Raw genomic sequence first — 57,671 nt, 5'->3', positions numbered from 1 at the left:
CGATGTGCTACTGGAACAATTCGAACAGATTCGTCACGACAAGTTAACGCTGGAGGACAGGGTTATTGAGCGTACCAAGGAACTCAAGAATAGTGAAGAGGTCAAACGTGCCATTATTGAATCCTCTATTGATGCGATTATCTCTGTGGACTCCAATGGGCTGATCGTTGAGTTTAATCCGGAGGCTGAAAGAATGTTTGGATTGCGTCGGGAAGAAGTGATCCTGCACAAGGAAGCGCCGTCTCTTTTTCAAGGGGCCAGCTGCAAGGAAATCAAGAATTTGCTGGAGCGATTTGAATATGTGGAAGGTAAAAGATACACCATCGTTGAAGAAATTTCAGGTATCCGACGGGATGGTTCCGTATTTCCGATTGAGTACAAGATTGTTGAGATCCAGTTGGGCAAAAATGAGACATTATATAACCTGTTTATTAAGGATATTACGGAGCGGACCAGAGCAGAAGAAGACCGTGTACGTCATGCCCTTGCGCTGGAGAAGCTGAACTCGGAGTTGTTCAATGAGAAGATTGCCATCCAGGAACAGCGAGATATCAGTGAGCAATTTATTGAATCCGTACGAGAAGGGCTCGTGATGTCTGATCGATCAGGGACCATAACCATCGTCAACCGAAGGATAGAAGAGATGTTTGGTTTGGGTGATTTTATGGGCAGATCCATTGAGGATTTGGCGCAGGCGATTGATACGATGGTATTAACGGACAACTTCAATCTGATGGAACAGACGAGAGCATTCCTGAATGGAGAAACGGCTTTTATTGAGACCGAATTTATATTCAATAATGTGGATAAAAGTGTATTTTCCTTGTACATGAAGCAGATGGATGTCCCGGGTAAAAACCATGGGTTTCTGCTGGTGTTCCGTGACCGGACAGGAGAAGAACGGCTGGATCGGATGAAAAATGAGCTGATCAGTGTGGTATCTCATGAGCTTCGAACGCCTGTAGCCACCATAATGGGGTATGTGGAACTCATGATGATGTATGACCTTCCGGCAGCTCAACAGCGGGAATTCATGCAGACCATCTCTTCGGAGGGCAAGCGGCTGAGCAGTTTGCTCGATGATGTACTCGATATTCAGCGCCTCGACAACGAAGGTATGACTTACCACATGACGTATGTACCGCTGGTGGAGTTGGTAGAAGGGGTTGCCGAACAGTGGAATATGAAGTCTGCCCAACGTATCTACGTGCATACGTTTAATGGAGACTTTTTTGCTTATGCTGACCAGAACAGGATGGTTCAGGTTCTGCATAATCTGGTGGGCAATGCAGTCAAGTATTCGCCGGGAGCCGATCGTATCGATGTTACGTTATGGGAAGAAGAGGAATGGTTATGTCTTGATGTGCGTGACTACGGAATAGGTATTGCGGAGCAAGAGAAGGACATGCTGTTCAACAAATTCTATCGGGTCGATAATTCGGATCACCGGCAGATTGGTGGAACAGGAATCGGGTTGTACATTTCCCGTAAAATTGTAGAGGATCACAAGGGTACGTTGACCTTTATATCTGCACCGGGCAAAGGAAGTACGTTCAAGGTTCGACTGCCCAAGCAGGACGTATTGGTGTAGATTTAAGGATGGATGAAGAAATGTATTTCACTTTTTTATGAATAATAATTTATGTAAGAGACCTACGAATAGAGCCTTTGCCCTTCAGCGCGTGAGCGTGATAAGGGGAAAGGCTTTTTTTGTTTTTCAATTTCCCCGGATAAAAAATCAACTTCTTTTGCAAACTGTCTATAGAGCCATAATTTGCATCCCATGCAAAAGGAGGACGGCAGGTATATGTTCCGTAAACAAGAGAAAACACTCATCATCGTCTGTCTGGTTGCAGCTGTGGTTGTGCTGTATGCCGTTGTGAAGAGCATCATCCGAATCATGAGTTATTGAGATACACGTTCAAGCAGAGTAACTGCTGTGGTACATAACGATTATGTGAAAGAGGAGTGTAACCATGTCATCCCTGGACCCTGTTTTGCTCAGCCGGATACTAACCGGTCTTACCCTGTTTGTACACATTATTTTTGCCTCTATCGGTGTAGGCGTTCCACTCATGATTGCCTTGGCCGAGTGGCGAGGACTACGAACCAATGATATGCATTACACCTTGCTGGCACGGCGGTGGGCACGAGGTTTTGTCATCACCGTTGCCGTTGGAGTTGTTACAGGCACCTCGATCGGATTACAGCTCAGTCTGCTGTGGCCGATGTTTATGCGGGTAGCGGGTCAGGCAATCGCCTTGCCGCTGTTCATGGAGACGTTTGCCTTTTTTATAGAGGCGATCTTTCTTGGAATTTACCTCTATACGTGGGATCGTTTCAAAAAGAAATATACGCATATGCTGCTGTTGATTCCGGTAGCTCTCGGCTCATCTGCATCTGCGATTTTCATTACGACGGTCAACTCCTTCATGAACCAGCCTCAGGGATTCACCCTGATTAATGGCATCATGAAGGACATTCATCCGATTGCTGCCATGTTGAATCCGGCAACGCCAACCAAAGTGTCCCATGTACTCGCCTCATCCTACACCTTGAGTGCAGGTATTCTGGCGGGGATAGCCGCCTTCAGTTTGCTTCGGGGACGGGATCATGTGTATTACAAAAAAGCACTGAAACTCACGACGGTATCTGCGCTCGTATTTGCCATCAGCACCGTCATGATCGGCGATTCCTCTGGTAAATTCCTGGCGAAATATCAACCTGAGAAGCTGGCTGCCGCAGAATGGCATTTCAAGACGATGAAAGAGGCACCGCTCGTCTATGGGGGGATTTTGGATGAGAACAATGAGGTGAAATACGCCATTGAGATTCCCTATGCCCTTAGCATTTTGGCGGGTAATCGTCCAGATACGGAAGTAAAAGGGCTCGAAGAGTTTCCTGCGGATCTGAGGCCACCGCTGTCCATTCATTATATGTTCGACCTGAAGGTCACAACGGGAGTAATCATCCTGATGATTCCTGTGTTATATGTTCTGCGGCGCTGGTTGCCCGGGCGCAAACCATATCCCAAATGGCTGCTACTCGGCATTGTTTTGCTAGGGCCTCTAGCCATGATTGCCATCGAGCTGGGGTGGATGTTCGCTGAAGTTGGCAGGCAGCCTTGGATCTTACGCGGGTATATGAAGGTGGCGGAAGCAGCCACGACGTCAACTTCGGTAGGATGGATGTTAGTGTTGTTCATCTTGCTGTATCTGATCCTGTGTTTCTCGTGCATTCGGGTACTCAGCAAGCTGTTCCGCAACAAGGAAGCTGAGAAGGAACTGGAGTCTCTGGGGCTTGAAGGAGGGATTGTGCATTGAGTTTCGAAATTGCAGGCATCGCAATATTGTGGACGTTTTTGTTCGGTTACCTGATCGTTGCTTCGATTGATTTTGGCGCCGGGTTCTTCAGCTTTTACAGCATCTTGACCGGGCACGAGAACAAAATTCATAACATCATTCAGCGCTACCTGTCTCCAGTGTGGGAAGTGACGAATGTGTTTTTGATCTTTTTTGTGGTTGGACTGGTCGGGTTTTATCCGGACAGCGCCTTTTATTACGGGACGGCTTTGCTGGTTCCGGGTTCCCTGGCCATTGTACTGCTTGCCATCCGGGGCGTGTATTACGCCTACAATACCTATGGCAACCATGGGCAGAACAGCCGGATCTACATGGCATTGTATGGAGCGACGGGATTGCTGATTCCGGCGGTATTCTCCACCATTTTGGCGATATCCGAAGGCGGGATCATTGAAGAGGTGGGCGATCAGGTGTTTTTTCGCTGGCGTGAATTTTTGACGAATCCTTATACCTGGTCGGTTGTTTTGCTTGCACTGGTCAGTGTGCTGTACATCTCGGCGATGTTTCTTTCCTATTATGCAAAACGGGCGGGGGATGAGCCGGCATATGAGGTGCTTCGAGAGTACGCGCTGCTCTGGAGTTTGCCTACCATTTTTGCAAGCTTTCTGGCTTTTCTGCAGATTAACAAACAGAACCCCGAACACTTTGAGCAGATGGTGAATATTTCGTGGATGTTCATCGCTTCGTTTATTTGTTTTGTCATTGCCGTGTCGCTGGTGTGGAAAAGTAAATATCTGGGTTGGTGCTTTGTTGCTGTCATGCTTCAGTTTGCCTTTGCCTGGTATGGTTACGGGCGATCCCACCTTCCGTACATTCTGTATCCTTACATCAATATTTACGACAGCTTTACGAATCGGACGATGGGGATTGCGCTCATTACAGCGTTTAGTCTGGGGCTACTCGTGCTCATTCCTTCGCTTGTGCTGATTATGAAGCTGTTCCTGTTTGATGCCAATTATGTGCGCGGTAATTCTGGTAAAAAGAAAGGATGAGTCTGTTCATGCACCCAAACATATTCTTACTCATGACTCCCTTGCTGGATCCACTATCTACTGAGGGAGTCACGGGCATACCCGGTATAACCGGATTGAGCTTTTTTGAGACATTCACCATTATGTACGCCCCTCCACTGATCATTGCGGCTGCTATTGTCTTTCTGTTTGTATATCTGGCCGTATATAAGAATCCAAAGGATTGATTGGTTGGTACGTCCATTCTCGTTTGGGGTAATCTCTTGTTAAGAAATGAGGAAGGGAGGAGGGCCCTTTCATGCCGAAAATCCGTTATAACAATATCGATAATGTAAGTACGGACAAAACGCTGAAGGAATTCAAACAATGGAGGGAGCAACGGCGGAGCAAAGTGAAGGACTACTCCTACACCGTGCCCAAACACCCGCCTGAACTGGATTATCTGCATGCCAACCGGGATGACACAAGTATTACCTGGATTGGTCACTCCACGTTTTTCATTCAATATTATGGATTGAACATCGCGACTGACCCGGTGTGGGCCGAAAAAATGGGATTCCAACGCAGGCTCGGTGCCCCCGGCATTCCGATTCAGGATATTCCACCGTTGGATGTCATTCTGATATCCCATTCCCACTATGATCATCTGCATCTGGCTTCCTTGCGTAAGCTGATTACAGCCAAGACGTTGCTCATCGTACCCGATGGTCTGAAGCGCAAGATGATTCGCAAAGGATTTCATCGATGTCAGGAGATGAAATGGTGGGATCATATGACACTTGGCGGAGTCAAAATAACTTTTGTTCCTGCACAGCACTGGACGCGCCGAACGTTGTTTGATACCAATACGTCCCATTGGGGCGGTTATGTATTGGAATCGAATCAACCGGCAACGACTTCAGCAGCGGAAAGTGCTGCAACAACGAACAATCAGGATGAATTATCCACGGAATCAGGGAAGAACGAAACATCCAAAACATCAGGCGGTCCGCCTGTGTTGTATTTTGTGGGTGATACAGGTTACTTCCAGGGTTTCAAAACGATTGGAGAACGCTTTGACATTGGTGTTACCCTGATGCCTATCGGTGCCTACGATCCGGAATGGTTCATGACTTCTCAACATGTGACACCTGAAGAAGCGCTGCAGGGGTTCGTTGAATCCGGTTCACAGCTCATGGTTCCAATGCATTACGGCACATTCAAGCTGGCGGATGATACGCCCAAGGAAGCGTTGGATCGGCTGGAAGTCGAACGTGAACGTTTAGGCATTGGTAAAGAGCGGATTCGGGTGCTTGGTCATGGCGAGACGCTCCGGATTCACCACGAGGAAGGTAAACGGGGCTAACAAAAGTGAGCCAAATATGTTAATGTAGGGATATGCCTGCATGAACAGTGTATTTACCAAATCTTTAATAAGTAAAAAGCGGCCAATTTTCGAATTTGCCGCTTTTTTGTGTTATAATATGGTGCCAGAATAGGCATCGGGATATTGAATCCATGATTTACGCAACTTGCTATTCATGCAGTATGCAGATTAACCAATAAAGGATGGTATGCTTAATGATCAGTACAAGCGGCATCACGCTCCGCTACGGAAAACGTGCACTTTTTGAAGATGTAAATATCAAATTCACGCCAGGGAACTGTTACGGCCTGATCGGTGCCAACGGAGCCGGCAAATCAACATTCTTGAAAATTTTGTCTGGTGAGATTGAAGCCAACTCGGGAGAGGTGCACATCACCCCGGGCGAACGTATGGCCGTTTTGAAGCAAAACCACTTTGAATATGATGAGTATCCGGTTCTCGAAACGGTCATTATGGGTCACGCTCGTCTGTATTCCATCATGAAAGAGAAGGATGCTTTGTATGCGAAGGCAGACTTCACAGAAGAAGACGGTTTGCGTGCAGGTGAGCTTGAAGGGGAATTCGCTGAGCAAAACGGCTGGGATGCTGAACCAGATGCAGCGGCGCTCCTGATCGGTCTTGGCATTGTTCGTGACATGCATGACAAAAAAATGATAGAGCTGAGCGGAAACGAAAAAGTCCGTGTATTGCTGGCACAAGCGTTGTTTGGCCGTCCAAACAACCTGTTGCTCGATGAGCCTACCAACCACTTGGATCTCGAATCCATTCAATGGCTGGAGAACTTCCTGATGGATTATGAAGGTACCGTTATTGTGGTATCCCATGACCGTCACTTCCTGAACAAGGTATGTACGCATATCGCAGATATTGACTTCGGTAAAATCCAGATGTACGTAGGTAACTATGACTTCTGGTATGAGTCCAGCCAATTGGCACTTGCTCTGCAGCGGGATGCCAACAAGAAAAAAGAAGAGAAGATTAAAGAGCTGCAAGCCTTTATTCAACGTTTCTCTGCGAACGCTTCGAAGTCCAAACAGGCGACTTCCCGGAAGAAAACGCTCGACAAAATCACATTGGATGACCTTCGTCCATCCAACCGTAAATACCCGTTTATCAACTTCAAGCCTGAACGTGAAGCAGGTAAACAATTGCTGACGGTAGATCGTATTGACAAATCCATCGATGGTGTGAAAATGTTGAATGATGTGAGCTTTGTGGTGAACAAAGGTGACAAAATTGCATTTGTTGGCCCGAACGGAAATGCCAAATCACTGTTATTTGATATTCTCATGGGTGAAACCGAAGCAGATAGCGGCGAATATACTTGGGGTATAACGACGACTCAGGCTTATTTCCCGAAAGACAACTCTCAGTATTTTGACGGTGTAGACATGACTCTCGTGGATTGGCTCCGTCAGTATTCGAAAGATCAGGATGAAACGTATCTGCGTGGATTCTTGGGCCGTATGCTGTTCTCCGGTGAGGAGTCCCAGAAAAAGGCTAGCGTACTCTCCGGGGGAGAGAAGGTTCGTTGTATGCTGGCAAAAATGATGCAGACAGGTGCAAACGCACTGATTCTGGATGAGCCAACGAACCACTTGGATCTTGAATCCATCACAGCACTGAACAACGGTATGATTGATTTTGACGGCACCATGCTGTTCACATCCCATGACCATCAGTTCATTCAAACCATTGCTAACCGGATTATCGAAATTACGCCGAATGGCATCATTGATCGCCAAATGAGCTATGACGAGTATCTGGAAAGTGATGAAATCAAAGAACTGCGCAATAAAATGTATCCGGTAGAAGCTTAAACTAAGCATCATCTGTGGCACATTATTATAGGAACAGCAAAGAACCGCAAGCCTCTGTGAAGAGGACTTGCGGTTCTTTTTGGGTTTCTCTGCGGCTTTAAGACCTAAGATCCACCAGTACGGCGACGTTGGTTGTTAGGCTTCTTGTTGTTTTGACTCTTCATCGCTTTAGGTCCGCCTTCAAAGTAGGCGCTGGATTGGTTACCGGAATTTGCTTGTTCTTTCTTCTGCGCCAGCTTTTGGCGTATAGCATCCTGCAAACTGACCTTTTTCGGTTCGTTATTTTCGCTCATCGTTATTTCCCTCCCGGTCTTACAGTAAGCCGTCCAGATTGGACGGGATGTACCTATTTTATACGTTTTACAAAAGCCCCACAAGGGCAACCTGATAAAATGCTCAAAACCTTTGGTTTTACCCAGGCCAACATTTTTTCTCAATAACTACAGCCCTGCCGTCTGGCAACTTTGTTTCGGCTTGCCTACAGCAATGCAGCCTGGCAACACTGTTTCTGTAGACCCACACGCTCCGCATTTGGTAACATGGAAAAACCGTAATACGAAACGTAAAAGGAGTGTCGCCCGGTTTGAACGCTTATGAAGAAATTCGAAAAGGGGAGCGAGGGGCTTGGGTTAGTATCGTAGCCTATCTCGTCTTATCTGCCTTTAAGCTGATCTGTGGATATTTATTTGCTTCCAGCGCCTTGCTGGCCGATGGTTTTAATAACCTTACGGATATTGTGGCATCCGTTGCTGTATTGATCGGGCTTCGGATCTCCCAGAAACCACCTGATTCGGATCATGCCTATGGTCATTTTAGAGCGGAGACGGTTGCTGCCTTGGTGGCTTCATTTATTATGGCTATGGTTGGGCTGCAAGTGTTGGTTGAAGCCGTCCGTTCCTGGTATGAAGGAGCCTTTGTTGCTCCAAATCTGTGGGCGGCAGCGGTGGCTGTAGTCTGTGCTGTGGTGATGTTAGGCGTATATCGTTACAATCACCGTCTGGCTAAACAAATTAATAGTCAGGCTCTGATGGCTGCGGCGAAAGATAATCGTTCGGATGCCTGGGTCAGCATAGGCGCTGCAGTTGGAATCATAGGTGCGCAGTTCGGACTTCCATGGCTGGATAAAGTAGCTGCGATTGCTGTAGGTCTGTTGATCTGCAAAACAGCTTGGGAGATTTTTCGGGATTCTACACATCGTCTTACCGATGGATTTGATCAGAAGGAACTGACGGATCTCAGATCATCAGTAGCACGTGTTCCCGGCGTTGAAATGATCAAGGATGTGAAGGCACGTGTGCATGGCAGTCATGTACTTGTAGATGTGGTTATTGAAGTGGACGGGAGTCTAAGCTTGATTGAAGGCCACCAGATCTGTGACCGAGTGGAAGAGCGGTTGAAGCGATCGCATAACATCATGCATGTACATGTACATGTGGAACCGAAGACGGAAGAAGTCACAGGGAACCCTTGAACAGGGAGTGAACATCTTGGAAAATCAAAAGAGGACAGCCGCGATTGTGCGTGCTGTCCTCTTTACTTATCGTTAGAACGATTATACGATGTTACTGAATGGCAACGTGGATCCACGCTTTGCCTTTCCAAGTGTACACTTGCACCCACTCGCCACCGTCGAATCCGTCAACCACTTCACCTGTTGTATCGATGACTTGGGAGCCTAATGCACCGATTGGTTTACCGTTAGGTGCATCATAGAACCAAGTGCGCTCCAGAAGGTTCAGCAACATGGTAGGTGCCAGTACTTCATCACCTGGTTTTACAAGTGGCTCTTCAAACATTTTATCATCTGTAGTCGTAGCTGGCGTTTCAGTTGTAGTTGAAGTACCTTCTGCACCTGTAGTGTCTGTTGTTGTACCTGTTACAGTCTCAGCAGTACCTTCTACTGTTTCTACAGCAGGTTTGTTCACTTCAACAGCTGGAGTTGTTGTCGTTGTTGTAGCTTCAGTTCCTTTTTCCGGAGTTACCGTTCCAGTAACCGCTTCCTCAGCACCTGCAGCGGCAGCCATCGAACCCATCAACGTTAAAGCAGCAGCAAAACTTACGATTTTTTTCATTTTCTTTTCCTCCTCGGTTTGTTATGTAATTTGTTGTCCTGTGTTAAAAATAACCAAGCAAGCTACCTTATGAATCACAAATTATAACAATATTTTCTTGCATTCTCCAGTGTCAACTGGCGCATATGTGGGTATATAGCAAGCCTGTAAATATCATACTTCAGTGGGATAAAACCGGGTTGGCTATCTCAAAAAGGTCCTGTTTTTTTGGAAATCATACGAGAGCGGATTGGAATAAAGCAGAAGGGAGTGCAATACATAATATAGAAAAGTTGACCTATGTCTGAACGCACAAAAGCCAATCGGCTTGGTAGCACGATCGGCTTTTGTATGTATTCGTTTAGTAAACACTCAGTCATATCAGAGCATGAGGTTATCGCATTCGGCTGCGTCCCGTAATCAGGGAGATTACGAACAGTACAACAAAGATGAAGAAGAGTACTTTCGCGATTGAAGCAGCTGCTTCAACAATACCGAAGAATCCAAAAATACCTGCTACCAGTGCAATAATTAGAAATAATACAGACCATTTCAACATAAGTATTCATCCTTTCGTATAATTGATTGTGGAGTGAGTTGTGTTCACCTCACCGCCTTGTGTAGTCTAACTTTAACCGAGTGCTAACCGCTTGAAACATTGGTTTTTTTTCCAAGCGAAGGCATATATGAAGGGATATATAATATTGTTTCGTCCGGGAAATCGCCGGGTAACTATAGCAATAACAATACTGATGCACATATGGAAAGAGAGGTTCTTCTATGATCTATCAAATTAGTGTGGCCCTGATTGCAGTGGCATTTGCAGTACTGGTATTCTTTTTAATTCGTACCTTGAAATCCGCTCAGGGTTCTTTGGACAATGTCTCACAGACATTGCAAGAGGTACAGAAAACCATTGATGAACTTAGTTATGAAGTGAAGCAGACTGTAAGACATGCCAATGATATTACGGTGGATGTACAGCACAAAATGAAAAAAATTGATCCTGTTATGGAATCTGTTGAGAATCTGGGAGAAGTGTTGAATGAAGTGACGGCAGCAGCCAAACAAGTCTCCACAACGCTGATGGCGAAATTTCAGACCAAACGTAACAACGCTGAACAGACCAAGCATGCTGAAGCGGTTCATGTAACTGCACCGCCTGCTACATCAACGGATCGTACCCTGCAATCCTATGAAGCTACATATAATGGTGAAGCTAAGGGCGGGAAAAACTGGATGAAGTATATTGATGTTGCAGCGAATGTATGGCAACGGATGCGCAAGTAACATGACCGCTTTGTAACCCATGAAGAAGCCTTCGGAGCGGTGATGAACCTGATGAAAGGGTGAGAATCATGATGAAACTACTGCTTGTGATGTTTAGCGTAATTTCTCCCTTTTCCGTTCAACCGGCAGCGGTACCCGCTGCTCACGATATGCAATGGACGGCAATGGAAGAGAAGGCGCCAGAGGTAACTCTGGCTGTTGATCGATCCGAGACTTTCCAGCATTTTCGGACTCTGAATGGCATTTCTCTGGATGACACCATGGATGATTTGTTGGCCAAAAAGGGCCAGCCGGGGCATAAGCAGGAAGATCCTTATCTGGGATGTCCTGAATATCACTTTCATGATGTGAAGGTTGGCTTGTGTGAAGATACGGATGTCATTCAATATGTGCATATCGATGCATCTGAGAATTACATCATGTTAAACGGAAAGAGAATTGAGATGAATATTGAAGCGATCCATCATGCTCTAGGGAAACCTTATTATGTGGCAGAGGACGGAGAAGTGTTTCTCCGTGGAGACCAGGCTCTGAAGGTATATATGAAGTCAGGATCTCAGCAGATTGAAGGCATTGATCTTTTTGATGACACAGTTTCTTAGGATTGGTTATTACTGAATCGTTTCAAACCCATATAGTATGGTTATATATTAAGTAGCTCGATACAGAAGATTAAATCAGAGGAGAGTGGAAACGATGAATTCAACCAATGAGCAAGCTTATGCAAAAGTGGTAGAAAACGGAGTCCAGGCGGTAGAAGCGGTGAAAGAATTGCAGATTACCGGATACCTTGCTGATCAAATCTTTGTTCTCGCCCATGAGAAGGATCGTACAGATCGAATTGCCGATACAGCAGATGCCAAAGAAATTGGCATAAAGGAAGAAGGCGTATTTGATTCCTTGGCGAATCTGTTCCGCTCACGTGGTGATGAACTCCGGGCCAAAATTGTTTCGATGGGCTTTACCGAAGCCGAAGCGGACTTCTACGAGAGTGAACTCGACAAAGGTAAAGTACTCGTTATTGCTAAAAAGAAAGATTAACCCGATAAGTTGAAGTTTGCTGAACATGGACAAGCTTCTGAATCATTTATGTAAAATGCTTAATCAAAAACATAGATAAGGAATGGGGCTTTCCCCATTCCTTATCTATGTTTTTGCAAGTTTGGAAGCGGGATCAGAACGCTGCAAAAACAGGGTAGGTCGCGGGTTATTTTCCCCTGCGATGGTGCCATTTACTGATAGAAGTTTTTTGTTTTTACGATTATAGTTATACTAGGAATTATTATGTCTACTGCCGTTTTGTATGCAAAATTTGTATAATCAACGTTTGTTTTAACCTAATAAGAATCGACAAACCCGGACGCCACAGATAAGGAGATATCAATGAGAATACTTATTGTTGACGACAATCCGACGAATGTCATTATCATTCGAGAAATTCTGAAAAAAGAAAACTATCGTGACATTGTAACGGCGAGTTCCGCCATGGAAATGTTTGAAGTGTTGGGAATTGGGGAGGAAAGCAACGAACTTCGTCCAAGACCGTCGGATATTGACCTGATTTTGCTAGATATGATGATGCCCGAGATGGACGGTATCGAAGCCTGCAGTATTGTGCAGAAATTTGAGAATCTGAAGGATATACCGATTATTATGGTGACTGCCATCGGAGATTCCAAGAAACTTGCCGAAGCATTGGATGCTGGTGCATCTGACTATGTGACCAAACCGATTAATAAAGTCGAACTGATGGCCAGAATTCGACTCGCACTTCGTTTGAAACAGGAGAAGGATTGGCATAAAGAGCGTGATCAACGTATTCAGGATGAACTCAAGTTGGCAGCGATGGTCCAAAATGCTGTTTTAAGTCCGGCAATTAGGGACCCGCTGTTCCAAGTGCATGCCATCTATAAACCATCCTTTGAGCTTGCGGGTGATCTCTATTCTTGGTACCCCCTTGGGGAAGGCCGTTACGGAGTACTGCTGCTCGACATGATGGGACACGGGATATCTTCATCCCTGTTTACCATGTTTATCGCTTCTGTGTTGAAAGATACGGTTACCACTTATGTGGATCCAGAGAAGGTCATTCAAGAGTTGAACCGTCGTTTTAACCAGCTCCATCTGGAAAAACAATTGGTGCAGTATTATTTCACGGCAATTTATCTGGTCGTGGATACACGGATGAAGCGCATTGATTATGTTAATGCAGGGCATCCACCTGCTCTATTCTTCCGAAACGACGGCAGTGTCACCACATTTGACAGCGTCTGCTGTCCTGTTGGTTTATTTGACAAAATGGATATTGAACCACAAACGATCCATTACGAGGGTGACGGGCATATTGCACTCTATACGGATGGATTATTGGAAGCTGTTCAGGGCGGGCAGGAGGAGCAACATGAATTCCTGATCGAAAAACTGACCGGCTCACATCAGTGGAATGAAGCTGCCATGCAGGCCATGTTTTTTGACGACGAAATTCCCCAGGAGCGGGATGATGATAAATGTCTGGTCTGGATTACTCTGGATAAAGTGGCGGGGGATGAATGAAGATCAGGAATAAACTGCTGATTGGTTTTACCGCTCTGATGGCTATTCTGATCGTGCTCACATTTGTGAGTTATGAACGGCTAAACAGCAGTAATCAACAGATTGATCAGATGTATCAGGAACGTTATCTCAAAGTAAGGTTCACTTCTGCTGCACGTGGAGAGGTCAATGATATTGCCAAAGTGCTGGCTAACTTGTTATTGAATCCGAATAATTCGATCAGTGCTGCTGAAGGTGACTTGAAGGAGATGAAGGATCGGGGGGACGGTTACCTCGCAGAAGTAAGAAACCGAGCAGACAGTGCACCTGAACATCAACTGGTGGATCGTGTGAATACGGCGTGGACCGCTTATACTTCTTATGCAACGAGACAGATCAACCTGATGTCCCAAAGCAGGGTAGAAGATGCGAATAACTACCGCAATTCAACAGGACTCGCGGTGCAAAAAGAAGCTGTGGATAGTTTGAATGCTCTTTCCCGTTATCAGGACCAAGAGATTGATGCTGAGATCAAGAACGCTAACGCAGCGTATACGAGAGCCGTACAGATCACGATAAGTATCATGATTGCGGGGTTGTTGCTTGCATTGGGTGTCATTATGTGGGTGCTGCCGAGTATTACACGGGGTCTGAACACTGTATCTATGATGATTACCAGCTTTGGTAAAGGGCGTTACCGAACCATTCGGCGCATACAGGTCAAATCAACCGATGAGATTGGTCAGATTGCCAGTGTGTTCAAAGATGTATCCAGTGATTTGGAAGAAAAACTGGAGATAGAGAGGGCTTATGTACAGGCTCAGCAGGATCAAAACTGGATGAGTTCGAATATCGCAAGAGTCCCGGAGCTGCTTCGGGGGATTGGCTCCATTCGCCAAATATCACAGATGTTTATCAGTGAATTCACACCTGTGCTTGGCGCTCAGTTGGGTGTCGTCTATCTGATTGATGAGGAGAAACATCCCGACGAACTGAGACGCTACGGTGCATACGCATTTGAAGAGAACGAAGATGTTGGTAAAGAAATGTATCGCATCGGTGAAGGCCTGATTGGTCAAGCCGCGCTGGATATGACACCGATTATTCTGGAAAATACGCCTGAAGATTACGTGCATATTGGTTCAGCTTCAGGCTCAACACGTGCTGCGGGTATCATGATCTATCCTGTCGTGTTTGAAGATGAACTGATTGGTGTAGTTGAAGTGGCTTCCTTTGAAGGTTTCAATGAACTTCACAAGCAGTTGTTCACACAATTGATTATGAACTTGGGCGTAATTTTGAACAACGTTCGACGTCGTTTGCGTGTGGAAGAGTTGCTGCGCGAATCCCAGGCACTGACTGAGGAACTGCAGGTTCAATCGGAAGAATTGCAGACACAGCAAGAAGAACTCCGTCGTTCTAATGAGAATCTGGAGGAGCAGACAGAGGCGCTTAAACGATCTGAGGAATTGCTGCAGCGTCAGCAGGAAGAACTGGAACATTTTAATACGGAACTCATTGCCAAGACACGGGCGCTTGAAGAGCAGGTGCGTGAAGTCGAAGAGAAGAATGACGAAATTGAGAAAACGAAGACGCAGTTGGAACAGCAAGCTACACAGCTGTCGATGACAAGTAAGTACAAGTCCGAATTTTTAGCGAATATGTCACATGAACTCCGTACACCATTGAACAGTCTGCTCATTTTGTCCCAGTTATTGTCGGAGAACAAGGGTGGAAATCTGACTGACAAACAGCAGGAATATGCGCAAACCATTTACATGTCGGGCGCGGATCTGCTGAAAATGATTGATGAGATTCTGGATCTGTCCAAGGTGGACGCAGGTAAGATGGATATCAATTATGAGACAGTTCGAATGGAAGAGCTGACCAGCTTTGTTCAGCAAAACTTTGGACCGATGGCGAATAAAAAAGAGCTGAACTTGAACATCGAATTCGACAGCGATTTACCGGAATGGGTGTACACCGACAGTCATCGCGTCAAACAGATCTTGCGGAATTTGTTGTCGAACGCGTTTAAGTTTACGAATCGTGGTTCGGTTAGTCTGATTGGACGACGGATGAAACCGGAAGAGCTGCCAGGGTATATGAATACCAATCAGGAATATCTCGGATTTAGTGTGAAAGATACCGGTATTGGTATTCCTTCGGACAAGACCGATCTGATCTTTGAAGCGTTCCAGCAAGTAGACGGGACCACAAGCCGGAAATACGGTGGAACTGGCCTGGGATTGTCCATTAGCAGGGAGCTGGCTCGTTTGCTAGGTGGCGCAATACAGGTGGAATCATCCGAAGGGGAAGGTAGCTGCTTTACCTTGTACCTGCCGGATAATCATGAAGAGGAAGCGCTGGCGGAGGAAGGTGCTTCAAGAGAAGCGGCTGTATCCTCAGAGGATCTTTATGAACAGTCCATCGAAACACGGACCATGCTTTCAAGTCATCAGTCCATTCTCTCTCCTGATCCGGAGCGTAGCGTGGGTAAAGATCTGTCTCCTTCCCATACTCCAGATGTCACGCAGATCGAAGATGATCGGGAGAATATCATGGAAGGCGACAAAATCCTCCTCATCATTGAGGATGACGTGAACTTTGCACATATTTTGATGGATATGGCGAGAGGAAGAGGATTCAAAGCACTTGTTGCCCTTCAAGGTGATAAAGGACTAGAAATGGCACGTCAATATTTGCCGGATGCCATTATCCTGGATATTCAATTGCCGGTGATGGATGGTTGGACCATTCTGGGCGAACTGAAGAGCAGTTCGGCAACACGCCACGTTCCGGTTCATGTGATTTCAGTCATTGATGATATGAAGCAAGGTCTGATGATGGGCGCCATTGCGTATCTGAAAAAACCTTCGAGCAAGGATTCACTGGATAAAGCATTCTCACATATCAAATCATATACTGAGAATCAATTGAAACGACTGTTGATCGTCGAAGATGATGAGATTCAGCGTAAAGCTATTATTGAATTGATTGGTCATGATGATGTTGCAATCACCGCTGTATCGACAGGTAGTGAGGCTTTGAATGAATTACACAGCCAGCGTTATGACTGTATGGTACTGGATCTGATGTTAACGGATATGACCGGGTTTGAGTTGCTCGACCAGATTCGCGATGATGAATATCTGAACGATCTGCCGATTATAATTTATACAGGCAAAGAACTGGATTCCAAAGAAGAAATGAAGCTGCGCAAATATGCGGAGTCCATCATTATCAAAGATGTGAAGTCACCGGAACGTCTGCTGGATGAGACCACTTTGTTCCTACATCGGGTAGAAGCCAATTTGCCAGAAGACAAGCGTCGAATCTTGCAGAAACTTCACAACAAAGAAACGTTGTTTGAAGGCAAGAAAATATTGCTTGTAGATGACGATATTCGTAATGTATTTGCCCTTTCAAGTGTTCTTGAAGGTTATCGGATGGATGTGACGTTTGCTGAGAACGGCCGAGAGGCTTTGGAGATTTTGGACAAAAATCCGGAATTTGATCTGGTACTGATGGATATGATGATGCCAGAGATGGACGGTTATGAAGCAATGACACGAATCAGACAGATCCCGCAGTTTGAAAAGTTGCCGATTATTGCGCTTACGGCCAAAGCGATGAAAGAGGATCGCGGTAAATGTATTGAGGCCGGAGCATCTGATTATGTGAAAAAACCGATCCAGACAGATCAATTGTTATCCTTAATGCGCGTATGGCTGTATTCGTAAGTTCATTATTCGTATGCTCATTGTTTGGGTAATGAAAGACAATACGACGAATACGCAAGTAACAAATGAAGAAGTGGAGAGAACTTATGACACCGTGGGAACCTACCGAGACGGGGGCAGATTTGGTCCGTATGCCGCAAGATGAAGAACGCGAGCTGATCGAGATTGAGTTGCTGTTGGAAGGCATGCACCGTTTATATGGATATGATTTTAGAAACTATGCACTGCCATCCCTGAAACGAAGAATCTGGCATCATGCACATGCTGAAGGTGTTAAGAGCATATCCGGCTTGCAGGAGCGTGTTCTTCATGACCGTTCCGCGTTTGACCGTTTTGTACAGAACTTATCCATCCCTGTAACGGAAATGTTTCGAGATCCTTCGCTTTTCCGAATGTTTCGGGAACAGATTATTCCTATCCTGAGAACCTACCCGTATATCCGAATATGGCATGCGGGATGCTCTACGGGAGAGGAAGTTTATTCCATGGCGATCATGTTGCATGAGGAAGGACTGTATGACAAGGCAAGAATCTACGCAACGGATATGAATGATCGCTCTTTGCAACAGGCCAAAGAAGGCGTATATGGTATTGAGAAAATGAAACTATTTACTACAAATTATTTGGAGGCAGGGGGTACCAGAGCCTTCTCCGAGTACTATACAGCGAAATACAATTCGGTGATATTTCATCCTTTTCTAAGGAAGAACATCATTTTCGCCGAGCACAACCTGGCAACAGACCGGTCATTTAACGAGTTTAATGTTATCTTTTGCCGTAATGTCATGATTTATTTTAATGATGAACTGCGGAACCATGTGCATGGGCTGTTTCATGAGAGCTTGAGCCACTTTGGTATTCTGGTTCTGGGGTCGAAAGAATCGATACATTTTACAGAGTTCAGTGATACCTATGAGCCGTTAGACCGGACCGAAAAAATATACCGGAAGATCAAATAGGGGGTTAAGGTTAGCCATGGGGCTCAATGAACCAATCCACATATTATTGGTAGATGACCGCCCTGAGAACTTGCTTGCTCTTGAAGCAGTTCTGGAATCGGAACAATATAAACTCGTTAAGGCAACTTCCGGAGAAGAGGCACTCCGCTGTCTGCTAAAAGACGAATTTGCGGTTATCGTTCTCGATGTGCAGATGCCTGGAATGGACGGAATTGAGACAGCAAAGTTAATAAAGGCACGGGACAAGTCCAAGGATGTGCCGATTATATTCATCTCTGCGAATAGTAGAGAAGCGGAGCACTTGTTTGCCGGATATTCAGCCGGGGCCATTGATTACATGGTTAAGCCATTTATTCCTCAGATTTTGAAATCCAAAATCGAGGGCTTTGTGGAGATGTTTATCACCAATAAACGTTTGAAGACACAGACCATGCTTCTTCACCAGAAGACACAGGAATTGGAGAAGATGAACCAACAACTCATTCAGGCCAAGGAAGAAGCAGAAATTGCGGCCAATGCAAAGACCGAGTTCCTGGCGATGATGAGTCATGAGATTCGTACACCAATGAACGGAGTTATCGGCATGGTTGATCTGCTGATGGAGACGGAACTGAGGGAAGATCAGAAGGAATATGCAGACATCGTTCGTCGCAGTGCAGATGCACTCGTTACGGTCATCAACGACATTCTTGATTTTACCAAGATGGAATCTGGCAAAATGGAACTTGAAGAGCATCCTTTTGAAATTGTCTCCTGTATTCGGGAAGTGTTGGGATTATTTGCTGCAGAAGCAGGCAAAAAGAACCTGGAACTGGATTATTTCCTGGAAGATTCTGTCCCTGAATTAATCTACGGAGATATGGCGAGGCTCCGTCAGGTTCTCTTGAATCTTATTGCCAATGCGATTAAATTTACCGACCAGGGTGGAGTATATCTGATCGTGTCAGTGAATGAAGAAAAAGACGGCCAAATGGCATTGGAGTTTGCTGTTAAAGACACCGGGATAGGTATCGCTTCAGACAAAGTTGATCGCCTGTTCCAGCCATTTTCCCAGCTGGATACATCCATGACACGTAAATACGGTGGAACTGGCTTAGGACTGGCAATATGCAAGACTCTGGTTGAAATGATGGGTGGACAGATCTATCTGGATACAACAGAGCAACGGGGAGCGACGTTTGTATTTACAATTCAGGCGAAACGTTATGTAGAAACTGAACTGGTCCAGAGGAACGGGGAAGAGAAGCCAACGGATGTGAAAAATGAGAATAAATATCCTACGGTATTAATTGTGGATGATCATCCTATTAACCAGAAGTTGATGGCGATTATGCTCGGTAAGCTTGGGTTGCTCTCAGACATTGCTGAAGATGGGCAGAGCGCACTCGATATGGTAAACGGCAGCCGTTATCCCTATGACTATGTGTTTATGGATCTGCAGATGCCTGTGATGGACGGTTTGGAATGTACACGGCGGATTCGAGAGAGTCTGTCCCAGTCTAATCAGCCAATCATTATAGCCATGACTGCTAACGTGATGGAAGGTATTCAGCAGCGCTGTATTGCTGCCGGCATGGATGATTATATTAGTAAACCGGTGAAAATGGGCAATGTAAAACAGAAAATAGCCCAGTTTCAGAAACAACGACAAATGTTAGACCCAGGCCCTTCAGCCATGAATCAGGCCAATTGAAACATTTTCCAAACTTCTTTCTGATTCACTTGTGCTGAAGTTGGGTTATTAGGTAAGGAAACCATTGATCAGGAGAGAGATGTCTAATGAATACAAATAAAAATGAAAAATTCAATGCAAGAACTGAAACTCAGGACGGCGTGTGCACGGTGTATCTGACTGGCGAACTGGATTTGTCGGTTGCTCCTGACTTCCGCTTGGTGATGGAGCCGCTCGTGGATAACAAGGAACAGGATCTTGTGATTAACATGAAAGAATTGAAGTATATCGATAGTACAGGTATTGGTATCCTGTTATCTGTTCTGAAGGCCAGACATGGAATGGAAGCTCGCTTTGAAGTACAGGAAGTTCCTGCGCAGATTCAGAAACTTTTTGACATGACGGGCATCGCCAAATTCTTTGTCACACAGAAGAATTCCCAATAGGAAAGGATCGAAAAAGGAATGAATGCAGAAGTTCAAAGAGTCACCCTTAATTTACCTGCGACAGCTGATTACGTTGATATTGTAAGACTCAATCTCTATGGAGTAGCATCCAAAATGGGATTTTCCTACGAAGACATTGAGGATATGAAAGTTGCTGTATCCGAGGCCTGTAACAACTCTGTATTGTATGCCTACTCACACGAAGGCGGCATGGTTGAAGTTGTATTCGAAGTGGATGGCGAAACATTGTCCATTATTGTCAAGGACGAAGGTGCCAGCTTCGAGAACATGAACCCTGCTGTGTCACGTGCCGGTCTACACGACAAAGAACTGACAGAAGCACAGATTGGCGGACTTGGGTTCTACCTGATGCAAGCCTTGATGGACGATGTCAGTGTGGAAAGTGAGACGGGCAAAGGTACGAAAGTAGTACTCGTAAAACGTCTTGCAAGAAGTGAGGAGAAAGTATGAATGAAAAAGTGACTCCCCCAGAGTCCATGTCTGAAGCTATAGGTTTGATCTGGGAATACCAGCAGACCCAAGATAATGAAATTGCAACAGTTCTCATCCGTAAATATGAACCAATGGTCAAGATGGCAGCAGGTAAAATCGCTCGGAATCGCCCCGATCTATACGAAGACTTGTATCAGACCGGGCAGATGGCTTTGATTCGTTTGCTCAAGCAATACGATATCAACCTAGGTATTCCGTTTGAACCTTATGCCATGAAGAGCATGATCGGTCATATGAAGAACTACTTGCGTGACAAATCCTGGTATATTCAGGTACCCCGGAGGATTAAGGAAAAGGGAGCCCTCGTGCAACATGCCATTGATGAGTTAACCGTGAAGCTGGAGCGCTCACCTGGTGTGAACGAAATTGCTGAATACCTTGATCTGACTGCAGAAGAGACGATTGAAGTTCTGGCTGGTCGGGAATGTTACCACTATGTATCACTGGATTCCCCTTTATCTCAGGATGACAGTGCAGCAACATTGGGAGAACTGATCAGTGCAGATGTTAATGACTATGATTCGGTCGAAAAACGGATGGACTTGCAACAGGCATTGGGACAATTGAAGGAACAAGAACAGCAGGTACTTATTCTAGCATTCCAGGATGGCCAATCTCAGCGGGCAATTGCCCAGAAGCTTGGTGTTTCACAGATGAGTGTATCTCGGATTCAGAAGCGAGCTACAGAGAAATTGAAACAGATCATGTCTAATGCTTCAATGTTATGAAAAATGGAACCCTAATGTTGTTGAGTACGGCATAAAGAAGGACACGTCAATGCGCTGAAATGCATACGTGTCCTTTTTGGGATCAAAAAGATGGGCATGCAATGAAGAACATGAGTGCAGGAGTGGATAAAGTGATTATGAACCAAATCAAGTTGGAAGCTCGCCGTGACAAGTTATCTTGCTCGGACCATTGGCAATGGTGGGATTGGGTTGCACCTGACACCGATAGCATGAACGATGCGTTGGAGGAGCTGACAGAGGCGTTTCCGGATATGCGGTATTGGCTTCATAAGATTCCGGAAGTGGAATCGAATTATTTGTCCGTACGTTTCGTGAATGGTAAAGAACCAGTCATATTTGGTTCATTGTTGTATGCGGTCAAGAATGAGAGAGATGACAAACGTCAAGATAATCAGATGTTTTTCTATGTCGATCGCAATAACCTGGTTACCTTGAATATGGATGACAATACACGAGGTATTATGAAGACGGATGAACGTGCCCATATGTTACAGCAATGTAGTGAAGCCAGGGACGGGATGTTTGTACTTTTTCGAGCTATACTGCATTACTACCATGTGGGTATGGATCACTTTGAGATGAACCTGCGTGATCTGGAACGGAAGATGGAGTCTCGTAATGCACGTACCTTGATGGACCAGATTCTCGCTGCCCGATTTGAATTGTTATACTGGAGCAATCTGTTTATCCCGTACTCGGAACTCATGGCCGCTGCCCATGAAGCTTATCTGAGTGAGATGAAAGACAATCGTTTCTTTCTCCAGCTTCAATATCGTGTGGAACGTATGGAGCGTCTGTTCAATCATTATGAGAAAGAGATTGACACCTTAATCTCTATTGATAATGCCATCTCAGGGGTTCGTGGGAATGAGATTATGAAGACACTGACCATTGTTACTGCTGTGTTCATACCTGCCACGGCAGCTGGCGCGATATGGGGGATGAACTTTGAGAACCTGCCCTTTATCGATAAATCATGGGGAGTTGTACTGGTCCTTGTTGTTATTATCTTAAGCATGATCAGCATGTATGTATGGCTGATGATGAAAGGCTGGACAGGAGATCTGCTCAAAGTGAAGTCCTCACAGCCTTCAGCTGAAGAGACAGAGAAAAAAGAAGCAACGGAAAAGCGTAAGGGATAGCCTACTGTTGGCTAGTCCTCTTAGTTTTTGTAATCTTCAATATAACCAAGCAAGTCAGCGATATATTGTCCGACAATCGGCATATTGACGAATTGGCTGAGAATGAACGCGAGCAGACCCAGAACAACAAAGGTACCTACGGTCAGACCGAGTCCTCGTGCCATACCTGCTGTAAAGTTGGTAATAATCCGCTTTTTGGGACTGCTGTAATTCTCAATAATATCCTTGATCTGTGCTCTCTCCAGACTGTCCGCAATCTGGTCCAGACGTGTGTTCAATCGTTTTACCTCGTGCCGCAATTCAAAAGGATGCTCGCTTGTATCATACTGCTGTGCTGGTGTTCCTCCCGTAATTGGAGTATTACCGTTAATTGTAACTTTACTCATGATTTTTCCCCCTCAACTCGCATTGGATAAAAAATAGCCAGCTGGAGTGCAGCTGGCTATTGGTCACTCGATCTGTATAACCTTACAGGCTAGTCGAGTTAAGTTCCTTACGTGCATCTTCCTTCGCTTCTACGGAAGCGGCAGCCACTTCTTCAGATGCACGGGATGCTTCGTTAGCCACATCTGCGGATGCTTTTCTCACAGATTCCATTACATCATTGCGGCCTTGGTTTACTGTTTTGGCAATATCGGAAGTTTTGGATGAGACCGTTTTAGCCAGTTCAGATGCTCTATCACCTACAACGGTTGCAACTTCTTTAGTGCGGTCAGTAACCATGCCTACTTTCTCGGAAAGGTCACCACGCAACTCACGTCCCGGTTTAGGCGCAAAGAGTAGTGCTGCTGCAGCTCCCAGCAAACCTCCGATGAAAATACCTTTTGCGAAAGTCGAACCCGTCTGTACAGGATATTGCTCTTCTGCTTTATTCATGTCTAATCACTCCTTCTTCAAATTAAGAAACAAATACGAAACAACGAACACCTTGTTGCCCGAATCAGGCAGCCTGTCTTAGCAGTCTGGACACAAGCCCCAGCAAGAAAACAAAGAGCGCTGTACCAATGATGGCAGGGATAATGGCAAAGTTACCGATAACTGGTCCCCAGTTACCAAGCAAAAGTGCTCCCAGCCAGGCTCCGGCAAATCCGGCAATCATTGCACCGATTATGCCTCCAGGCATGTTGTGACCGGCAAGTGCATCTCCGATCAAACCGATGATGACAGCCATCACAATGCTGATAATGATGCCCCACATAACAACCGCCTCCTTTAAACTTGATGTAGGATGTTGTCTGTTCGCGTTTGCTTACTTCGTATATAAACCCCGTGCAACCCTGTGAAACAATAAAGATGAGGATGAATGAACTGGAAATCAGAGGAATTCATTCTTTAGCGGCTTTGTTTAATGCCTTTAACCATGCAGAAGATCCATGCCAAACCAGCGGCAAATCCAGTAAATACATCCGTAGGATAATGAACGCCCAACATGATCCGGCTGAGGCCAATCAATAAAATAAAACTGATACCACATAGAACAGGAAGCCACACACCGGAAGTGTTATGTCGCTGCCGTTCAATGGCCCAGATTACAAAGAGCATGCCGTAGAAGCCCATGGAGATCATGGCATGTCCGCTGGGAAAGCTGTACCCGTGAACGACCAGCAGATGATCCAGTTCAGGTCTGCTTCGTCTGAAAAATTCCTTCAATAACGTGTTCAGAATCCACATCATGGCAAAACTTCCCGTGAGCGCATATCCATATACAACAAACCTTGGACTGCGTTGAATGAAGAAAAGAAGAGCAAACCCTCCTGCAGCCACAGCAGAGATTTTGAATGAACCCAGTGCGGTTATGAATGCAGTGTAAGGGAATAGATGAAGACGAGAATCTGAATTCAGATAAAATAATTGCTGAATTTGATCATCCAGACGAATAATAACATCAGCACCCAACCAGGCACCCAGACCTGCCAGGATAAATACGACCGATGCGCTGAGGGCCAGACCAGCCAAACCCCATTTGAGGAGTGGACGTAACAACGTGCCGGGAGTTGAACTGAATGAGGCTGATGAATACGTTTTGCGCGGCATAGTGAGTTTCTCCTTCAGTAGTTGTAGTAGGTGAACATAGATTGATAAAGCTATACCCGAAATACCTGTCGAAAAAACTGTAAAAACGTCGCTTTTGTACTATACTATTTAAGATATCCCATGCGGCGTCGTGACGCAAAGCAGAGATGAATTCGGGAGCACAAAGGAGAGAACTCGCATGGAGAGTGCCTTGTTAATTAAAGAATACCGTGCAGGCGTTATGGAATGCGCCCATTACGGACACATAAGTATTACGGACGAGTATGGCCGAATCGTATACTTGGCTGGTGACCCTCATTTTAGAGCGTTCACTCGCTCATCTGCCAAACCTTTTCAAGCCATTCCAGGTATTCGGGCAGGAATTGCCAGTCACTATGGCCTATCAGCACAGGAGATTGCCATTATGTCCTCTTCGCATCGTTCAGAACCGGAACATATCCGAGTGTTGGAGCAGCTATCCGGTAAAATCGGATTGGGAGAAGAATGCCTGATCTGTGCACCAAGCTATCCGCTTAATGAAGAAAGCCGTAATCAATGGTTACGTGCACAAGGAGAGAAACGGCGCATCTTGCACAACTGCTCCGGAAAACATCTGGGAATTCTGGGGTACAGTCAGATGAAGCAGGTTGACCTGGGTAGTTACGCTGAACCGGATCATCCGGTACAACGAGAAATTCTTGAAACCTTTGCCGGCCTGGCAGGTATTGAGGAAAAAGAGATTGAGCTTGGGACGGATGGCTGCGGCTTTCCGGTATTTTCTTTGCCGTTGTCGGCATTGTCGAACGCTTATCTGAAGCTCGCTTGTCCGGATCTTATCGCTGATCCTTCCACAAGAACAGCTGTAGAGACCATAACATCAGCTATGAATGAACATCCGTTGATGGTTGGTGGCACGGAGCGTGTAGATTCAGTGCTGCTGGAAGACGATAACATTGTAGCGAAGGGTGGATTCAAGGGGGTATTCGGTTTTGGTCTGAAAAAAGAAAGACTGGGAATCACCTTCAAGGTGCTTGATGGTTCCGAGGAAGAGTGGGCCTTCATTACCCAATCCATCCTGAGACAGATTGGTTATTCCAATGAGAGAACCATTGCACGATTGGCTGAAGTGTTCCCTTCGGACATCCGAAATGATGCGGGTACCCTTGTAGGTCATGCAGATAGTGAGTTCATTCTCCACTCACTTGAAGATAGCGTATAACCTTAAGAAGGGGCGTGATTAGAGTTGCCGGCCCCCGGGTAAAGATGACATACCAACTGGTATTCATCTATACAATTCATATACACGCATGGACTGCCGCGGTAATGTGGCAGCTCTAAACCCTTGGAGGTGGATGAACATGATTAAAGTGGTGACATCGGAAGAAAGGCACACGTCGGATCGAGGTTGGATACACAGTGAATTCAGCTTTTCCTTTGCGGATTATGATGATCCAAGCAACGCCCATTTTGGCTGTCTGTTGGCTCATAATGAAAACACGCTGATGCCGCAAGAAGGCTTTAAGAAACATCCACATCATGATCTTGAACTTGTCAGTTATGTCATATCAGGTACACTCAAACATACGGATAGTATGGGAACAGAACAATTGCTTGAACCGGGTACGGTCCAGGTGATGAGTGCGGGGACAGGAGTGGAACACTCCGAGACCAATCCGTCAGCGGATGAACCGGTACGTTTCCTACAGATGTGGTTTTTGCCATCGGAGCGTATGCTGAAACCTTCCTATACGAATCGGAGAATAGAGCCGCAGGAGTATTTGAATCGTCTATGTCCGATTGTATCCGGGCAAGGGGGCGAGGGAAGTGAAGGCGCATTGCCTATTTCCCAGGATGTAACCTGTTACCTCTCCCATTTGGAGTCCGGGAAAAAGTTGATGTACCCGCAACACGAAGATCGACGGACACATCTTTTCCTGATCAGTGGACATGTAGAGATTCATTGTTCGGATGGTAACTTCAACCTCAAGCCGGGGGATGCCGCACGAATTCGCAAATGCTGTGATCTGCAAATCACGAGCACAGACAGTGAACCTGCCGAATTTGTTTTGGTTGACCTGCCTTAAGGATGGGATGTATTCCTTAAAAGATAGTCTGGAAATATAAACATGTGAAAAAGGACCTGTTCCCACGGTGATGTGGAAAACAGGTCCTTTTTTGCTTAGGATTTACGAAGATTACCCAGTTCCGAAGCGACAGCTTCCACTTCAGAGATACTGAGATGTTCCTTGCTCAAAATCATTTCATACAGGTCAAACAGATCTTCATATTTCTCAAGTGGGAATGAAGAAGCTTGCATGGCGGCACCGCTTGCCATACGAAGTTTGGTTTTGATCGCTTCAATCATATATTCCATATTGGCTGCTGTTGCTTGTGTTAAATCCATCGTTAAGTTCATCCCTTCCGTATCGGAAACTCTTGTTATTGTATCATGATTGGAAGCGCTCAGGCTAATGCTTTTGCGAGGAAACCAAGCATCGGTTACAATGATGGATACAACAACAGGATTTAACGGAAACCTGAGTGCACTGGAGGGAATACAGCTTGGCAGCGTATAAGCGAGAAATGGTTCGCCATCAAGGAAGGGAAGTCCGCAAAGGCGTGCCTGCAGAGAATTTGATCTTATTTTTCAAAAACATCGTTCAACTTCATTCTCCAGCTGAAATCACGTTTGTCTGCATTGGTACTGATCGTTCCACCGGGGATGCTCTGGGTCCACTGACAGGAAGTTTACTGCAAGAGAGCGGAATGGAGAACGTGATTGGCACGCTGTCTTCCCCTTGTGATGCAGATACGCTGGAAAAGAAATTGGCACTTATTCCTGCACACCATGCCATCATAGCAATTGATGCATGTCTGGGTCCAAAGCAGGCGGTAGGTACATACTATCTCTCGAATAACCCACTCATTCCGGCCCAATCGGTCGGAGGCAAGCTACCCCCTGTTGGACAATACAGTGTAGCAGCTGTGGTTAATGCGAATGGACCAAGGCCCTATTCCATTTTGCAGATGACCTCGCTTCACTTGGTCATGGGGATGTCCCGAACGATTGCAGACGCCGCAATTAAAGCATGGAAATGGAGACAAACGTTTCATTCATGATATGTAGGCTTAATAATATACAACCTGAATTATTTAATTCGCGCAGAGAGAGGGATTCATATGGAAAAAGTGATGTGTGATGGAACGACGATTTGTTATGCCGAACAAGGTAAGGGAGAAGCACTCATTTTGCTCCACGGATACTGTGGCAGTTCAGCGTATTGGGATGAGGTCGTACCTGAACTGGCACGCAGCTATCGCTGTATCGTACCTGATCTGCGTGGACACGGAAAAACAGATGCACCTGTAGGAAGTTATACCATCGAACAGATGGGCAACGATGTATTACAGTTGATGGATGAGTTGAATGTGGAAAAAGCGGTCCTTTTGGGACACTCGATGGGAGGATATATTGCGCTCTCGATTGCACAACGTCACCCGGAGCGTTTGAATGCATTTGGTCTGATTCATTCGACAGCCTATCCGGACAGTGAAGAAGCCAAGGAAAAACGCCTGCGCGCTGTATCCACCATTCAGACCGAAGGTATCGTAAATTTTGTAGATGGACTGGTTCCCGGACTGTTTGCACCGGAACATGTGGAATCGCTATCTAAGCATGTAACACGTGTGAAGGAAATTGGTTACCAGACTGCTCCTCAAGGTGCGGTTGGTGCTGCACTTGCTATGCGAGAACGCCCGGATCGCCGCGATGTGTTATCGGCTACACCTTTACCTGTATTGCTGGTAGCGGGAGAGAAGGATGCTGTTATCCCGCCAGAACGTACATTTACAAGTGACAAGCCACATATTGTGCAAGCCGTGATTGCGGGTGCAGGTCATATGAGCATGTACGAAGCTCCTGAAGAGTTAATTCAGGTCATTAAACAATTTATGGCTGGATTATCGAAGTAATTGATGAAGTGATTTATGTTGATTTTATTAGAATATAGTTTGGTTTCTGGATGATTCAACCTCTTGTGGAGGATGAGTAACCAGTTCCATTTCAACCAAGCCCCTGCCACGTCCCTTTGGGATAGGCAGGGGCTTGGTGTGTTCATGTCCAGAGCAAAGACACGTGTGTCTTGTTTTTGGCTTTTTGTCATGGCATGAATTAAAATAAATATAAAGGAACGATATGAGAATGATTGGATGTATAGGGTCGAAAGATGAGGGGGCATACAGCATGTTCAGAAAAGATTATCTGCTCCGCATGATGGAGGAAATGACTGAAGCAATAGGCAAAGTTTTCACGCTCAAACAGCAACGTAAGCATACCGAGGCATTGTCTGAACTGGATGAGTTGATGCGCAGGCAGTTTGGGTTGAACTTATCTCTACTGAACTCATTGCCAGCAGAGGATGTTATTGAAATGTTCCGTTTTCGCGGAATGATTGAGGTAGACAATCTGCAGCAAGCCGCGAGGCTGATTGAAGAAGAGGCTTACATCTATCAAGAGAAGGCCAAAGTGGAAGGCATAGATGATCAGGAGAGAATGGACGCAGAGGATGAGGCTGTCATTCGATTGATGAGATCACTTCATTTTTACCTGTATGCATTGAATCATGGCGCTAATCCCAAGTTGTTGGACGCACCGGAACGGGTTGAGGGTGTGTTGGGGCTTACGAAAGAATATGAACTCCCTGCTCGAACCGAAAGACAGCTTGCCCTTTATCGTGAACAACAAGGGCGTTATGACCAGGCAGAGAACAGTTGGTACAGGCTGCTACAGCTTGGTGCTGAATTCCCTGTGAGCTACCGAGATGATGTACAGGCGTTCTATGAAAGGTTGAGCCCACTCACGGATGAACAACTGGAGCAGGGCGGTCTGCCACGGAACGAAGTTGAAGAGGGACTAGCTGAACTAAGTCGTCAAGAGATGAACTCGTAAAATATGGATTGGATCAAGGCCTGTTACATGCCTTTACTTGGAGAGGGAACGGAATTGTGGTATGGTAACGGTTGACCAAACCAAATCGAAAGTGAGATGTACCCCGTGGATTCATTGCGAAAGCTTATACAAGACATCTTTGAACAGAATTCGCTGATTACAGCGACCTGGAGCCAGCTGCGCAGACGGGACAATGTCTCGTATACCAAAGTGCAAGTCAAGCCGGTGACACTGAAGAATCAGCTGCATTATCAATTTGCATTCCATTATAACAACAAAGTGCTGCACGAGAATTTGACTCCGGCTGAAGCGGCAGAGCGCATGACTTTGTTATGCGAAGAGACGTTTCGTCAAGGGCTGCTCTGTACGACCGAGGCAGACTATCAAATTTTGATCAGCAAAAAATATAAAGTATCCATTCTGACCAAATCTGCTTCCAAAACTGCGGTGGATCTGTCGCATAATCGCAAGAAGCAATATGTGTTGGAAGAGGGCGTACCCGTATCGTTCCTCGTTGAACTTGGTATTATGAACGAAGAAGGTCGTGTGCTGGCTCGTAAGTATGACAAGTTCAGACAGATCAACCGTTTCCTCGAAATGGTGCAGGATGTCATTCCGCATCTGCCGGAAGGACGTCCACTGACCATCGTTGATTTTGGTTGCGGCAAGTCTTATCTGACATTTGCGTTATATCATTATCTGTCTGTACAACAACGTCGTTCACTCAAGATTATTGGGTTGGACTTGAAGGCAGATGTAATTGAACACTGTAATGATCTGGCTAATCGATTGCATTATGGCGATCTGAAGTTTCTGGTTGGAGACATCGCGGACTACGATGAATTGAATGAAGTGGATATGGTTGTCACGCTGCATGCCTGTGACACAGCTACCGATGCTGCTTTGGAGAAGGCAGTTCGTTGGGGGGCTTCTGTTATTCTGTCTGTTCCTTGCTGTCAGCATGAACTGTTTGATCAAGTAGAGGCTTCCGTGATGAATCCGTTGTTGTCCCATGGTATTCTCAAAGAACGTTTTTCCGCACTGGCTACGGATGGGATTCGTGCCAAGTTGCTTGATCTGATGGGATACAAGACACAATTGCTTGAATTCATCGATATGGAGAATACGCCTAAAAACTTATTGATTCGTGCTGTTCGCGGTCAGGCCGGCGAAGTGACGGAGATGTGGAATGAATATACGGCTTTCCGTGATTTCATTCATGCCGATCCCTATTTGGAGCGGGCTTGTGCAGATTTGCTTCCTGGCGATGGCAAGCAGGCCGGTGGGAAATCAAGCAAAGAAACCGTTCAAGATTCCGCAAATTGCGACCTTTGCTGAGTGTGCCAACGCCAATCCAGGGACATACTGCAACTAGGGTCCCTGAATGTAAAATGATATTCAATGCACATACTGCGTAGCAAGCAACATCATAACTGTCAGATGTATATCAGACAGAAGGACCCGTTATCGGGATCTTCTGTCTTTTTGTTATGCATATGGAGCGGTGGAAGGAAGGAGGGTGTATAAGGATGAAGAATAGGACAATGCATAAGGGAGTTGTAAGGTATAGACGAGGGTATGCGGCGAATGAGGAAATGATGGAACAGGCGTTTGAACGGTCTCACCACGCAAATGGTACAGAATATGTAGATAACAGGGACTTATGTAATGGGGACAGTAAGGGTAGTAAAGACAGTACATATAATAGGGAAGATACATATAACAAAGATGATACGTATAAAAAAGAGGATAAAAATAATTCAAATGGAGCTATTCAGACCGATGCGTCAGGGAGTTTTTCTCAAAGTTTGAGGTGTAAACGTTATTCAGGATGGGGTTGGACTGTTGGGGTAGGCATACTCTCCATTGTCTTGCTGCTTGCAGGATGTCTGAGTCGAGGGCTGTACTATTCAGCGGATCTGTACCCTGTCCTTTTGATCGCAGGAGGAAGCATATTGATTATGTTTTTGCTTTTCCTTGTAGGTATTCGTCCACAGAAGGCGAGTGAACGAATACCCATGTCATTGGGACAGGGTCGGGGGAGACTCGAACGAATCGTTGAGAAAATTTTTCGATTTCCAGGAATGTGGCGGGTATTATGGCCGCTGGGGATGATGACCTGGTTTGGGCTACATGCATGGGTAGGCTCGGTGAGTAAACAGGGCAGCATGGATGAGATGCTGCGATGGAGCCTGCTTGCGATGTTTACTCTGCTCACTGCAATACTGGCTGCGCGCACGGATGGTGCGCGTTGGTTAGCCTGCGGTTGGCAGATGGCAGGCGGCTTGCTTGTGCTAAGCGGCATCCTTGCCGTGTGCGGGATATTGCCGCTGCCCTTCGGGGTGATGCGGACTGCTGACCCCGAGATCAGCTCCGCCGGAGCAAGGCTCGGCGGATTATTGCAGTACCCTAATGCGTACGGTGCCATTGCTGGCATGTACACATTGGAGCGGCTGACAGCCGCCGCGCGAGTCATAGCCCGGCCTGTGCCGGTCGGGCGACTCATCGCGGCAGTGCTGCCGCTCATGCCCGCGCAAGCCGCGCTCCTGCTGAGCGAGTCGCGCGGCGCTTGGCTGGCGACCGGCTGCGCTGCGGTCGTCGCCTTTGCTTTGCAGCGGCGCGGTGCCCGCCTGCCGCTGTTGCTGGCCATGGCCGCGCCACTGGCGTGCGCGGCCTGGCTGTACCGCCAGCTGGCTGCTGCCCAGCTGGCGCCTGCACCCATGCCCGGCCTGCTGGCACTGGCCGGGGCATGGGCAGCTGCGCTGCTCGGCACGCTGCTGCTGTGCCGTCAGGGCAGCGCCGCCAAGGCTCCGCGCGCCGCTGCCCTGACGGCCATCGTGCTGGCGGGAGCCGCCTCCGCACTGATGGCCGTGGCCTCCACCGCCGATCGCCTCGCGGCGGGTGTCGGCACTGGGGTGTCCCGCCTACAGATGTGGCGGGACGCCCTCCAGCTATGGACCGAGGCCGCATGGCTCGGCCACGGTGGGGATACATGGCGCAACATGTTCCGCGCCATTCAATCCTCGCCTTATGTCGGAGGCGAGGTCCACAACGGCCTGCTCGATCTCGCCCTGGACACGGGCATGATCGGCATCGTGCTTGTCGCAGGGTGGTTTCTCCTCACACTGCGAAGCATCTTTTATTTTGCACCGCAGCTCATGCCATCCGTGCTTATTTTTGGCATGCATGGGGCGATGGACTTTGACTGGAGCTTTACACTATTTTGGATGCTCTTCATCTGGCTCGGTGCTTGGGCAACTGCATTGAAGACGGAAACAGAGGGAGTCCAACGATCCGGCGTAACTGTAGAATACACTCCTATCAGATCCAAATCGGGATCTAAATTGAGATCTAAATCCAGATCTCTTTTCTTGCGATATTTACCAACCCAATCCCACCCATCAGCTGTCTCAATGCGTTCCTTCTTTCATATTTTTCAGCGAGTAACTGCTCGGCTAATAAGGGTATCCACAGTGATGATCATCCTTTTCTGGATTGGTGGAACAGTCTGGCTGACCTCCCGATATGCCGTAGCAGAAGTGCAGTACCGTCAGGCGATGTCTGAACCGGATGGCACTCCAGCACAGAAGGTGCATCTTATGGCTGCTCTTCAGTCTAACCCGAATCGAGCGGATATCGTGATATCCTTTGCACGAACGCTCCCGGTACGAGAAGCAGAATCACTCCTTTTGAACAGCTTGTCCCATTCCCCGATGCACCCTCAGATTTACATCGAACTGGGACGATTGGCAGCCCAATTCGACGAAGGACAGCAAGCTGGAGAATATTTTGAACAAGCGATCGCATTGAATCGGTATGAAGGCAATGGCCAATCCGTGGCTTTGTATTGGATGGAGCAGGCAGCGAGGCGGGAATGGAAGGCAGGACTCACGGATCGAGCCCGACAGACTGCCGTCGCTGGTGTCCAGATGTATGAACGGTATCAACTGTTGGCTGAGGAAGTGGAAGCAGGAAATGTTCGCAATGATCGTCGTTTTGTACTGGAAGAACATGCTCCAGGCTATGGAGAGAACCTGCGCAGGCTTGCTTCGGCTTATTCTCCTCCGTTTACTCCAGAGTTGACCAAGCGGAGCCCTTGAATCGCTGCTGGATCTTGACGCTAACCCAAGCGAAATGATGATGGATGTCAGCGTCTAAAAAGTCTGGAAGTCCAAGCTGGCTACTCCTCGCGGATGGGTATGCGATTTTCTAAGGAACACAGGACGTCTTATTTGGCCTCTAGCTCCTCCTTTTAAATTGTAAGGAACATCAGACACGTTATTTCCCGAAACTCCCTAACAAAAACGTTATAAAAGGCCAAAAATCCCGAGATAACGTGTCTCAGATTCCTTAGATTTCTAAAAATGCTTCAAATCCTTGAATAAGACACCTCAGATTCGTTACCACTCGTGGGCTTGAGCATGAAAAATTACTCGGTGTTTATGTTCATACTCTCAGCTTATATTCATGCTCCCTGTGGAGGTCGGCTTCATGCTCTGCTCGATCCGCAAGCCAGAGGACAACCCTGAATTCCACCTGAAGTGAAGCTTTACATCATAAGTGAGCAATTCGCATTTATGTTGTCTCTATCGCTTGCTCGTACGTGAAGGAGGCATTAACATCACACTTTAAGGACACAGTGCCCGTGCCCTCACCCGTTCCTAACATGTTCAGATTCGCTTCAGCTTTACTGCGTCTTTCAGTAGGTTTGAAGACACAGCTATCTGCCTCATTCCTCCATAATCTACAGACGATAACCGCCAAATGCGTGCTGAAACGCATCTTTTAATGGTTCAACATCTACTTCCCACATCGCTGCGATCTCTGCACTGACATCCGTGTTCCACCACTCACATAATTTCTTGCGGTTGTCGCGATTCTCCCCAATCCAGAGCAGATTTGTGATCACCTTACCGTAATAATATTCTTCTGCCTGCTTCATCCGTTCGGGAGAGACATATACTTTTAGTCTTTTGGCTGTCCGGTACAATTCCTTGCTGCATGCCCTGCGAATTCCTCTGGCGGAAGGAAGGTTTTGACCGGATTGCGTATGTTTGACCGGCGGAGAACCGGGTATTGACTTGTGTGACATCTTTTCACGCTCCTCTCCCCATACCATATGCGGACTGCTGCAAACGGGACACTATCCTAACCTCGTGATGTAGCAACGTCCACAGCCCTGTGATAAAATAGGGACGAACATCCATGGTGCGGAGGGGCACCGCCAATCAGGATGGAGAAAGAGGGTTGAGATGGACTTTATTCATAACCTTGTTGGCCAATTGTTCGATTGGATTCAAAGTCTTGGGTACTTTGGAATCATGCTTGGATTAATGTTGGAAGTTATCCCAAGCGAAATTGTGCTGGCGTATGGAGGTTTTCTCGTTTCACAAGGTAATATCAACTTCTTCGGTGCTATGATTTTTGGTACGGTGGGCGGTGTGATTGCCCAGTTATTTATTTACTGGATTGGCCGTTATGGCGGCAGACCTGTACTTGAACGCTACGGTAAATACATACTCATCCAGAAAAAACACATCGACCATTCCGAGGAGTGGTTCCGCAAGTATGGTACAGGTGTCATTTTCACAGCGCGTTTTGTTCCGGTGGTAAGACATGCAATCTCCATCCCGGCTGGCATCACGAAAATGCACACAGGCAAATTCATCTTGCTTACTACACTCGCTGTTATACCTTGGACTGCATTGTTTATATATTTAGGGATGATTCTTGGAGATCAATGGAAGCATATTGATGAGAAAGCGGCACCATATGTTATGCCTATTTTGCTTGTCGCTCTCGCCCTTATGATCGTTTATGTACTTATTAAATGGATGAATGTTCGTAAAAAGAAAGGAAGTGTCTAGTCATGGGTAAACCCAACTTGTCTCACAAATTCGGTAAAGGTCTGCCACCGAAAGATTTTATCGAGAGTATGACCAAGAACCAAAGTGAATTCCAGGCCAATTATGATAGCTTTACTTGGTCGAACGAAGAGGATCGTGAGTTCTTTGAGAGCCTGAACCATCGCGATGATCTGCGTGTGTTAATTCTGGCTGCTGACTGGTGCGGGGATGTTGTCCGTAATATTCCGGTTGTGTTCCAGGCGCTTGAAATCTCAGGAATCCCAACTGAAGTTCTGATTATGGAGAACCATCCCGAAGTGATGGATGAGTTCCTGACGATGGGTGGCCGTTCTGTGCCAGTCGTTATTTTTGCAGATACAGGTGGTCATGTGTTAGGTCAGTGGGGACCTCGTCCGCAGCATGTACAGGAAGTCATGATTGAATTCAAACGCCTTAATCCGGATCGTGAAGCAGCAGATTATCAAGAAAATTTGGCTGTGGCGCGTCAAGAGATTGGTAAACGTTATGGGGAAGGAACGGAGTCACATGCAGCCATTATCCGTGAGCTGCGTGAACTGATTTCGGGTTACTAAGCCGATATGCTTAACATTCGTACGTTTTCATTAGGCCCGCTTCAGACCAATGCGTATCTCCTACAAGGAGATGATCCGGGCAAAGCCGTCATTATCGACCCAGGCATGAATCCAGGGCCGCTGCTTAAGGCGATCCAAGACTTGGAGATTGAAGCCATTCTCCTCACTCATGCTCACTTTGATCATATGGGCGGGGTAGATGAGATCCGTAAATTGAAGGGATGTCCCGTCTATCTTCATGACTTGGAGAGCGACTGGCTCACCACCCCGAAATTAAATGGATCTTTGAATTGGCCGCAGGCGACACCACCGCTTTCGACAGATCCTGCTGAATATGCCATGGACGAAGGGCAGAAGCTGAATCTGATTGGTCATACGTTTAAAGTGTTCCATACACCTGGACATTCCCCAGGCAGTGTAAGTTTGCTTTGTGATAACGACCTGTTTGCGGGTGATGTGCTGTTCCGCATGGGTGTGGGCAGAACGGACCTGACAGGAGGGCGTGAACGGGATCTGATTGATTCAATCCAGAACAAGCTTTACACCTTTGCTGATGAGGTTAAAGTATATCCAGGTCATGGTCCCAAAACGACCATTGGTTATGAGAAACAGAACAATCCTTACGTGTCCGCAAGATAATCCGACATGATATGTGAAGAAAGTCTGGACAAGTGACAACTTTTTCATTAGAATAGCAATTAGTTGTTACAAGCGTTAAGGCATCATCTAACTGAAGCATTACCAAGAAACACCCAACCTCGCGAAGCACGCAGACTGTGGTCTATACCCGGTTTGCGTTCTTTTTTTGTTTTAAGCCCCTTTTTATCGCGAAATCAGCCTCTTTTACGCTACATAGAGATGCAAGATGCGCTTCATCACAAGCCAGTTTTAGACCAATAGCAAGTTAGCAGCAAGTACAGATTGATTTAGAAATAATAAATTTTAAAAAATAGTAGATCATGAGAGTGGGGGATATCAAAGTGGAGAAAACAAGAGTTATTCCGTTGGGACAGCGTGTCGAGTATCCGATCATTGAAGAAAACCGTCGCATATTGGAAAGTGGGAAAAGAGAAACAGGTACTGAGCGAGCTTTAATACATAACCCTGGCGTGACCAATGAAGTGGTGAAGTCTCAGCAGAATATATGGGCAAGCCGTGTTTTAAGAAACGGAGCCCGCAACCAACCGTGGTTCGACAAGCTGCAAGATTACCGGAATCAAGTCTGATTGCCCGGGAAATTGTCGGGTTTTAATTTTTTTTGATTCCATTGAACGTTTCTGCAGAGCCTGTCGTATTAACTCCAGATTGAACGGGAAGCAGGTGATTTCATGATAAAGGCAGCTGAGCTGGAAGAGGTACGCAGAGCAGTATCGGGAGACGATAGCGCACTTGCAGCGTTGTTGCAACGTCACTACACGTTTGTGTATAAGTATCTTGTGAAAGTGACAATGGACGCTAACCTCGCAGAAGAGACGGTGCAGGATACGATGATTCGTTGTATGGAAAATATCCATCGATATGATGGCACGTCTGCCTTTTCATCATGGATGATCACCATTGCGACCCGCATCTATATCGATAAGACAAGACGTAAGAAGAGAGAACAGAACTGGCTTACTCTCATCCGGGATCAGGCTGTACGTCGATTCCGCTGGCAGCTTGAGACTCGGAATGAAGAATGGACAGATGTCATGGATGCGATGACAAGACTGACACCCGAACATCGTGTTGCAGTGCTACTGAAGCATTATTATGGATACGGGTATGACGAGATCGGGGAAATGCTGGGTATTCCTGCGGGAACGGTGAAGTCACGCACAGCTTATGGTCTCCGTCAGTTAAGAAAGGAGCTGGAATAAGGATGAGCAGATCAGATGATGCACAAGAACAAGAAGTTGTGGAACGATTGCAGCAACACATGAAAGTGCTGGATGATGCATTTGAACCGACAAGTATTCCTTCTTTGGGTGCACTTGAAGCCCAAGTCAGGGAACGGAGACAGATTAGACGTCGAGCCAATTGGATCGAGATGATATGTTTCTGGTTGGTTGGACTGTTTGCCATTACCTTTGGGGCATTATTTTTCGTATCTGCTCCAGCTCTATATCTGGGAATCCAGGCTCTTGGTACAGCTGTTGCGGTGATTTTGGCTGTGATCTGGGCCGGACGGCGCCGGAAGGAGGTTCGTCATGAATAAAATGCATTATTCGTTGGATGAGATTTCTCCACTGTGGATTACATTGCTTGGCATTTTTCTTCTGGTTCAGGGCACATGGATCTTTCAGGACGCACGCAGACGTGGACGTTTCCCTTGGTTATGGGGATTATGGGGCATCACAGGATTTCCCACGCCGCTCATAATATATTGGTTTGTCGTTATTCGATCACAGCGCAAGCCAGGTGAACGGAATCCGAAATAACATCATTTTAAAAATGGAAAAAAGATTTTGCACAAATATGTTGTTTAATTCTAGTATTCCTAGACATCGTTATTCTTTTCTAGTAGACTATACAAATAAATATTAATGATAGACTACCAGGAGGTTAGACGATGCTGCGATTAGGAGAGAAGGTTGTCATCGTCGCGGATGCGTTTGAGCAGAATCTTCCTGTGGGGGAATATGGTTTCATCATCGCTTATGACCGGAATCCGGACAATGCGTTCGATTACGTGCTTCGAGTGCCGCAGGTAAACCGGAACTTTTTTGTTCCATCCGGCGACGTCGATCTGGAAGAGGTTCTGCTGAAGCAGGAAGCTGAGCGGGTCGAGCGAGAAGCGTTGATAGATTACGCCCTTGCGACACACAATGAGAAGCTGTTTCATCATCTGATGAACGGAGATTTTCAAGCTGTGGAAGAGGAAGAGGAAACCGCGAACGATGTTATGTCACAGGCGGATTTTATAAAGCAGGTTAATCTGCGTGCATGGATTTAGAATTTTAAGAGTCGGCTGATGCCGGCTCTTTTTTATTTTATAAGTTTGATTTTAGCTTCCCGGAAGCCTGTCAGGTCATTTGCATTGAATTGTCGAACTATCTCACCTATAATGAAAAAAGTTATCTTGAGACTTTAGCCCGTTAAACGAGCGATTCGTTTCAGGTCGTTTCGGGAATCAGAACGAATGAAGGAGGCATCCGCTAATGAGTATTTCGAATAATGACGTTCAGCATGTGGCCAAGCTGGCCCGGCTCAACTTGACTGCTGAAGAAGAACAGACCCTGACAGGTCAGCTGAACGCGATTTTAAAATATGCAGAAAAGCTGAATGAGCTGGATACAGAAGACATCGAACCCACCACTCACGTTCTGCACGTAAGCAATGTTATGCGTGAAGATGAGACCAAAGAAAGCCTGTCGATTGAACAGGTGATGCGCAATGCACCGGAAGAAGAAGACGGGCAGTTTAAAGTGCCTGCTGTAATGGAATAACGGATAACCGGAAGGAGGACAAAAACTGTGAGTTTATTTGAACAATCTTTGCCTGAGTTACATAACAAGCTGCATGCCAAAGAGCTGTCGGTCAGCGATCTGGTGGATCAGGCGTATCAGAACATTGGCGCGCATGATGATAAAGTTAAGGCATATTTGGCACTGGATGAAGAACAAGCACGCGCTCGGGCACGTCAACTGGATGATCGTCTGGTTAGCGGCGAGGAGAAAGGTTTGCTCTTTGGTCTGCCTGTAGGTATTAAGGATAACATCGTTACGAATGGACTGCGCACGACGTGCGGCAGCCAATTCCTTCGTAATTTCGACCCGGTGTATGACGCGACAGTTGTCGAGAAATTGAAAGCTGCGGACACCGTAACTATTGGTAAACTCAACATGGACGAATTTGCCATGGGCGGCTCCAATGAGAATTCAAGTTTCTCCCCTGTACGTAATCCATGGGCACTTGATCGTGTTCCCGGAGGTTCCAGCGGTGGTTCTGCAGCAGCTGTGGCTGCGGGAGAAGCGTACTTCACGCTTGGATCAGATACAGGTGGCTCCATCAGACAGCCTGCTTCATATTGCGGTGTTGTTGGATTGAAGCCGACGTACGGACTTGTTTCCCGCTTTGGATTGGTAGCATTTGCATCATCCCTGGATCAGATTGGTCCTTTGACGAAAAATGTTGAAGATTCTGCTTATGTATTGCAGGCCATTGCTGGTTATGACGCCAAAGATTCGACATCTGCAAAAGTAGAGATCCCGGATTATTTGAGTGGACTGACAGGTGATGTTAAAGGGCTTCGCATTGCCGTTCCGAAAGAATACATCGGTGAAGGCGTAGATCCACAAGTGAAAGAGACAGTTTTGTCTGCATTGAAAGTTCTTGAAGGGCTCGGGGCAACATGGGAAGAAGTATCCCTTCCGCATACCGAATATGCGGTGGCTACGTATTACCTGCTGGCATCTTCAGAGGCTTCTTCCAACTTGGCTCGATTTGATGGTGTACGTTATGGCGTGCGTGCTGACAATCCGGATAACTTGTTGGATCTGTACCATCAGTCCCGCAGTCAAGGCTTTGGTCCGGAAGTGAAACGACGTATCATGCTCGGAACGTATGCACTCAGCTCGGGTTACTATGATGCCTATTATCTGAAAGCACAGAAGGTACGTACATTGATCAAACAGGATTTCGACAATGTATTTGCCAAATATGATGTGATTATCGGACCAACTGCGCCAACTACGGCGTTCAAACTGGGTTCACAGGTAGATGATCCACTTACGATGTATCTGAACGATATTTTGACTATTCCGGTTAACCTTGCTGGTGTACCTGCTGTTAGCATTCCATGTGGATTCTCGGATGGATTGCCTGTTGGCCTGCAGATTATCGGTAAAGCCTTTGATGAAACAACCGTATTGCGTGTAGCGCATGCGTTTGAACAAAATACAGAATTCCACAAGCAGCGTCCGCAGCTGTAGACTGCCCGGAACGGAGGAATATAGAAATGTCCGCATCTAAATATGAAACGGTCGTTGGACTTGAAGTCCACGTGGAGTTGCATACCAACTCCAAAATTTTCTGTGGCTGCTCCACAGCTTTTGGAGCTCCGCCGAATACGCATACCTGCCCGGTCTGTCTCGGACATCCGGGTGTACTGCCTGTACTGAATCGTCAGGCGGTAGACTACGCCATGAAGGCAGCGATGGCCCTGAATTGTACGATTGCTGATGTCAGCAAGTTTGACCGTAAAAACTACTTTTACCCCGATTCACCCAAAGCCTATCAGATCTCGCAATTCGATCAACCGATCGGTGAGAATGGCTGGATTGATATCGAAGTGAATGGTGAAACGAAACGAATCGGCATTACACGTCTTCACTTGGAAGAAGATGCAGGGAAGCTTACCCATATCGATGGCGGATACGCGTCTTTGGTGGACTTTAACCGTGTCGGTACTCCACTTGTGGAGATTGTATCCGAACCTGAGATTTCTTCTCCGGAAGAGGCACGTGCGTATCTTGAAAAAATGCGTGCAATCATGCAGTACTGTGATGTGTCGGACGTGAAGATGGAAGAAGGATCACTGCGTTGTGACGCCAACATCAGTTTGCGTCCACATGGACAGGAGAAGCTGGGAACAAGAGCTGAGCTGAAGAACATGAACTCTTTCCGTGGTGTTCAGCGTGGTCTCGAATATGAACAATATCGTCAGGCTGAAATTCTGGATGATGGCGGTGAGGTGGTTCAGGAGACGCGTCGTTGGGACGAAGCTCAAGGGAAAACACTGTCGATGCGTGGTAAGGAACAGGCGCATGACTATCGTTATTTCCCAGACCCGGATCTGGTGAAGCTTCATATCGATGAAGCCTGGAAAGAGCGCATCAGAGCTACCATACCTGAGCTTCCAGACGAGCGTAAGGCTCGTTACACGGCTGATTACGGATTACCTAGTTATGATGCAGAGGTTATTACTTCATCCAAGGCTATAGCTGATCTTTTCGAAGATAGCTTGAAATTCACTCAGGATGCGAAGTCCGTATCCAACTGGATCATGGGCGACTTGCTGGGTTACTTGAATACGAGCAACCTTGAAGTGACTCAAGTTCCACTGACAGGTCAAGGTTTGGGTGAAATGATCGGACTGCTGGAGAAGGGCACCATTAACAGCAAAATCGCCAAAACGGTATTCAAGGAAATGCTGGAGAGCGGCAAGCTTCCACAGCAGATCGTTGAAGAGAAGGGTCTTGTGCAGATTAGTGATGAAGGCGCCATTCTTGCCATCGTTGAGCAGGTTGTAGCGAATAATCCTCAATCCGTGGAAGACTATAAAGCTGGTAAACAAAAAGCCATTGGCTTCCTTGTTGGTCAGGTTATGAAAGAAAGTAAAGGCAAGGCGAATCCCGCTCTAGCCAACCAACTGCTTGCAGATGTACTGAACCGCTAATCCTTCCGGTGAGGTCGGACAGAAAGAGGCTCGTCCCTGTGACAGCCTCTTTTTGGTATTGATAGATACAAATGTATTTCGGACGGGGGAACGGATATGAACATTCAACCATTGTCACTGAGTGATCTGGAGACGTTGGGACAGTTATGGAGACTACAACATGTAGCTTATCGATTGGAAGCTGAAATCATCGGATTTCAGGAGATTCCTCCTTTGATGGATACGATGGAGACACTTCGGGATTGTGGAGAGAGTTTTTATGGTTGTATCCATGATGACGGAGATCTTATCGGGGCTGTCGCTGTAGCGGAGGAAGAGGAGAACACACTGACCATTACACGAATGATGGTGCACCCGGATCACTTTCGCAAGGGAATTGCGGCATCTTTGATGACGTATGTGTTGGAACAGCATGCGGATCTTCCGCGTTATATCGTCTCCACAGGAACGCTGAATCAACCCGCAGTGAATCTGTACACCAAATTTGGTTTTACGCCTGTGGAAGTCACACAGATTGCACCTGGAGTGGAATTAACGACTTTTCACAAGAATAAACTTTAATAATATTAACAACTTGAGGAGGAATACCGACTTTGGGCGATCCTTGGTTCATTGATGAGTGGCACATTTTATTACGATTATTGCTGGCTATGCTGCTTGGAGGGCTCGTAGGCCTGGAGCGGGAACGGTCCAATCATGCTGCCGGTTTGCGTACCCATATCCTGGTATGTCTTGGCTCTGCACTGATTATGATGTTATCTGTTTATGGCTTTAAAGATTTTGCTAATGAATTAAACGTAAGGATTGATCCAGCGCGTCTGGCTACTGCTGTAATTACTGGTGTTGGATTCTTGGGAGCAGGGACAATTCTCTTCACGGGAAAATCCATTACCGGATTGACTACAGCAGCTTCAATCTGGGTTGTTGCAGCCATTGGGCTTGCAGCAGGTGCGGGGTTCTTCTTTGCCTCTATTGTATCAACCGTTCTGGTATTGCTTAATCTCTGGGTATTTAACAAATTAGAGCTAAGGTATCTGCGAGGGAACAAACTGCATGTTGTTACACTTCATACCTTGTCTGAACCCGGTTTTCTCGAACAACTGTCTTCATGTATGGAGCAGGAGAAGATCAAAATTCGTAAAATTACCGTGAATGAACAAGACCTGGCTTATGCAGAGATGGTGTCAGTTGAACGAAAAATTGAGATTGTGCTGCATGTTCAGGTACCGCATGATTTCCAAACGGTAGGCTTGGTATCCAAGTTAAGACAATGGGAACACGTTACCAAGGTGTCGATCGAATAAATGAATTACAACCCTCCCTAGGCCAGTAGTGCCGGAGGGTTTTTGGTCATATCCATATTTCTTCCAGTTACTCTCCTTGCTCTTTAGGGTACTATCTAACCAAATGCATGAAGAGCGGAAGGTCAGATCAGAAGAGAGGAGTATGTTATGAAACGGAGACGTCAATTGAACAAAAAGACCCGTTCAGTCCAGGCCAAACCGGTCAGGAATCGGACTCACAAGTTTATTGCTGGATTACTGAGTGCCATTATTCCTGGTCTGGGTCATATTTATCTGAGATTGTACATGAGGGGTTTGACCTTTATGCTGCTTGTTTTGCTTGATCTGTCAGCAGTGTTGTACTTCTCATCTATTGGTATACAGATCAATGTGCCATTGCTCATCTTGCTGGCTTTGTGTATTCCGGTTATTTACTTTTACAATGTATATGATGTGTTGCAATCTGCAGATTGGGTCATGATGCGCAGACGTAGAGCAGTAACCCAGGCAACTTCGGACAAGCCGATAACCAATGAACGTTCTACACGAGATGCAATGATGGTCTGGGAGAGAGGCATATCGTTTGGATTACTTCTGATTGTGGGAGGATCTTTGATGGTGCTGTTTTTCCGCAAACCACGTTGGTTTCAAGAGCTTCTCGCCATGTACGGCGGATATTCATTTGCGGTTCTCATGATCGTAGGCGGTTTGCTTCTGTTTGGTCGTGAGTTCTGGGTGATGTTGAACAAGAAAAAAATGTAGTGGAAACGATACAAGGAGGGAACGTGATGAACCGTAAAGTCCGGGTTGGCCGCTATACGGCTGCCGCCTTAATCATAGCGGTCGGTGTGCTGTTGATTTTGGATAAACGGTGGGGAACGGACTATGTATATGAGATGGTGGACTGGTGGCCATTTTTGCTCGTTGTTTTGGGTGTTGAATATATTGTGCTCTTCCTGTGGACACGCAGAAGAAACAAGGTGCAATCGGATAACCCGAGCAATCCTGATGAGCAAATCAAAGTACGTTTCAGACCCGATGCCAAAGGCATTCTAACCTCACTGATTTTGGCAGCTTCCGTATTTATCGTCACCGAGCAGGATCATTACATGCACTTATGGAATAGAGTGAGTCTAAATCTCGGAGCGGCATCCATGGACTACAGTCAAGCGGCAGGATATATGGAGGATAAGGGCACGATTCGTGTACCTGTTCGCATGGATACGTCAGACCTGGTGGTTGAAGGTGTCAACGGAGATATCTCGGTACAACGCGGAGATACGGATGAGATTGAAGTACGGACGGTGATCTGGGTAGATCAGACGACGGAAGTACAGGCAAAGGCCGTTGCAGCAGCCTCTTTTGTAGAGGCCGATGGTACAAAAGTGATTTATATCAAAACTACAGGCAAGACGTATGGAGACAATGAAAAAACGCAGCCGCGTATGAATCTTACCATAACGATCCCGGATGATCGTCGTTTTAATCTGGATATTCGAACTTCCAATGGAGCCATATTATTAAATCGTCCGGAAGCCATTAGTACCATACTGGCCGAAACGGGTAACGGACGTATCCGGATTACCAATGCTGTTGGAGATATCTCCGGGAAAACGTTGAACGGAGATGTCATTGTAGCCAACGCCATAGGTAATGTCGATCTGGACAGTAACCGTGGAGACATGAAGGCTCGCGGTATTTCCGGCGATGTAGATCTTGCTACACAAGTGGGAAGTATCAGTATTGCGGACTCCGTTGGTGAATTCATCGCAGAGACACGCAACGGCAATATTACGCTGGATGGAGCCAATCTGGGAATCAAAGCCCAATCACTTAATGGCAGTATTAACATCGTATCTACCAAAGTCGGAGGGGACTGGGATGTGTACAGTGCGGTGGGAGCCATTAACGTATTACTTCCTGATCGTGGAGACTACAGTCTTGCGGGTTCCAGCAGTTATGGAGATCTAAGTACGGATCTGCCGTTCAAAGTACAGAATAAAACCATAGAAGGCCAGCTCGGTGAGGGCGAGTACAGGGTGAAAATTGAAGGCAACAGTGATCTCACCATTCAGAGTAACCCGGCTGTATCTACGCCTGAAACAGTTACACCTGATTCTGAAGATACGGCTGAGAATCTGGAACAGACAACCGAAGACGGAGCAAATTCCCAGGAGGATTCTACAGAGGTTCCTTGACTGCCGCGTTGACAATAAACTTGTAATCGCCGTACAATAAATGTACACTGGCAAGATTACAAGGCATGAAAGATGGATTGTCGTTCTTAATGGCCGGGAATCAATTCTGAGCGAGGAGACAGTAACTTACTCTTCACCAGAAAATGAAAGGTAAGGCGGTGGGTTTTATGGCAACACGTGTCCAACATGCGTTGGAGCATCTGAAAACGACCGGTGTCCGTATTACACCCCAGCGTCATGCCATATTGAACTATCTGATGGAATCCATGGGGCATCCGACAGCCGATGAAATTTACCGAGCCCTTGAACCCCAATTTCCCAGTATGAGCGTGGCAACGGTATATAATAATTTGAAGATGTTTCTGGAAGCTGGCATGGTCCGGGAATTGACATACGGAGATAATTCAAGTCGCTTCGATGCCAATGTGACGGATCATTATCATGTTATCTGTGATCAATGCGGCAAGATCGAAGACTTCAGCTATCCTTCTCTCAAAAGTGTAGAGCTTCAGGCGGAGTCTAGTACAGGATTCGAAGTACACGGTCACCGATTGGAAGTATATGGCGTTTGCAAAAGTTGCAGGGATTAAGAGAGTTGAATTACAATATTAACGTGCAGAATTCAGTATGGATTCTTCACGTTTTTTTTTAGCATTTATGCAAAATGCTCATCTTTATAACAACTTATGCGCACATCCTTATGATCAGCATAATTAACGGAGGTAGACGTTTGGGTAGAAAAAGCAGATATACACGTCAGAAGCGACGTTCATTTTGGCCCGGTTTTCTCGGGGCTTGTCTGATCGCTGGGGGGGCTTACTGGCTTATAACAAATGTATGGTTGAACCAGATCCATGAAGACCCCGACTGGGTAGGAAGAAGCCAGCCTATTTTTGTAGATGGGCAACTGATGGATGGAGACGCTCTGGGTACAGGAGATCAGCTCAAGTTGCCTGTAGATGTGCTGCAAGAAGCGATTGATGCAGGCATACGTTATGAATCAGAATCGGGAGATATCATTATTGCCTCTCCTCAGCGAGTCCTTCATATGAAAGATGGAAGCACACAAGCAGAACTTAATCACAAAGATTATCCTATGACAGTTAAACCTGAGGTTAAGGACGGAGAAGCCTATATTCCGCTCAAACCTTTGAAAGAAGTATATGGCATAACCGTACAGGAAGATTCAGTAACAGGTGCTGTGCTACTGATGCGTGGTGGAGACATGATACAGTATGCAGAGATTGATACGTTATCATCCAAAGCCGACAAAACGGTGCCGTTATATAAACGTGGTGGAGAATCCTCACCAATCATTGCCAACATGGAAAAGGATGCACGGGTACGTGTATGGCAGACGGGTGATAAACAGAGTTTTGTTCAACTCGATAATGGATATGCCGGATATGTAGATAATGATTATATTTTCCTCACCGAGAAAAAGAAGGTGGACTTGCCCAAGTATACGCTGACTGCAGCAGAGAAGAAGTGGCAGAATAAACCGGTAAATCTGGTTTGGGAAGCCGTGTACAATCGTCAGCCTGATGTGGGCTCTATCGGTAAAATGCCAGGTGTGAATGTGGTCAGCCCCACATGGTTTCATATTACGGATGGACAGGGCACTGTGAAAAGCAAGGGAAACCAAGCTTATGTGAACTGGGCTCACCGTTCGGGTATGGAAGTATGGGGACTCATGGATAACAGCTTTGATCCGGACGTTACAAAAGAAGCTGTAGCTTCTTACGAGACACGCACTCATATTATTGAGCAGATGTTAGAGTATGCACAGACGTATCAACTGGATGGTATCAACATCGATTTTGAGAACGTGTATACCGATGACGGGCCGAATATTACGCAGTTTGTGCGCGAGATCAAGGCGATGGCTCGTATACATGGATTGATGTTATCAATTGATGTAACACCAAAATCAAACAGTGAGATGTGGTCTGCCTTTCTGGATCGCCGTGCATTAGGTTCTTTTGCAGACTATGTTATTGTGATGGCTTATGATGAACATTGGGCGGCCAGTCCCAAGGCAGGTTCGGTAGCATCTCTGCCTTGGACCGAGGCTTCCATGAGACGCATACTTGAGGAGGATGAAGTCCCTTCTAACAAGTTGATCATGGCGGTTCCGCTCTATACCCGGATATGGACGGAAGAGACGAATGATCAGGGTGAGGTTAAAGTGTCTTCCAAAGCGGTGGGCATGAATGCCATTGTGGAGCTGATTCAAGAGAAGAAACTCAAACCTGAACTGGATCAGGCAAGTGGACAGAACTATGTGGAATATAAGGAAGACGGAGCTACCAAGAAAATATGGATCGAAGATGCCGTGTCCCTTCAGGCGCGTGTGGATTTGATTGCTTCGCTGAAGCTGGGCGGAGTAGCAGCATGGAATCGAAGTTTTGCTAATGCTTCTGCATGGGAGGTATTGAAGCAGGCCGGGTACCAGAAATAATTTACTCGAACTCAGAGGGTCTGCTTGCTCCAATTTATTTTCACTAAGTTCAAATTTTCTCATTGGATACCATCATACGTACAGTCTAGCGTTTTATTGGTCGTAGAACTTATAACTTAACTTCATATTTTAGCTATCGATAACAGCAATAAGGGCTCACTTATAAGCCAAGTCCAAAAAAGGTCCGGTAAACATACCGGGCCTTTATTTGTTCTTCAATGAAATTAAGGTAAAAGACATTTAGCGGTTGGAGATTGATTCGTGCTATCCATCGGTGGGGGGAGCTTGTGTAGAAGGCGCTTTCAGTTGTTGACTGGTCATGTTGGCCTTATTAGGGTCCAGAGTGAGAATGGTATGACAGAACATACAACGATCCGTTTTGCCAAGCATTTTGGTTAACTTCCCGCATTCCGGACAGTCGACTTGTACTGCGCTGGTGGAGAGCATACCCGCCCAGAAATAAATGGCTAGACTGGCCATCATGGCAATCAGTCCGATGACAAGTCCTACAGCTGCGAATACCTTGCCTGCATGTCCCCAGAAAACAATCCCGGCTGTTCCCAGTATCATTAGGCCCATACCTAGCATGGTCAGTAGTAATCCCCAAGTGCGAAAAGCATTAATTTTTGCTGATTTAAAAATCATGAAAAATGCTCCTATCGTATGAGTAGTATTGGACCTGGAAAAGAAGGAAACTTCAGTCTGGATGTAGAATTACATTATAACTGACTTGGCGCTTATCTGCCATGAAATGTATGGAGGGAATCGTGGAATTAAAGAACCTTGCTTTTTTGTCCGAACAGTCGGAAGAGACAGGGGCAGTTGGGGCTATCGCTTATTCCCACCCGGGAGAGCGATTCCACGGCTCCCTAATTCAAGATTTCGAATTATTAGTACTTGTTGTTCATAATGATGATCAATTGAAGTCGGCGGTGGGACATTACAGATATGGTGATCTTCGTTATCAGATGATCTATGCGAGCCGTCATGAATTAAAGAGTAGTGTAGTAACCGGGAATCATAATAATCTCACCCAGTGTCTGATTGAAGGTGAGATTATCTGGGAAGCGGACAGCGCCTTAAGTGATTTGCGAGAAGAACTGTCTACCTTTGGGGCAGAATTGCGTGAGCAGAAGCTACTTCATGAATTCACCAGTTTCTTGAGAATGTATGTGGAGGCCAAACGTCATATTCAGGAAGGTCATGTTGTAGACGCCTACTACAATGTATTAGAGGCTCTGGGGAACTGGGCAAGAATTGTATTGATTGAACAGGGGATATACCCGGATCATGCCGTCTGGACACATGTGCAGAATCTGGATCGCGCTTTATGGAAACTATATCAAGAGCTTACCGTAAGCTCGGAGACGCTAGAGCAGCGAGTAGAGCTTGTCCTGCTTGCCTGTGAGTTTTCCGTAATGTCCAAAATGAGTGAATGCTCAGAACTGCTGCTGCGTGTGTTAAGAAGTCGCAAGGAGCCGTGGAGCATGAGTGAACTTGTTCATCATCCGCAGTTAAGATTTGTTCGAGAAGATCTGCCTTTGGTTATACGTAAGCTGGTCTTTCGTTCTATTGTAAAAGAATCGGCAGGGTGGCCATCAATCGGAGGAGAGGGCCGGGAAATTCGGTATTGGATTGAGGCATAACCTTCTCCAGAGGCCTGACATTATATTGATCACATAAGGGAGGGGAAACCTTCCTTTTTTGTTTGTTTAATAATTTATAAAAAGATGTTGACTCTCATTCACGATATATGATACATTATATTTCGTTCCTCAAACGAGATTATCACCAACAAACGATAAATTATTTAGAGGAAAAGTGAAGAACTAAAGCTTCAAAAAAAGAAATCAAAAAAAAGTTCTTGACGAAAACAAACGAAATGTGTTACATTATTTAGGTCGCCGCCGAAACTTGGTTGAGACGAAAAAGAAGTGAAACAAGAAGTGAAACAAATCGTGTTTGATCTTTGAAAACTGAACAACGAGTGAGTAAACATTCTGCTTGCAGAATGAACGCGAAAGTTTGAAACAAGCCTTGGCTTGAATCGACTGGAGCACAAATGAGATTTTTAATCTCGTCAGATTCAAAATGAGCTTATCGCTCTTTTCAATACTTTATTGGAGAGTTTGATCCTGGCTCAGGACGAACGCTGGCGGCATGCCTAATACATGCAAGTCGAGCGGAGTTGATAGGAAGCTTGCTTCCTTGATACTTAGCGGCGGACGGGTGAGTAACACGTAGGCAACCTGCCCTCAAGTTTGGGACAACTACCGGAAACGGTAGCTAATACCGAATAATTGTTTTCTTCGCCTGAAGGAAACTGGAAAGACGGAGCAATCTGTCACTTGGGGATGGGCCTGCGGCGCATTAGCTAGTTGGTGAGGTAACGGCTCACCAAGGCGACGATGCGTAGCCGACCTGAGAGGGTGATCGGCCACACTGGGACTGAGACACGGCCCAGACTCCTACGGGAGGCAGCAGTAGGGAATCTTCCGCAATGGGCGAAAGCCTGACGGAGCAATGCCGCGTGAGTGATGAAGGTTTTCGGATCGTAAAGCTCTGTTGCCAGGGAAGAACGCTTGGGAGAGTAACTGCTCTCAAGGTGACGGTACCTGAGAAGAAAGCCCCGGCTAACTACGTGCCAGCAGCCGCGGTAATACGTAGGGGGCAAGCGTTGTCCGGAATTATTGGGCGTAAAGCGCGCGCAGGCGGTCATTTAAGTCTGGTGTTTAATCCCGGGGCTCAACCCCGGATCGCACTGGAAACTGGGTGACTTGAGTGCAGAAGAGGAGAGTGGAATTCCACGTGTAGCGGTGAAATGCGTAGATATGTGGAGGAACACCAGTGGCGAAGGCGACTCTCTGGGCTGTAACTGACGCTGAGGCGCGAAAGCGTGGGGAGCAAACAGGATTAGATACCCTGGTAGTCCACGCCGTAAACGATGAGTGCTAGGTGTTAGGGGTTTCGATACCCTTGGTGCCGAAGTTAACACATTAAGCACTCCGCCTGGGGAGTACGGTCGCAAGACTGAAACTCAAAGGAATTGACGGGGACCCGCACAAGCAGTGGAGTATGTGGTTTAATTCGAAGCAACGCGAAGAACCTTACCAGGTCTTGACATCCCTCTGATCGATGCAGAGATGTATCTTTCCTTCGGGACAGAGGAGACAGGTGGTGCATGGTTGTCGTCAGCTCGTGTCGTGAGATGTTGGGTTAAGTCCCGCAACGAGCGCAACCCTTATATTTAGTTGCCAGCATTTCGGATGGGCACTCTAGATAGACTGCCGGTGACAAACCGGAGGAAGGTGGGGATGACGTCAAATCATCATGCCCCTTATGACCTGGGCTACACACGTACTACAATGGCCGGTACAACGGGCTGCGAAATCGCGAGATGGAGCCAATCCCAACAAAGCCGGTCTCAGTTCGGATTGCAGGCTGCAACTCGCCTGCATGAAGTCGGAATTGCTAGTAATCGCGGATCAGCATGCCGCGGTGAATACGTTCCCGGGTCTTGTACACACCGCCCGTCACACCACGAGAGTTTATAACACCCGAAGTCGGTGGGGTAACCGCAAGGAGCCAGCCGCCGAAGGTGGGATAGATGATTGGGGTGAAGTCGTAACAAGGTAGCCGTATCGGAAGGTGCGGCTGGATCACCTCCTTTCTATGGAGAATCGTCTCCTGCAACGGAAACATTCAAATAAGCAGGTTCTTAGAACCTGCGACAGCAATTCATTTCGGTCCGTCACTTCGGTGTGGATGAAATGAAGAGCACAAAACACTCACTCGTTGTTCGGTTTTGAGAGCTCAAACTCTCAAACAGCTTGCTTTTGCATGGAGCTTGTTCTTTGAAAACTAGATATCGAAACGAAACAAACGCGAATTAGAACATTCCTTTTTAGCTGAACTTGTGTTAAACAAGTTTCAATAAAAACGGTAGATTGCACGTACGATGGTATCGAATGGGAGCGACTTTTGGCTTTGCGCAAGCAAAACAAGGGAAGCGAGCAGTCGAAACCGGAGCACGAGGTTAAGCTACTAAGAGCACACGGAGGATGCCTAGGCGCTAGGAGCCGATGAAGGACGTGGCGAACAACGAAACTGCCTCGGGGAGCTGTAAGCAAGCTTTGATCCGGGGGTGTCCGAATGGGGAAACCCAGCTGGGGTAATTTCCAGTTACTCACAACTGAATACATAGGTTGTGCAGAGGCATACCAGGGGAACTGAAACATCTAAGTACCCTGAGGAAGAGAAAACAATAGTGATTCCGTCAGTAGCGGCGAGCGAACGCGGAGAAGCCCAAACCAGAGAGCTTGCTCTTTGGGGTTGTGGGACGTCTCACATGGAGTTACAAAGGAACCGGTTAAGCGAAGAGGTCTGGAAAGGCCCGCCAAAGAAGGTAAAAGCCCTGTAGTTGAAAGTTGGTTCCCTCCGAGACGGATCCCGAGTAGTGCGGGGCACGTGAAACCCCGTATGAATCCGGCAGGACCATCTGCCAAGGCTAAATACTTCCTAGCGACCGATAGTGAAGCAGTACCGTGAGGGAAAGGTGAAAAGCACCCCGGAAGGGGAGTGAAATAGAACCTGAAACCGTGTGCTTACAAAAAGTCAGAGCCCGTTTTAGGGGTGATGGCGTGCCTTTTGTAGAATGAACCGGCGAGTTACGTTCCCGTGCAAGGTTAAGGTGAAGAGCCGGAGCCGCAGCGAAAGCGAGTCTGAATAGGGCGATGTAGTACGTGGACGTAGACCCGAAACCGGGTGATCTACCCCTGTCCAGGGTGAAGGTGCGGTAACACGCACTGGAGGCCCGAACCCACGCATGTTGAAAAATGCGGGGATGAGGTGGGGGTAGCGGAGAAATTCCAATCGAACTCGGAGATAGCTGGTTCTCCCCGAAATAGCTTTAGGGCTAGCCTCGGAAAACAGAGTCGTGGAGGTAGAGCACTGATTGGGTGCGGGGCCCGCAAGGGTTACCAAGCTCAGTCAAACTCCGAATGCCATAGACTTACTTCCGGGAGTCAGACAGTGAGTGCTAAGATCCATTGTCAAAAGGGAAACAGCCCAGACCATCAGCTAAGGTCCCCAAGTGTGTGTTAAGTGGGAAAGGATGTGGAGTTGCACAGACAACCAGGATGTTGGCTTAGAAGCAGCCATCATTGAAAGAGTGCGTAATAGCTCACTGGTCGAGTGACTCTGCGCCGAAAATGTAACGGGGCTAAACACACCACCGAAGCTATGGCTTGATGCTTTGCATCAGGGGTAGGGGAGCGTTGTATAAGGGTTGAAGGTGTACCGTAAGGAGCGCTGGACATTATACAAGTGAGAATGCCGGTATGAGTAACGAAAAGATCAGTGAGAATCTGATCCGCCGAAAGCCTAAGGGTTCCTGAGGAAGGCTCGTCCGCTCAGGGTAAGTCGGGACCTAAGGCGAGGCCGAAAGGCGTAGTCGAAGGACAACAGGTCGAAATTCCTGTACCACCGTAAGCCGTTATGAGCAATGGGGGGACGCAGTAGGGTAGTGACGCGGACTGATGGATGTCCGTCTAAGCAGTAAGGCTGATGTGTAGGCAAATCCGCACATTGTAAGGCTAAGCTGTGATGGGGAGCGAAAATTGTAGTAGCGAAGGTCATGATCTCACACTGCCAAGAAAAGCCTCTAGCCAGGTGATGGTGCCCGTACCGCAAACCGACACAGGTAGGCGAGAAGAGTATTCTAAGGCGCGCGGAAGAACTCTCGTTAAGGAACTCGGCAAAATGACCCCGTAACTTCGGGAGAAGGGGTGCCCCGGTAGTGTGAATAGCACGAGGGGGCCGCAGTGAAAAGGCCCAAGCGACTGTTTAGCAAAAACACAGGTCTGTGCGAAGCCGTAAGGCGAAGTATACGGGCTGACGCCTGCCCGGTGCTGGAAGGTTAAGGGGAGTGGTTAGGAGCAATCCGAAGCTGTGAACCGAAGCCCCAGTAAACGGCGGCCGTAACTATAACGGTCCTAAGGTAGCGAAATTCCTTGTCAGGTAAATTCTGACCCGCACGAATGGCGTAACGACTTGGGCGCTGTCTCAACGAGAGATCCGGTGAAATTTTAATACCTGTGAAGATGCAGGTTACCCGCGACAAGACGGAAAGACCCCATGGAGCTTTACTGCAGCTTGATATTGAATTTGGGTACGATCTGTACAGGATAGGTGGGAGCCTTTGAAACGTGAGCGCCAGCTTGCGTGGAGGCAACGTTGGGATACCACCCTGATCGTATCTAGGTTCTAACCTGGTACCGTAATCCGGTGCGGGGACAGTGTCAGGTGGGCAGTTTGACTGGGGCGGTCGCCTCCTAAAGAGTAACGGAGGCGCCCAAAGGTTCCCTCAGAATGGTTGGAAATCATTCGAAGAGTGCAAAGGCATAAGGGAGCTTGACTGCGAGACCTACAAGTCGAGCAGGGACGAAAGTCGGGCTTAGTGATCCGGTGGTACCGCATGGAAGGGCCATCGCTCAACGGATAAAAGCTACCCTGGGGATAACAGGCTTATCTCCCCCAAGAGTCCACATCGACGGGGAGGTTTGGCACCTCGATGTCGGCTCATCGCATCCTGGGGCTGAAGTAGGTCCCAAGGGTTGGGCTGTTCGCCCATTAAAGCGGTACGCGAGCTGGGTTCAGAACGTCGTGAGACAGTTCGGTCCCTATCTGTCGTGGGCGTAGGAAATTTGAGAGGAGCTGTCCTTAGTACGAGAGGACCGGGATGGACGTACCGCTGGTGTACCAGTTGTTCCGCCAGGAGCACCGCTGGGTAGCTATGTACGGACGGGATAAACGCTGAAAGCATCTAAGCGTGAAGCCCCCCTCAAGATGAGATTTCCCAGTATGTAAGACCCCTTGAAGACGACGAGGTAGATAGGCTGGGGGTGGAAGTGCAGCAATGCATGGAGCTGACCAGTACTAATCGGTCGAGGGCTTATCCAATTAGCAAGTTGTAATTCGCATGTTTCGTTTCGAATCTAGTTTTCAGAGAACGATCTCTGAAGCATATTCCCTGATAGCTCAGTTGGTAGAGCACTCGACTGTTAATCGAGTTGTCACAGGTTCGAGCCCTGTTCGGGGAGCCATATGGAGAGGTGTCCGAGCTGGCCGAAGGAGCACGATTGGAAATCGTGTAGGCGTCACAAGCGTCTCGAGGGTTCGAATCCCTCTCTCTCCGCCATAATATTTTGGCCCGTTGGTCAAGGGGTTAAGACACCTCCCTTTCACGGAGGTAACAGGGGTTCGAATCCCCTACGGGTCATAATAACTTCAAAAAAAGAAGTTGATTTTTACAACAAGATTATGGTATGATCATAAATGTGTTGTTCGGAGGCTTAGCTCAGCTGGGAGAGCATCTGCCTTACAAGCAGAGGGTCGGGGGTTCGATCCCCTCAGCCTCCACCATATAAACTTTATAACGACGCGGGGTGGAGCAGCCCGGTAGCTCGTCGGGCTCATAACCCGAAGGCCGCAGGTTCAAATCCTGCCCCCGCAATTATACTTTCCTTTGAGAAAGTGATCTGGAACCGTGGTGTAGTTGGCCTAACATGCCTGCCTGTCACGCAGGAGATCGCGGGTTCGAATCCCGTCGGTTCCGCCATTTAATCTTTACATGAGGCAAACTGTTCACTACATCTGCTGTATGGCACTGATGCCCTATATAAAGTGTAAGGAATTAAGATTAGACTTTATTATGGCTCGGTAGCTCAGTCGGTAGAGCAGAGGACTGAAAATCCTCGTGTCGGCGGTTCGATTCCGTCCCGAGCCACCATTTTTAAAACAAATTAATATGCCGGTGTAGCTCAACTGGTAGAGCAACTGACTTGTAATCAGTAGGTTGGGGGTTCAAGTCCTCTCGCCGGCACCATGTAATCCTGGAGGATTAGCGAAGTGGCCAAACGCATCAGACTGTAAATCTGCTCCCGTACGGGTTCGGTGGTTCGAATCCATCATCCTCCACCAGTTTTTAGGGGCATAGTTTAAAGGTAGAACAACGGTCTCCAAAACCGTTGGTGTGGGTTCAATTCCTGCTGCCCCTGCCAATTAACTTTTTAGAAATTAACCTTTTATGGCGGTCGTGGCGAAGTGGTTAACGCACCGGTTTGTGGATCCGGCATTCGGGGGTTCAATTCCCCTCGATCGCCCCTTTGTTTTTTCATTTTTTATTGGGGATTAGCCAAGCGGTAAGGCAACGGACTTTGACTCCGTCATGCATAGGTTCAAATCCTATATCCCCAGCCATTATGCGGACGTGGCTCAGCGGTAGAGCATCGCCTTGCCAAGGCGAGGGTCGCGGGTTCGATTCCCGTCGTCCGCTCCAAAATATGGCGCCATAGCCAAGTGGTAAGGCACAGCTCTGCAAAAGCTTTATCCCCAGTTCGAATCTGGGTGGCGCCTCCAGCATATGCCGGCGTGGCGGAATGGCAGACGCGCTCGACTCAAAATCGAGTGGGAAACCGTGGAGGTTCGAGTCCTCTCGCCGGTATATTGAATAGCCCTACATGTTGCTTATGCAATGTGTAGGGCTATTTTTATTTTATATGAAACGATTTATGTGCAGTAAGAAAATCTAGAGTAAGAGAAGATGGACGTTAATAAAGATTGACGTATGATTATATTCAGTATATTGTAGATAAGTAAAGTCTTTAATATGAAGGAGTTGAAGTAGAGTGACTAATGGAAAAAATGTATCGGATACCGATCTGTTATTTGATCTTTCTGTATGGGAAGAGGCATGGAAGAATCGTCCGAGAAGTTCAAAATATAAGAAGAAAAGCGCCCCCATTAATATAGAAGAAGCTTTTGAGCGATGGGCCAGGGATTATCATGCACAGTCTTTCACTGAAGAAGGAAAGCAGCGTTCTGAACGCATTATGGGCTGGATTGAAAACCAGGGTGTGGAATTCGCAGGGTTATCCATTTTGGACATTGGAGCGGCCTCAGGCATATTTACCATTCCTTTTGCGGAAAAGGGGGCAAGTGTAACCGCAGTTGAGCCTTCTGAGTTACTTGTCTCCCTTATGAAAGAGACGATACCTTCAGCTCTGGAATCCAAAATCGAAATCGTAAACGAACGATATGAGGAAATCTCTATTCAGGATAAAGGCTGGGAGAAGAAATATGACTTTGCATTTGCATCCATGTGTCCAGCAATGTCGGATTGGGAAACGATTGAGATGGCGATCAACTGTGCCCGGAAGTATGTATATATAAGCACTATGGCGGGACAGAAGGAACACACACTAATGGAAGAACTTAAGGATGTACTGGGTGTAACTTCTTCATATAAGGCCGGTGATATGGGATATATTCAACA

At 46.8% G+C, this 57,671-nt stretch carries 54 protein-coding genes, 15 tRNA genes and 2 rRNA genes (2 of these 71 cut by a window edge); 61 read left to right on the top strand and 10 right to left on the bottom strand.

Translation table 11 applies throughout. The annotated features are described in order from the left end of the window. The 6 genes from BS614_RS29250 to BS614_RS29225 all read left to right on the top strand — a co-directional run. Positions 1-1,591, top strand: the 3' portion of a protein-coding gene (locus tag BS614_RS29250) for a PAS domain-containing sensor histidine kinase (RefSeq protein ID WP_074096456.1). It extends 1,256 nt beyond the left edge of the window; only the last 1,591 of its 2,847 coding nucleotides appear in the window; its start codon lies beyond the left edge, outside the window; it ends in the stop codon at positions 1,589-1,591. Between the two features lie 385 nt (positions 1,592-1,976). Further along, the gene (locus BS614_RS29245; RefSeq protein ID WP_036606964.1) at positions 1,977-3,323 is read left to right on the top strand and encodes a cytochrome ubiquinol oxidase subunit I; all 1,347 of its coding nucleotides are present in this window, start codon (positions 1,977-1,979) and stop codon (positions 3,321-3,323) included. Continuing rightward, the gene (locus tag BS614_RS29240; RefSeq protein WP_074096455.1) at positions 3,320-4,354 is read left to right on the top strand and encodes a cytochrome d ubiquinol oxidase subunit II; all 1,035 of its coding nucleotides are present in this window, start codon (positions 3,320-3,322) and stop codon (positions 4,352-4,354) included. Before BS614_RS29245 ends, BS614_RS29240 begins: the two co-directional genes overlap by 4 nt. 8 nt (positions 4,355-4,362) lie before the next feature. After that, positions 4,363-4,560 (top strand): cytochrome bd oxidase small subunit CydS family protein, encoded by a 198-nt coding sequence (gene cydS, locus BS614_RS29235; RefSeq protein WP_074096454.1) that lies wholly within the window; start codon positions 4,363-4,365, stop codon positions 4,558-4,560. A 71-nt stretch (positions 4,561-4,631) separates the two neighbouring features. Next, positions 4,632-5,678: an MBL fold metallo-hydrolase gene (locus BS614_RS29230; RefSeq protein ID WP_074096453.1), complete on the top strand. Its 1,047-nt coding sequence runs from the start codon at positions 4,632-4,634 to the stop codon at positions 5,676-5,678. Positions 5,679-5,893: 215 nt separating this feature from the next. Beyond that, complete coding sequence (locus BS614_RS29225; RefSeq protein ID WP_074096452.1) at positions 5,894-7,519, top strand: ABC-F family ATP-binding cassette domain-containing protein; 1,626 nt, start codon at positions 5,894-5,896, stop codon at positions 7,517-7,519. A 104-nt stretch (positions 7,520-7,623) separates the two neighbouring features. On the opposite strand, the gene BS614_RS29220 is transcribed toward BS614_RS29225, so the two are convergent. Then, positions 7,624-7,812, bottom strand: coding sequence for a hypothetical protein (locus BS614_RS29220; RefSeq protein WP_017692261.1), 189 nt, complete (start codon positions 7,810-7,812; stop codon positions 7,624-7,626). A gap of 290 nt (positions 7,813-8,102) precedes the next feature. Between BS614_RS29220 and BS614_RS29215 the strand changes: the two genes are divergently transcribed. Further along, on the top strand, positions 8,103-8,990 hold the full coding sequence (locus BS614_RS29215) for a cation diffusion facilitator family transporter (RefSeq protein ID WP_074096451.1): 888 nt from the start codon (positions 8,103-8,105) through the stop codon (positions 8,988-8,990). Positions 8,991-9,081: 91 nt separating this feature from the next. Here the strand turns inward: BS614_RS29215 and BS614_RS29210 are convergent, their stop codons facing one another. Both BS614_RS29210 and BS614_RS29205 read right to left on the bottom strand, forming a co-directional pair. Continuing rightward, positions 9,082-9,591 (bottom strand): hypothetical protein, encoded by a 510-nt coding sequence (locus BS614_RS29210; RefSeq protein WP_074096450.1) that lies wholly within the window; start codon positions 9,589-9,591, stop codon positions 9,082-9,084. 373 nt (positions 9,592-9,964) lie between these two features. After that, on the bottom strand, positions 9,965-10,129 hold the full coding sequence (locus BS614_RS29205; protein WP_017692264.1) for a DUF1328 domain-containing protein: 165 nt from the start codon (positions 10,127-10,129) through the stop codon (positions 9,965-9,967). Positions 10,130-10,350: 221 nt separating this feature from the next. On the opposite strand from BS614_RS29205, the gene BS614_RS29200 reads away from it, so the two are divergent. The 11 genes from BS614_RS29200 to BS614_RS29150 all read left to right on the top strand — a co-directional run bounded on the left by BS614_RS29200 (position 10,351) and on the right by BS614_RS29150 (position 22,616). Next, on the top strand, positions 10,351-10,860 hold the full coding sequence (locus BS614_RS29200; protein ID WP_036668007.1) for a DUF948 domain-containing protein: 510 nt from the start codon (positions 10,351-10,353) through the stop codon (positions 10,858-10,860). 68 nt (positions 10,861-10,928) lie between these two features. Continuing rightward, a complete protein-coding gene (locus BS614_RS29195) occupies positions 10,929-11,462 on the top strand; it encodes a hypothetical protein (RefSeq protein WP_157116251.1) in 534 nt (177 codons plus the stop codon). A gap of 94 nt (positions 11,463-11,556) precedes the next feature. Next, positions 11,557-11,901, top strand: a complete 345-nt coding sequence (locus BS614_RS29190; protein ID WP_017692267.1) for a YflT domain-containing protein — start codon at positions 11,557-11,559, stop codon at positions 11,899-11,901. 342 nt (positions 11,902-12,243) lie between these two features. Continuing rightward, the gene (locus BS614_RS29185) at positions 12,244-13,413 is read left to right on the top strand and encodes a PP2C family protein-serine/threonine phosphatase (protein WP_074096448.1); all 1,170 of its coding nucleotides are present in this window, start codon (positions 12,244-12,246) and stop codon (positions 13,411-13,413) included. Beyond that, on the top strand, positions 13,410-17,135 hold the full coding sequence (locus tag BS614_RS29180) for a response regulator (RefSeq protein ID WP_074096447.1): 3,726 nt from the start codon (positions 13,410-13,412) through the stop codon (positions 17,133-17,135). Before BS614_RS29185 ends, BS614_RS29180 begins: the two co-directional genes overlap by 4 nt. 86 nt (positions 17,136-17,221) lie before the next feature. Then, positions 17,222-18,094: a CheR family methyltransferase gene (locus tag BS614_RS29175; protein WP_074096446.1), complete on the top strand. Its 873-nt coding sequence runs from the start codon at positions 17,222-17,224 to the stop codon at positions 18,092-18,094. Positions 18,095-18,110: 16 nt separating this feature from the next. Beyond that, positions 18,111-19,787: a response regulator gene (locus BS614_RS29170; protein WP_074096445.1), complete on the top strand. Its 1,677-nt coding sequence runs from the start codon at positions 18,111-18,113 to the stop codon at positions 19,785-19,787. 86 nt (positions 19,788-19,873) lie between these two features. Further along, positions 19,874-20,212, top strand: coding sequence for an STAS domain-containing protein (locus BS614_RS29165; protein WP_036606989.1), 339 nt, complete (start codon positions 19,874-19,876; stop codon positions 20,210-20,212). Positions 20,213-20,230: 18 nt separating this feature from the next. After that, positions 20,231-20,683, top strand: coding sequence for an anti-sigma B factor RsbW (gene rsbW, locus BS614_RS29160; RefSeq protein WP_036606993.1), 453 nt, complete (start codon positions 20,231-20,233; stop codon positions 20,681-20,683). Beyond that, a complete protein-coding gene (locus BS614_RS29155) occupies positions 20,680-21,453 on the top strand; it encodes a sigma-70 family RNA polymerase sigma factor (protein WP_047841571.1) in 774 nt (257 codons plus the stop codon). The genes rsbW and BS614_RS29155 overlap by 4 nt, the downstream gene beginning before the upstream one ends. 137 nt (positions 21,454-21,590) lie before the next feature. Then, complete coding sequence (locus tag BS614_RS29150; RefSeq protein ID WP_074097045.1) at positions 21,591-22,616, top strand: magnesium transporter CorA family protein; 1,026 nt, start codon at positions 21,591-21,593, stop codon at positions 22,614-22,616. A 20-nt stretch (positions 22,617-22,636) separates the two neighbouring features. Here the strand turns inward: BS614_RS29150 and BS614_RS29145 are convergent, their stop codons facing one another. From BS614_RS29145 to BS614_RS29130, 4 genes are all read right to left on the bottom strand, one after another. Continuing rightward, a complete protein-coding gene (locus tag BS614_RS29145) occupies positions 22,637-23,002 on the bottom strand; it encodes a DUF5665 domain-containing protein (RefSeq protein ID WP_017692276.1) in 366 nt (121 codons plus the stop codon). 82 nt (positions 23,003-23,084) lie between these two features. Continuing rightward, positions 23,085-23,492 (bottom strand): YtxH domain-containing protein, encoded by a 408-nt coding sequence (locus tag BS614_RS29140; protein WP_074096444.1) that lies wholly within the window; start codon positions 23,490-23,492, stop codon positions 23,085-23,087. Positions 23,493-23,556: 64 nt separating this feature from the next. Continuing rightward, positions 23,557-23,814 carry a GlsB/YeaQ/YmgE family stress response membrane protein gene (locus BS614_RS29135; RefSeq protein ID WP_017692278.1) on the bottom strand — a complete coding sequence of 86 codons (258 nt, stop codon included), beginning with the start codon at positions 23,812-23,814 and terminating at the stop codon, positions 23,557-23,559. 134 nt (positions 23,815-23,948) lie between these two features. Further along, positions 23,949-24,650: a phosphatase PAP2 family protein gene (locus tag BS614_RS29130; protein ID WP_074096443.1), complete on the bottom strand. Its 702-nt coding sequence runs from the start codon at positions 24,648-24,650 to the stop codon at positions 23,949-23,951. A 178-nt stretch (positions 24,651-24,828) separates the two neighbouring features. Here BS614_RS29130 and BS614_RS29125 point away from each other — a divergent pair, with 178 nt between their 5' ends. Further along, positions 24,829-25,848, top strand: coding sequence for an asparaginase (locus tag BS614_RS29125; protein WP_074096442.1), 1,020 nt, complete (start codon positions 24,829-24,831; stop codon positions 25,846-25,848). A gap of 139 nt (positions 25,849-25,987) precedes the next feature. Continuing rightward, positions 25,988-26,713 (top strand): pirin family protein, encoded by a 726-nt coding sequence (locus BS614_RS29120; protein WP_074096441.1) that lies wholly within the window; start codon positions 25,988-25,990, stop codon positions 26,711-26,713. Between the two features lie 95 nt (positions 26,714-26,808). On the opposite strand, the gene BS614_RS29115 is transcribed toward BS614_RS29120, so the two are convergent. Continuing rightward, a complete protein-coding gene (locus tag BS614_RS29115) occupies positions 26,809-27,033 on the bottom strand; it encodes a DUF1128 domain-containing protein (RefSeq protein ID WP_017692283.1) in 225 nt (74 codons plus the stop codon). 158 nt (positions 27,034-27,191) lie between these two features. Here BS614_RS29115 and yyaC point away from each other — a divergent pair, with 158 nt between their 5' ends. The 5 genes from yyaC (at position 27,192) to BS614_RS29090 (ending at position 33,677) form a co-directional block, all read left to right on the top strand. Beyond that, positions 27,192-27,749, top strand: a complete 558-nt coding sequence (gene yyaC / locus BS614_RS29110) for a spore protease YyaC (RefSeq protein ID WP_084174819.1) — start codon at positions 27,192-27,194, stop codon at positions 27,747-27,749. Between the two features lie 60 nt (positions 27,750-27,809). Next, on the top strand, positions 27,810-28,601 hold the full coding sequence (locus tag BS614_RS29105) for an alpha/beta fold hydrolase (protein WP_074096440.1): 792 nt from the start codon (positions 27,810-27,812) through the stop codon (positions 28,599-28,601). A gap of 271 nt (positions 28,602-28,872) precedes the next feature. Beyond that, positions 28,873-29,577, top strand: a complete 705-nt coding sequence (locus BS614_RS29100; protein WP_074096439.1) for a DUF6483 family protein — start codon at positions 28,873-28,875, stop codon at positions 29,575-29,577. Between the two features lie 96 nt (positions 29,578-29,673). Next, positions 29,674-30,915 (top strand): class I SAM-dependent methyltransferase, encoded by a 1,242-nt coding sequence (locus BS614_RS29095; protein ID WP_074096438.1) that lies wholly within the window; start codon positions 29,674-29,676, stop codon positions 30,913-30,915. 191 nt (positions 30,916-31,106) lie between these two features. Further along, on the top strand, positions 31,107-33,677 hold the full coding sequence (locus BS614_RS29090; protein WP_074096437.1) for an O-antigen ligase family protein: 2,571 nt from the start codon (positions 31,107-31,109) through the stop codon (positions 33,675-33,677). 644 nt (positions 33,678-34,321) lie between these two features. Here BS614_RS29090 and BS614_RS29085 read toward each other — a convergent pair. Next, positions 34,322-34,669 carry a dehydrogenase gene (locus BS614_RS29085; RefSeq protein WP_074096436.1) on the bottom strand — a complete coding sequence of 116 codons (348 nt, stop codon included), beginning with the start codon at positions 34,667-34,669 and terminating at the stop codon, positions 34,322-34,324. A 160-nt stretch (positions 34,670-34,829) separates the two neighbouring features. Here BS614_RS29085 and uptA point away from each other — a divergent pair, with 160 nt between their 5' ends. From uptA to BS614_RS29000, 17 genes are all read left to right on the top strand, one after another. Next, positions 34,830-35,444 (top strand): undecaprenyl phosphate transporter UptA, encoded by a 615-nt coding sequence (uptA, locus tag BS614_RS29080; protein ID WP_036607012.1) that lies wholly within the window; start codon positions 34,830-34,832, stop codon positions 35,442-35,444. 2 nt (positions 35,445-35,446) lie between these two features. Next, positions 35,447-36,016: a thioredoxin family protein gene (locus tag BS614_RS29075; protein WP_017692292.1), complete on the top strand. Its 570-nt coding sequence runs from the start codon at positions 35,447-35,449 to the stop codon at positions 36,014-36,016. 6 nt (positions 36,017-36,022) lie between these two features. Then, the gene (locus tag BS614_RS29070; protein ID WP_062836481.1) at positions 36,023-36,655 is read left to right on the top strand and encodes an MBL fold metallo-hydrolase; all 633 of its coding nucleotides are present in this window, start codon (positions 36,023-36,025) and stop codon (positions 36,653-36,655) included. A gap of 341 nt (positions 36,656-36,996) precedes the next feature. Beyond that, positions 36,997-37,242 carry a hypothetical protein gene (locus BS614_RS29065; RefSeq protein ID WP_074096435.1) on the top strand — a complete coding sequence of 82 codons (246 nt, stop codon included), beginning with the start codon at positions 36,997-36,999 and terminating at the stop codon, positions 37,240-37,242. A gap of 102 nt (positions 37,243-37,344) precedes the next feature. After that, positions 37,345-37,875, top strand: coding sequence for an RNA polymerase sigma factor SigY (gene sigY, locus BS614_RS29060; protein WP_074096434.1), 531 nt, complete (start codon positions 37,345-37,347; stop codon positions 37,873-37,875). A gap of 2 nt (positions 37,876-37,877) precedes the next feature. After that, positions 37,878-38,213 carry a YxlC family protein gene (locus BS614_RS29055; protein WP_074096433.1) on the top strand — a complete coding sequence of 112 codons (336 nt, stop codon included), beginning with the start codon at positions 37,878-37,880 and terminating at the stop codon, positions 38,211-38,213. Continuing rightward, positions 38,206-38,436 carry a sigmaY antisigma factor component gene (locus BS614_RS29050; protein WP_210436955.1) on the top strand — a complete coding sequence of 77 codons (231 nt, stop codon included), beginning with the start codon at positions 38,206-38,208 and terminating at the stop codon, positions 38,434-38,436. The genes BS614_RS29055 and BS614_RS29050 overlap by 8 nt, the downstream gene beginning before the upstream one ends. A gap of 131 nt (positions 38,437-38,567) precedes the next feature. Next, positions 38,568-38,951, top strand: coding sequence for a hypothetical protein (locus BS614_RS29045; protein WP_024631336.1), 384 nt, complete (start codon positions 38,568-38,570; stop codon positions 38,949-38,951). Between the two features lie 205 nt (positions 38,952-39,156). Further along, positions 39,157-39,444, top strand: a complete 288-nt coding sequence (gene gatC, locus BS614_RS29040) for an Asp-tRNA(Asn)/Glu-tRNA(Gln) amidotransferase subunit GatC (protein ID WP_036607033.1) — start codon at positions 39,157-39,159, stop codon at positions 39,442-39,444. Between the two features lie 27 nt (positions 39,445-39,471). Continuing rightward, complete coding sequence (gene gatA / locus BS614_RS29035; RefSeq protein WP_036667997.1) at positions 39,472-40,929, top strand: Asp-tRNA(Asn)/Glu-tRNA(Gln) amidotransferase subunit GatA; 1,458 nt, start codon at positions 39,472-39,474, stop codon at positions 40,927-40,929. A 26-nt stretch (positions 40,930-40,955) separates the two neighbouring features. Beyond that, positions 40,956-42,395, top strand: coding sequence for an Asp-tRNA(Asn)/Glu-tRNA(Gln) amidotransferase subunit GatB (gene gatB / locus BS614_RS29030; protein ID WP_017692300.1), 1,440 nt, complete (start codon positions 40,956-40,958; stop codon positions 42,393-42,395). Between the two features lie 96 nt (positions 42,396-42,491). After that, positions 42,492-42,956: a GNAT family N-acetyltransferase gene (locus BS614_RS29025; protein ID WP_074096432.1), complete on the top strand. Its 465-nt coding sequence runs from the start codon at positions 42,492-42,494 to the stop codon at positions 42,954-42,956. Positions 42,957-42,988: 32 nt separating this feature from the next. Then, on the top strand, positions 42,989-43,699 hold the full coding sequence (locus BS614_RS29020) for an MgtC/SapB family protein (RefSeq protein WP_017692302.1): 711 nt from the start codon (positions 42,989-42,991) through the stop codon (positions 43,697-43,699). Between the two features lie 147 nt (positions 43,700-43,846). Next, positions 43,847-44,440: a hypothetical protein gene (locus tag BS614_RS29015; protein WP_074096431.1), complete on the top strand. Its 594-nt coding sequence runs from the start codon at positions 43,847-43,849 to the stop codon at positions 44,438-44,440. A gap of 26 nt (positions 44,441-44,466) precedes the next feature. Further along, positions 44,467-45,876: a DUF4097 family beta strand repeat-containing protein gene (locus BS614_RS29010; RefSeq protein WP_074096430.1), complete on the top strand. Its 1,410-nt coding sequence runs from the start codon at positions 44,467-44,469 to the stop codon at positions 45,874-45,876. A gap of 167 nt (positions 45,877-46,043) precedes the next feature. Beyond that, on the top strand, positions 46,044-46,466 hold the full coding sequence (gene perR / locus BS614_RS29005; protein WP_026081471.1) for a peroxide-responsive transcriptional repressor PerR: 423 nt from the start codon (positions 46,044-46,046) through the stop codon (positions 46,464-46,466). 140 nt (positions 46,467-46,606) lie between these two features. Then, positions 46,607-48,337, top strand: a complete 1,731-nt coding sequence (locus tag BS614_RS29000) for a glycosyl hydrolase family 18 protein (protein ID WP_084174815.1) — start codon at positions 46,607-46,609, stop codon at positions 48,335-48,337. 264 nt (positions 48,338-48,601) lie between these two features. Here BS614_RS29000 and BS614_RS28995 read toward each other — a convergent pair whose 3' ends face one another. After that, positions 48,602-48,982: a DUF2614 family zinc ribbon-containing protein gene (locus tag BS614_RS28995; protein ID WP_017692307.1), complete on the bottom strand. Its 381-nt coding sequence runs from the start codon at positions 48,980-48,982 to the stop codon at positions 48,602-48,604. A gap of 122 nt (positions 48,983-49,104) precedes the next feature. Here BS614_RS28995 and BS614_RS28990 point away from each other — a divergent pair, with 122 nt between their 5' ends. The 19 genes from BS614_RS28990 to BS614_RS28900 all read left to right on the top strand — a co-directional run. After that, the gene (locus BS614_RS28990; protein ID WP_074096428.1) at positions 49,105-49,983 is read left to right on the top strand and encodes a nucleotidyltransferase-like protein; all 879 of its coding nucleotides are present in this window, start codon (positions 49,105-49,107) and stop codon (positions 49,981-49,983) included. Between the two features lie 471 nt (positions 49,984-50,454). After that, a 16S ribosomal RNA gene (locus BS614_RS28985) occupies positions 50,455-52,007 on the top strand. A 364-nt stretch (positions 52,008-52,371) separates the two neighbouring features. Then, positions 52,372-55,297, top strand: a 23S ribosomal RNA gene (locus BS614_RS28980). The 16S and 23S rRNA genes sit together here with 15 tRNA genes alongside, the layout of an rRNA operon. Before the next feature lie 67 nt (positions 55,298-55,364). Beyond that, positions 55,365-55,440 (top strand) — tRNA-Asn (locus tag BS614_RS28975). A gap of 3 nt (positions 55,441-55,443) precedes the next feature. Next, positions 55,444-55,535 (top strand) — tRNA-Ser (locus BS614_RS28970). 9 nt (positions 55,536-55,544) lie between these two features. After that, a tRNA-Glu gene (locus BS614_RS28965) sits at positions 55,545-55,616 on the top strand. Positions 55,617-55,683: 67 nt separating this feature from the next. After that, positions 55,684-55,759 (top strand) — tRNA-Val (locus tag BS614_RS28960). Positions 55,760-55,776: 17 nt separating this feature from the next. Then, positions 55,777-55,850, top strand: a tRNA-Met gene (locus BS614_RS28955). A 27-nt stretch (positions 55,851-55,877) separates the two neighbouring features. Beyond that, positions 55,878-55,955: transfer RNA gene (locus BS614_RS28950), tRNA-Asp, on the top strand. 95 nt (positions 55,956-56,050) lie between these two features. Then, positions 56,051-56,126 (top strand) — tRNA-Phe (locus BS614_RS28945). A gap of 20 nt (positions 56,127-56,146) precedes the next feature. Beyond that, positions 56,147-56,222 (top strand) — tRNA-Thr (locus tag BS614_RS28940). Positions 56,223-56,231: 9 nt separating this feature from the next. Continuing rightward, positions 56,232-56,317 (top strand) — tRNA-Tyr (locus tag BS614_RS28935). A 6-nt stretch (positions 56,318-56,323) separates the two neighbouring features. Beyond that, positions 56,324-56,397, top strand: a tRNA-Trp gene (locus BS614_RS28930). A gap of 29 nt (positions 56,398-56,426) precedes the next feature. Next, a tRNA-His gene (locus BS614_RS28925) sits at positions 56,427-56,499 on the top strand. 22 nt (positions 56,500-56,521) lie between these two features. Further along, positions 56,522-56,596: transfer RNA gene (locus BS614_RS28920), tRNA-Gln, on the top strand. Between the two features lie 4 nt (positions 56,597-56,600). Further along, positions 56,601-56,675, top strand: a tRNA-Gly gene (locus tag BS614_RS28915). Between the two features lie 6 nt (positions 56,676-56,681). Further along, a tRNA-Cys gene (locus tag BS614_RS28910) sits at positions 56,682-56,755 on the top strand. Between the two features lie 6 nt (positions 56,756-56,761). Next, a tRNA-Leu gene (locus BS614_RS28905) sits at positions 56,762-56,840 on the top strand. 184 nt (positions 56,841-57,024) lie between these two features. After that, positions 57,025-57,671, top strand: partial view of a class I SAM-dependent methyltransferase gene (locus BS614_RS28900; RefSeq protein WP_084174811.1) — the 5' portion only. 280 nt of this gene lie beyond the right edge of the window; 647 of the gene's 927 nt are visible here — the first part of the coding sequence; the start codon lies at positions 57,025-57,027; its stop codon lies off the right edge, out of view.

It is taken from the genome of Paenibacillus xylanexedens (assembly GCF_001908275.1).
Lineage (GTDB): Bacteria > Bacillota > Bacilli > Paenibacillales > Paenibacillaceae > Paenibacillus > Paenibacillus xylanexedens_A.
The sequence above is the reverse complement of the archived record's forward strand: the minus strand, read 5'-3'. Positions and strand labels throughout refer to the sequence as shown.

Bases quoted from the DNA above. Each gene is read 5' to 3' on its own strand.
- BS614_RS29220 (WP_017692261.1), bottom strand. From the start codon at position 7,812: ATGAGCGAAAATAACGAACCGAAAAAGGTCAGTTTGCAGGATGCTATA.
- cydS (WP_074096454.1), top strand. From the start codon at position 4,363: ATGCACCCAAACATATTCTTACTCATGACTCCCTTGCTGGATCCACTA.
- BS614_RS29025 (WP_074096432.1), top strand. From the start codon at position 42,492: ATGAACATTCAACCATTGTCACTGAGTGATCTGGAGACGTTGGGACAG.
- BS614_RS29115 (WP_017692283.1), bottom strand. From the start codon at position 27,033: ATGGATTTAACACAAGCAACAGCAGCCAATATGGAATATATGATTGAA.
- sigY (WP_074096434.1), top strand. From the start codon at position 37,345: ATGATAAAGGCAGCTGAGCTGGAAGAGGTACGCAGAGCAGTATCGGGA.
- BS614_RS29245 (WP_036606964.1), top strand. From the start codon at position 1,977: ATGTCATCCCTGGACCCTGTTTTGCTCAGCCGGATACTAACCGGTCTT.
- BS614_RS29210 (WP_074096450.1), bottom strand. From the start codon at position 9,591: ATGAAAAAAATCGTAAGTTTTGCTGCTGCTTTAACGTTGATGGGTTCG.
- gatC (WP_036607033.1), top strand. From the start codon at position 39,157: ATGAGTATTTCGAATAATGACGTTCAGCATGTGGCCAAGCTGGCCCGG.
- uptA (WP_036607012.1), top strand. From the start codon at position 34,830: ATGGACTTTATTCATAACCTTGTTGGCCAATTGTTCGATTGGATTCAA.
- BS614_RS29095 (WP_074096438.1), top strand. From the start codon at position 29,674: ATGTACCCCGTGGATTCATTGCGAAAGCTTATACAAGACATCTTTGAA.
- BS614_RS29010 (WP_074096430.1), top strand. From the start codon at position 44,467: ATGAACCGTAAAGTCCGGGTTGGCCGCTATACGGCTGCCGCCTTAATC.
- BS614_RS29100 (WP_074096439.1), top strand. From the start codon at position 28,873: ATGTTCAGAAAAGATTATCTGCTCCGCATGATGGAGGAAATGACTGAA.
- BS614_RS29205 (WP_017692264.1), bottom strand. From the start codon at position 10,129: ATGTTGAAATGGTCTGTATTATTTCTAATTATTGCACTGGTAGCAGGT.
- BS614_RS29195 (WP_157116251.1), top strand. From the start codon at position 10,929: ATGATGAAACTACTGCTTGTGATGTTTAGCGTAATTTCTCCCTTTTCC.
- BS614_RS29140 (WP_074096444.1), bottom strand. From the start codon at position 23,492: ATGAATAAAGCAGAAGAGCAATATCCTGTACAGACGGGTTCGACTTTC.
- BS614_RS29155 (WP_047841571.1), top strand. From the start codon at position 20,680: ATGAATGAAAAAGTGACTCCCCCAGAGTCCATGTCTGAAGCTATAGGT.
- BS614_RS28995 (WP_017692307.1), bottom strand. From the start codon at position 48,982: ATGATTTTTAAATCAGCAAAAATTAATGCTTTTCGCACTTGGGGATTA.
- BS614_RS29070 (WP_062836481.1), top strand. From the start codon at position 36,023: ATGCTTAACATTCGTACGTTTTCATTAGGCCCGCTTCAGACCAATGCG.
- BS614_RS29125 (WP_074096442.1), top strand. From the start codon at position 24,829: ATGGAGAGTGCCTTGTTAATTAAAGAATACCGTGCAGGCGTTATGGAA.
- BS614_RS29135 (WP_017692278.1), bottom strand. From the start codon at position 23,814: ATGTGGGGCATCATTATCAGCATTGTGATGGCTGTCATCATCGGTTTG.
- BS614_RS29085 (WP_074096436.1), bottom strand. From the start codon at position 34,669: ATGTCACACAAGTCAATACCCGGTTCTCCGCCGGTCAAACATACGCAA.
- BS614_RS29225 (WP_074096452.1), top strand. From the start codon at position 5,894: ATGATCAGTACAAGCGGCATCACGCTCCGCTACGGAAAACGTGCACTT.
- BS614_RS29120 (WP_074096441.1), top strand. From the start codon at position 25,988: ATGATTAAAGTGGTGACATCGGAAGAAAGGCACACGTCGGATCGAGGT.
- BS614_RS29045 (WP_024631336.1), top strand. From the start codon at position 38,568: ATGCTGCGATTAGGAGAGAAGGTTGTCATCGTCGCGGATGCGTTTGAG.
- BS614_RS29190 (WP_017692267.1), top strand. From the start codon at position 11,557: ATGAATTCAACCAATGAGCAAGCTTATGCAAAAGTGGTAGAAAACGGA.
- BS614_RS29170 (WP_074096445.1), top strand. From the start codon at position 18,111: ATGGGGCTCAATGAACCAATCCACATATTATTGGTAGATGACCGCCCT.
- BS614_RS29165 (WP_036606989.1), top strand. From the start codon at position 19,874: ATGAATACAAATAAAAATGAAAAATTCAATGCAAGAACTGAAACTCAG.
- BS614_RS29230 (WP_074096453.1), top strand. From the start codon at position 4,632: ATGCCGAAAATCCGTTATAACAATATCGATAATGTAAGTACGGACAAA.
- gatB (WP_017692300.1), top strand. From the start codon at position 40,956: ATGTCCGCATCTAAATATGAAACGGTCGTTGGACTTGAAGTCCACGTG.
- rsbW (WP_036606993.1), top strand. From the start codon at position 20,231: ATGAATGCAGAAGTTCAAAGAGTCACCCTTAATTTACCTGCGACAGCT.
- perR (WP_026081471.1), top strand. From the start codon at position 46,044: ATGGCAACACGTGTCCAACATGCGTTGGAGCATCTGAAAACGACCGGT.
- BS614_RS29090 (WP_074096437.1), top strand. From the start codon at position 31,107: ATGAAGAATAGGACAATGCATAAGGGAGTTGTAAGGTATAGACGAGGG.
- BS614_RS29075 (WP_017692292.1), top strand. From the start codon at position 35,447: ATGGGTAAACCCAACTTGTCTCACAAATTCGGTAAAGGTCTGCCACCG.
- BS614_RS29150 (WP_074097045.1), top strand. From the start codon at position 21,591: ATGAACCAAATCAAGTTGGAAGCTCGCCGTGACAAGTTATCTTGCTCG.
- BS614_RS29015 (WP_074096431.1), top strand. From the start codon at position 43,847: ATGAAACGGAGACGTCAATTGAACAAAAAGACCCGTTCAGTCCAGGCC.
- BS614_RS29200 (WP_036668007.1), top strand. From the start codon at position 10,351: ATGATCTATCAAATTAGTGTGGCCCTGATTGCAGTGGCATTTGCAGTA.
- BS614_RS29130 (WP_074096443.1), bottom strand. From the start codon at position 24,650: ATGCCGCGCAAAACGTATTCATCAGCCTCATTCAGTTCAACTCCCGGC.
- BS614_RS29175 (WP_074096446.1), top strand. From the start codon at position 17,222: ATGACACCGTGGGAACCTACCGAGACGGGGGCAGATTTGGTCCGTATG.
- BS614_RS29105 (WP_074096440.1), top strand. From the start codon at position 27,810: ATGGAAAAAGTGATGTGTGATGGAACGACGATTTGTTATGCCGAACAA.
- BS614_RS29185 (WP_074096448.1), top strand. From the start codon at position 12,244: ATGAGAATACTTATTGTTGACGACAATCCGACGAATGTCATTATCATT.
- BS614_RS29055 (WP_074096433.1), top strand. From the start codon at position 37,878: ATGAGCAGATCAGATGATGCACAAGAACAAGAAGTTGTGGAACGATTG.
- BS614_RS29050 (WP_210436955.1), top strand. From the start codon at position 38,206: ATGAATAAAATGCATTATTCGTTGGATGAGATTTCTCCACTGTGGATT.
- BS614_RS29145 (WP_017692276.1), bottom strand. From the start codon at position 23,002: ATGAGTAAAGTTACAATTAACGGTAATACTCCAATTACGGGAGGAACA.
- BS614_RS29180 (WP_074096447.1), top strand. From the start codon at position 13,410: ATGAAGATCAGGAATAAACTGCTGATTGGTTTTACCGCTCTGATGGCT.